Genomic DNA, 56262 nt, shown 5'->3' with positions numbered 1-56262 from the left:
GGCTGGGGCCGGACGGGTGGGCGCGGCGGGCGGTGCGGGCGGCCGAGGAATTCGGCGCGGTCGCCCTGGTGGTCGAGGTCAACCAGGGGGGCGAGATGGTGCGGGCGGTGCTGAAGACGGCGGGCTGCGCCGTGCGCATCCGCGAGGTGCGGGCGACGAAGGGCAAGCGGATCCGGGCCGAGCCGGTGGCGGCCCTGTACGAGCAGGGCCGGGTCACCCATGCGCCGGGGCTGGGGGCGCTGGAGGAGGAGCTGATGGCGATCGGGGGCGACGAGGCGGGCTGGGACCTGGACCGGGCGGATGCCCTGGTCTGGGCCCTGACGGACCTGCTGATCGACCGGTCGGGGGGCGAGGGGCCGCGGATCCGGCTGCTGGACTGGCCGGCGGGGCGGCCGGGGCTGGCGGGGGGCTGAGGCCTCACATCCCCGCGGGGTGGCCGCCCTCGCGCAGGGACCAGGTCCACACCGTCTCGTGCTGGGGGCCCCAGCCGCGCTCGACCTGGACGCGGGTGGGGCGCTCGCCGCAGGTGAAGCAGCGGAACGGGATGCGGCCCAGGTCGGTGGTCTGCCAGCGGCGGGGGATGGCCCCGACGCTGAGCGACCGCATGCGGTTGCAGCGGCCGCAGTCGATCAGGGCCCGGAGGGTGTGGTCGGCGCGGACCTGTTGCGGCGTCATGGTTCACGACCGCTCTGCGGGCGGAGGGCAGCCGAGGGCGCGCAGCTGGAGGGCGGCGGCCTGCTGCTGGACGGCGCCGGGGGACAGGCGCTCGATCTCGGCCAGCAGGCAGCGGATGCCGGCGCGGCCGTCGGCGCTGGACAGGTCCAGCCCGCGCACGGCAGCGAGCAGGGGGGCGGCGGGGTCGGGAGGGATCACGATACTGAACTCGATGCGGGCGCCGACCCGGGGGCGATCTAGGGCCCTGTGGGGGGCGGGGGCAAGGGGGTGTTCGCGGTTTGTTCCGGTTGTGCACAGGAGGCGAAAGGAGCCGGCGATGTGCTAGGAGGCCCTGCATGAAGACCGAGACGTTCGACGTGGTGGTGGTGGGGGCAGGGGCGGCCGGGATGGTCTGCGCCGCCGAGGCGGGGCAGAGGGGGCGGCGGGTGCTGGTGCTCGACCACGCCCGGGCGCCCGGCGAGAAGATCCGGATCTCGGGCGGGGGGCGCTGCAACTTCACCAATAGGGGCACGACGGTGGCCAATTTCCTGGGCGAGAACCCGCGGTTCGCGGCCTCGGCCCTGGGGCGGTTCACGGCGGCGGACTTCGTGGCGCGGGTCGATCGGGCGGGGATCGCCTGGCACGAGAAGACCCTGGGTCAGCTGTTCTGCGACGACTCGGCCAAACAGATCGTGCGGATGCTGACCGAGGCCATGCGGGCGGCGGCGGTGACCCTGCGGCTGGGGACCGGGGTGGCGGCGGTCGCGCGCGCGGGAGAGGGGTTCGCTTTGACCCTGTCGGACGGGACGGCGGTGAATTGCGCCGCGCTGGTGGTGGCGTCGGGCGGCAAGTCGATTCCCAAGATGGGGGCCACGGGCTGGGGCTATGACCTGGCGCGGTCGATGGGTCTGCGGGTCACCGAGACGCGGCCGGCCCTGGTGCCGCTGACCTTCGAGGCGGGGTTGCTGGAGCAGACCACGGCTCTGGCGGGGGTGGCGGTGGATGTGTCCGTCACAGCCAGCCCGGCCTCAAGCAGCCCGAAAGGCGGTAGGCCCACCTTCAATGAGGCCATGCTGTTCACCCATCGGGGGCTGTCGGGACCGGCGATCCTGCAGATCAGCTCCTACTGGCGCGAGGGGGAGGCGATCACGGTGGCCATGGCACCGGGGGTGCCGGTGCTGGAGCGGCTGAAGGTGGCCAAGGCCGAGAACGGCGGCAAACAGGCGGTGCACACGGCGCTGGGCCATATCGTGCCGCGCCGCCTGGCCGAGGTGCTGACCGCGCGGGAAGGCGCCAACGGCAAGCTGGCCGAGGTCGGGGACAAGGTGCTGGCGCGGCTGGAGGCGGCGGTGAACGGCTGGACCGTCAAGCCGGTGGGGTCGGAAGGCTATCGCACCGCCGAGGTCACCCTGGGCGGGGTGGCGACCGATCAGCTGGACCAGGCGACGATGGCGGTGAAATCGGTGCCGGGCCTGTATTTCATCGGCGAGGTGGTCGACATCACCGGCTGGCTGGGGGGGTACAACTTTCAGTGGGCCTGGTCGTCGGGATGGGTGGCCGGGCAGGCCTGCTAGGGCGAGGCGGCGCCCGACGCGGTGGTCTCCAGCCAGAGGACCGTCTGGCGCGCTTCGTCCCGCAGCCAGGCGCGAGAGCGCGCGAGCAGGCGGCGGCCGCCGCTGTCGGGGCGGAAGCGGGCGACGAAGCCGTGCTGGCTCCAGCGACCGCTGGCGACCGGATAGGGCAGGGCCAGCTCGCCCTGGTCCAGCCGGTCCCCGAGCAGGGCCAGACCGCACAGCCCGACGCCCGCATTGGCCAGGATGGCGTCCAGGGCCGCCGTGATGCGCCGGAACCGCATGCCGCGCTGGGGCGCGCTGCGGGTGACGCCGTGGGCGGCGACCCAGTCCGGCCATGACAGACCCGCCGGATCGTCCTTGAAGAAGTCGACATGGACGAGCGGGAAGCCTTCGAGCCGTAGTGCGGCGTCCAGGGCGGCGGTGCGGCGGACGTTGGTCGCGGAGGCGACCGGCACGACATAGTCCCGGAACAGCAGATCCTCACGGGGATCGGCAAGGACCGGCCCGTAGCGGATCTCGCAGTCGACGCGTCCCAGCCGCAGCGGCGCATCGCCCTCGCCGTTGATGCAGAACCGAACGTTGGGATGGGCGGCCCGGAAGCGATCCAGCCGGGGGGCCAGCCACAGGTCCACGAGGTCGGAAGCGGCGGCGATATGCAGTTCGTGGCCGCGCTGCAGCTCCAGGTCCTGGGCTGCGGCCTCAAGGTCGGCGAAGGCGCTGGCCAGACGCGGCAGAGCCGCCTGGAGGGCGGGCGTGGGTTCGAGACCGCCCCGCGTCCGGCTCAACAGTTCCATTCCCAGATAGTTCTCGAGCACCTTGACCCGCTGTCCGACGGCGGCGGGGGTGATGCCCAGAGGGCCGGCGGCGGCCGCGAAGGACTTCCCGGCGGTCGGAAGACGGGGACCCGTCCCGGGTCGAGGCGGCGCATTCCGGCTGGCGCGACCCGGTTTGTCACAGCGCCGCTTGAAAAGCCGGTCGTCCGTTGTCAACGTTGTCAACGGGCGAGGAAAAAGACGATGAAACATCCATGGGCCAGCCTGGCCGTGCTCCTGGCGACCGCAAGCGCCCCGGCGATGGCGCAGGACGGCCTTCGGCTGAACGAGGCCGGCTATCTGGAGGCCCGGGGGGTCAACTGGCTGGTGTTCTCGAACTGGTATGACGGCCTGTTCGCGGACTCCAAGATCAGCGGCGTCGAACTGATCCAGCAGGGCGTCCGGACGGCCACCAACGGCGATGTCCGGCTGTCGGCCACGCCGGGCCAGTGGGACCCCATCGGCGCCCTGGTCAGCCGCACGGTCGATCCCGAGACCGGGGCCATCACGGCCGTGCTTGAATATGCCGACCATGGCTTCCGGTACACGATCGTGGCCACGCCGCGCGGCGAGGTCGTCACGCTGGAGGTCGTGCTGGACCAGCCGCTTCCGGCGGCTCTGGTGGGGCAGGCCGGGCTGAACCTCGAATTCCTGCCCTCCGCCTATGTCCGGCGCAGCTTCATGGCCGACGGCGCGGCGGGCCTGTTCCCGCTGCACCCGGCCGGGGAGATGGTGGCCGGCGGGCCCCGCAACGCCGCCAGCGGCCGCGACTTTGGTCCGGGCGCCGAGCCCCTGCCCTTCGCCACCGGCGGGACCGTGGTCCTGGCCCCGGAAGATCCGGCGCGGCGGGTGACCGTCACGGCGGAGACCGGAGACCTCGCGCTGTTCGACGGCCGCAACCAGGCCCAGAACGGCTGGTTCGTGCTGCGCAGCCTGATTCCGGGCGGGCGGACCGGCTCGGTGGTGCGCTGGACCCTGGCCGCCCACAGCGTGCCGGACTGGGTGCGCCCGGCGGTGATCGGCCATTCGCAGATCGGTTATGCGCCGCAGCAGCCCAAGGTCGCGGTCATCGAGATGGACCGCAACGCCGCGCCGGCGGTCGAGGCCCGGCTGATCCGCATCGGCGCCGACGGGGCCGAGGACGCGCGCCTGGTGGCACCTGCGGAGCCCTGGGGCGCCTATCTGCGCTACGACTACCGGACCTTCGACTTCTCCACCGTTCAGGACCCAGGCCTGTATGTGATCGAGGCCGGGGGCACGCGCACCGCGCCCTTCCGCATCGCCGGGGACGCCCTGGCCGGGACCTGGCGGCCGACCAGCGACGTCTTCCTGCCGGTCCAGATGGACCATATGTTCGTCAATGAGGCCTACCGGGTCTGGCATGGCGACCCGCACCGGGACGATGCCCGGCAGGCCCCGCTGAACCACGAACACATCGACCTCTACCGGCAGGGCCCGACCACCGACACCCGCTTCGAGCCCGGCGAGCACATCCCCGGCCTGGCGGTGGGCGGCTGGCTGGACGCGGGTGATTTCGATCAGCGCACCCAGACCCAGTACGCCGCGATCCGGTCCCTGGTCTCGGTCTGGGAAGCGTACCGGCCGGCGCGCGATCAGACCCTGATCGACCAGTCGCGCCGTCGGGTCGAACTGCACGTGCCGGACGGCGAGGCCGACATCCTGCAGCAGGTCGAGCACGGGACTTTGCAGCTGGTGGCCCAGTTCGACGCGGTTGGCCACGCCATCCACGGCATCGTCGAACCGGACGTGGCCCAATACACTCACCTGGGCGACGCCGGATCGAAGACCGACGGCCTGATCTATGACCCCGCGCTGGCACCCGGCGAGCAGGCCGACGGCCGCAGCGGCGATCCCGACGACCGCTGGGTCTTCACCAGCCGGTCCAGCGCCCTGAACTACGGCTCGATCGCCGCCCTGGCCGCGGCCAGCCGCGTGTTGAAGGACTTCCGCGACCCGCTGGCCGCCAAGAGCCTGGCCATCGCCGAACGGATCTGGGCCGAGGAACAGGGGCGGGAGCCCGCCACCTTCCGGCACGGCAACACCACCGGCGGACCGCTGGAGGTGGAACGGTTCACCGCGGCGGTGGAACTGCTGCTGGCGACCGGCAAGCCGATCTACGCCGAAGGGGTCGCGGCGGGCTGGGCGGACCTTGAGGACCCGTCGGGAGGGGTCCTGCGGACCGCGCTCCAGGCCCTGCCGCTGATGCCGGCGGACTATCGCGCGCAGGTGGAGGCCACGGCCCGGCGCTGGGCCGCGCGGTCGGTCGAAATCGCCGCGGCCAACCCCTATGGCGTGCCGATCGGGACAGGGGGATGGGCCGGCAGCGGCCAGGTGATCGACTACGGCCTGACCGCCCATGCCCTGCACGCCGCCTTTCCCGAGATCGTCGACGGCCAGGCCCTGCTGCGCGCCGTTGACTTCATCCACGGCAACCACCCCGGTTCCGACGTGTCGCTGGTGTCCGGCGTGGGCACGGTGTCCAAGGAGGTGGCCTATGGGAGCAACCGGGCCGACTTTTCCTTCATCGCCGGGGGCGTCGTGCCGGGGGTGCTGATCATTAAGCCCGACTTCCCCGAGAACAAGGAAGACTGGCCCTTCCTGTGGGGCGAGAACGAATACGTCGTCAATCTGGGACCCAGCTACATCGAGCTGATGCACGCGGCCGAGGCGTTCAACGCCGCGCGCGCCGACTGACGAACGGCATCACAAGCCCGCCCCGCGCGGTACTGTCGGCGTTCTGCTCGCCAGCCGAGGCGGCGGGCCCACCCCTGGGTCCGCCGCTGGCCGCTTGTCCGTTTGTTCCCCGTGCCCTAGGCTTGGCGACACTGAGGGCCAATCCAACAGGCGTGCAACGATCAGGCACCGGTAATCCATGAGCAGATCGGACCCAGCGCGAGTGTTCGGACAGACCGCCGAAACGCCGGGCCGTGCGGCCACGCCGCCGATCGATGGCCCTGTCCCCTCCGTTCATCTGCGCCTGAAGCAGGCGACGCGGCTGGACCATGAAACCGTCGATCAGGCGATGTCGGGGTTCGATCTGACGGACCGGGACGCGTACGGCGCCTTCCTGCAGCTGAACCATACGGCCATGATCGCCCTGCGGCCGCACTGGCGCGCGGCGGACGCGGTGGATTTCGACGCCCTGGTCGAGGCCCTGGCGGCCGACCTGGCGGCGCTCGGGCTGCGGCCGTCGCCTCCCGCCGATCCGTTGGCCGGCCGCATCGACGGCCTGGGTCTTTCCTATGTCGTGCGCGGCTCGCGCCTGGGGTCGCGGATTCTGCGCCGTCGCGTCGGGCCCGGCCTGCCGACCGCCTATCTGGATCTGCGGCTGGGCGAGCCCTGGGCCCGGCTGCTGGACCAGCTGACGGCGCGCGGGACCGCCGATCCGGATGATACGACGGCGCTGATCGCCGGCGCGCGCGCGACCTTCGCCGTCTATGAGCGCCTGGCGCGACCGATGGCGGCCGCCGCATGAACGCGAGCGACCCGGCCGCGGGCCCCCTGAGCGAGCCGGTCGACCTGACCAACTGCGATCGCGAGCCGATCCACCTGATCAGCGCCATCCAGCCGAACGGTTTCCTGGTCGCGGTCTCGACCGACTGGCTGATCTCGCGGGTTTCGGCCAATGCGCCGGACTTCGTCGGGGGCACGGTCGACGCCCTGCTGGGCGCGTCCCTGAAGGACGTGTTCGGGCTGGAGGCGGTGCACACCCTGCGCAACCGGCTGGCGATCCTGCGCGGGGCGGACGCGGTCGAGCGCGCCTTCGGCGTCCCTTTGCGCGAGGACGGGGTCCGGTTCGACCTGGCCATCCATATGTCGGGCGGCGAGATCGTCATCGAGGCCGAGCCCAGCGAACCGGAGACGGAGCTGAACCCCTCGGCCATGGTCCAGTCGATGCTGGCGCGGCTGAAGCCCCTGACCGATCTGGGCGACCTGCTGAAGGAGGCGGCACGGCAGGTGCGGGCCCTGACCGGCCACCACCGGGTGATGATCTATCGCTTCCATCCGGACGGATCGGGCGAGGTCGTGGCCGAGCGGGTGCGGGCCGGGCTGGAGCCCTTCCTGGGCCTGCGCTATCCCGCGTCCGACATTCCCAAACAGGCCCGCGCCCTGATGGAGCGCAACGTCGTGCGCGTCGCCGCCGACGTGAAGGCCACCCCCACCCTGATCGTGCCGCAACTGGGTCCGGAGGGCGAGCCGCTGGACCTGTCGATGAGCACGCTGCGGGCCCATTCGCCGATCCATATCGAGTATCTGAAGAACATGGGGGTCGGGGCGACCCTGACCATCTCGCTGCTGCGCGGGGGGCGGCTGTGGGGTCTGATCGCCTGCCATCACACGACCGCCCGTCCCGTCAGCTATGAACGGCGGACGGCGGCCGAACTGTTCGCCCAGGTGCTGTCGCTGATGATCGAGACGCGGGAACGCGAGGCGGTCTCGGCCTACGAGCAGCGCACCCGCCAGGTGCACGACGGGCTGATGGCCGCGATCGTCGAAAGCGGATCCACGGCCGAAAGCCTCGCGGGCATGGCCGAAAGCCTGTCGGAGATCGTGCCCTGCGACGGCATGGTGGTGCGCATCGGCACCGACCTGGTCCTGACCGGCTTCACCCCGACGCGCGACGAGCTGGTCCCCCTGCTGCGCTTCCTGGACCAGAGCGCCGCCAGCAAGGTGCTGTCGCTGGAAGCCCTGGGGCGGGCCTTCCCGCCGGCCCGCGACTATGCCGACCGCGCGGCCGGCATGCTGGCCATCCCGGTGTCGCGGACGCCGCGCGATTACCTGATCTTTTTCCGGCGCGAGGTGACGCAGTCGATCACCTGGGCGGGCGATCCCGCCAAGCCGGCGGAGGTCGGTCCGAACGGCGTCCGGCTGACGCCGCGCAAGAGTTTCGAGGCCTGGCAGGAAATCATCCGCGGCCACGGCGCCCCCTGGACCGAGCCCGAGCTGCGCGCGGCCGACGCCCTGCGGGTGACCATCCTGGAGGTCGTGCTGCGCCTGACCGGCGTGGCCGATCAGGAACGCGAGCGCGCCGCCCAGCGCCAGGACCTGCTGATCGCCGAGCTGAACCACCGGGTCCGCAACATCCTGGGGCTGATCCGGGGTCTGATCACCCAGAGCCGGGGTGGAGCCACCGACGTCGAAAGCTTCGCCGCCACGATCGGCGGCCGGGTCCAGGCCCTGGCCCGGGCGCACGACCAGATCACCCTGAGCAACTGGGGGCCGCGCGCCCTGTCCGACCTGATCGTCACCGAGGCGGCCGCCTATCTGCAGGCGGGCGAAACGCGGGTCCAGATCGACGGACCTCCCGTAAAACTGCATCCCGAGGCCTTCGCCACCCTGGCCCTGGTGCTCCATGAAATGGTGACCAACGCGGCCAAATACGGAGCGCTGTGCGATCAGTCCGGCCTGGTGAGCATCCACTGGAGCCTGGTCGACGGCGATCTGGTTCTTCAGTGGCGCGAGACCGGCGGGCCGCCGGTCCAGGCGCCCACGCGGCGGGGCTTCGGCACGACCATCATCGAACGCTCGGTGCCCCACGACCTGGGCGGCGAGGCCCGGATCGACTACGCCCTGCACGGGCTGAAGGCGCGGTTCGTGGTGCCGGCGCGGTTCGTCGAGCTGGGCGTGGTCGTCCCGCCGGCCGCGCCAACGCCCGACGTGGCCGTTCCCGCCTTCCGCCTCAGCGGGTCCGTGCTTCTGGTCGAGGACAGTATGATCATCGCCATGGACGCCGAGGAGATGCTGGCCGCCCTGGGGGCCGAGACGGTGCGCACCGCCGGCGACGTCGCCGAGGCCCTGCGGCTGATCGAGGCCGAGATCCCGACCTTCGCCTTCCTGGATGTGAACCTGGGCCGCGAGCTCAGTTTTCCGATCGCCGACCGGCTGCGACAGGCCGGCGTGCCCTATGTCTTCGCCACCGGCTATGGCGAGGAGATCCAGCTGCCGCCCGAGCACCAGGGCCGCATCGTGATCAAGAAGCCCTATACCGCCGAGACCATCGCCGCCGGGGCGGCCCGAACGAACGGAAGCGGAGGCTAGGCGGGTACCGACGCCGGGCCAGGCGGCGGTCTCCGCAGCATGCCAGCGCTCGCTTTTTCGCGTCGCGCTCCCTATCCAGCTGAGACCGTGTCTCGCCGCCCCGCGCGGCCACGGCAACCGACCCGATCTGATCCACGCCGAGGAGGGCCGCGCCCATGGCACTGAAGCTCAACATCATCATCTGCAGCACCCGCCCCGCGCGGGCGGGAACCCCAGTGGCGGAATGGGTCGACCGGTTCGCCCGCGAGCATGGGGCGTTCGAGGTCGAGCTGGTCGATCTGGCCGCCTTCGACCTGCCGCTGTTCGACGAGGCCGCCCATCCGGCGCAGAACCGCTATGAGCACGCCCACACCAAGCGCTGGAGCGCGAGCGTGGCCCCGGCCGACGCCTTCGTGTTCGTGACGCCCGAGTACGACTATGTCGCCCCGGCGTCGGTGATCAACGCGATCCAGTGCCTGTACCACGAATGGACCTACAAGCCGGCCGCCGTGGTCAGCTATGGCGGGGTGTCGGGCGGGCTGCGGTCGTCGCAGACCTTGCGCGGCCTGCTGGGCAATCTGAACATGATGGCCATCGCCCAGGCGGTGCCGGTGCCGTTCTTCGGCACCTTCATCGGCGAGGACGGCGTCTTCAATCCGAACGAACAGACCATCGCCGGGACGACGGGTATGCTGACCGAGCTGCACAAATGGGCGGTGGCCCTGAAGCCGATGCGGGAGCCGAAGGCCCCGGCCTGACGAGAGGGGCCCGGGCCGGCCGTCAGTGCGCCTCGGGCGGGCGGGCGGCCGGGTCCAGGTAGTCGCTTTCGGAGTGGTGGTCGGCGGACAGGGCGAAGCGGCGGTCGCAGTAGCCGCACTCGACGAAATCCTCGCCGCCCATGTCCAGATAGACCAGGGGATGGCCCAGGACGCCGCCGCCGTCGCAGGCGACCCGCTTGGTCGAGACCACGATCGTTTCGGGCGGGGCGACGAAGGTTTCGGGGTGGCGCGGGGGCATGATCGGATCCGTGGTCTTGGCGCGGGGAGGCCTCGCGCCTAGTTAGACGGCCACGCCTTCCGCCGAAAGTCCCTTATGACCCAGACCGAACCCCTGCCCGTCAACGCCATCGAGGTGCACGGGCTGGAGAAGACCTATGCCGGGTCCAAGAAGGCGCCGCCCAAGACCGCCCTGCGCGGGGTCGACCTGGTCATTCCGCGCGGGTCGATGTTCGGCCTGCTGGGACCCAACGGCGCGGGCAAGTCGACCCTGATCAACATCCTGGCCGGGGTGGTCAACAAGACCGGCGGGACGGCGGCCATCTGGGGCCGCGACATCGACGAACGGCCCCGCGACGCGCGCGCGGCCCTGGGCGTCGTGCCGCAGGAGATCGTGGCGGATGTGTTCTTCACCCCGCGCGAGGCGCTGGATGTGCAGGCGGGATTCTATGGCGTGCCGAAGAACGAGCGTCGGTCGGACGAGCTGCTGGCGGCGCTGGGCCTGTCGGACAAGGCCCATGCCTATGTGCGGGCTCTGTCGGGCGGGATGAAGCGGCGGCTGATGGTGGCCAAGGCCCTGGTGCACAATCCGCCCATCCTGATCCTGGACGAGCCGACGGCGGGGGTGGACGTCGAGCTGCGTCGTCAGCTGTGGGAATACGTCCGGCGGATCAACGCCGAGGGCGTGACCATCCTGCTGACCACCCACTATCTGGAGGAGGCGCAGGAGCTCTGCGACACCATCGCCATCATGAACCGGGGTCAGGTGGTGGCCTGCGAGCCGACGCCGCAGCTGCTGCGCCGGCTGGATACGCGGAACGTCGTGGTGACGCCGGAACACCCCCTGGACGGCCTGCCGGTGGTCCAGGGCTTCGACGTCGTGGCGCGCCCGAACGGGGCCTTCGCCATCACCTACAAGAAGGGCCAGTCGTCCGTGGAACAGGTGCTGGCCGCCGTGCGGGCGGCGGGGATTACCATCTCGGACATCACGACCGAGGACCCGGACCTGGAAGACGTGTTCCTGGCGCTGACCTATGGCGATGCGGACGCGGTCAGTCCGACGAAGGACTAGGGACTAGGGACTAGGGACTAGGGACTAGGGAGTAGGGAGTAAGGCGGCTGTTCGTAGGGACGGGTTGGACCTCTTCTCGTCCCTACTCCCTACTCCCTCATCTCAAACCACCATCACCGTGCCGAGCAGCAGGGTCGCGCCGCGCTGGCGCAGGATGATGTTCATGGCCGACTGGAACTGACGCGACAGGCGGTCGACGTTGGGGGGCTGGCCGGGGAGCAGGGTGGCGGCCTCGCGCTGGGCCAGGATGGCGAAGACGGCGCGGACGCGGGGCGCGGACTGCTGGGCGCGGAGCATCAGTTCCGGGTCGGCGATGTCGACCCCGGTCTCGACCGTCATGACGCCGCGGCGGCCGTCGGCGGTGAAGGTGTTGGCCGTGACGACGGGGTAGCGGAAATAGGTCTCGCCCGAGGCGGCGGCCTTCTTGCCCGAGGCGAGGGCCGGCGTGGCCGCGAGGGCCAGGGGGGCGAGGAGGAGGGCGCGGCGATTCATGCCTCCCTGTGGCACGGCCGCGCTTAAGGGCGGGTTACGGGCGGCACCATTCTCCCTCCCGCTTGTCGGGAGGGACCGCGAGGCGGAGCCGAGCGCGGGTGGGGCCGTGTGAAGCGTGCTTACTCACGACACGTCCCCACCCGGCCTCGCCTTCGGCTCGGCGTCCCTCCCCATGAAGGGGAGGGAGAAAGCAAGTCAGGCCGCCGCTTCCACCGCCATCGAGGCCATCGGCTTGAGGTCCAGCAGGGCGAACAGTCTGGCGTCCTCGTCCTGTTCGGGATTGGGGGTGGTCAGCAGCTTGCCGCCGACGAAGATGGAGTTGGCCCCGGCGAGGAAGCACAGGGCCTGCATCTCGGGGCTCATGGTCTCGCGGCCGGCCGACAGGCGGACCATGGCGCGGGGGCAGACCAGGCGGGCGACGGCGACGGTGCGGACGAACTCGATCGGGTCGATCTCTCCGGACTGGATCACCCGCTCGCCCAGGGGCGTGCCGGTGACGGGCACCAGGGCGTTGACCGGCAGGCTGTCGGGGTGTTCGGGCAGGGTGGCCAGGGCGTGCAGCAGGCTGGCGCGATCGCGCCTCGCCTCGCCCATGCCGACGATGCCGCCGCAGCAGGTGCTCATGCCCGCGTCGCGGACATGGCTGAGGGTGTCCAGCCGGTCCTTATAGGTCCGGGTGGTGACGACCTGGGTGTAGTACTCCGGCCCGGTGTCGAGGTTGTGGTTGTAGTAGTCGAGGCCGGCGGCCTTCAGCTGGCGCGCCTGGTCGGCGGTCAGCATGCCCAGGGTGGCGCAGGTCTCCAGCCCCAGGGCCTTCACGCCCGAGATCATGGCGGCCAGTTTCGGCGTGTCGCGGTCCTTCAGCTCGCGCCAGGCGGCCCCCATGCAGAAGCGGCTGGCTCCGCCCGCCTTGGCGGCCATGGCCTCGGCCAGGACGACGGCGGTGTCCATCAGCTTCTCGGCCTTCAGCCCGGTGTCGAAGAAGGCGGATTGCGAGCAATAGCCGCAGTTCTCGGCGCAGCCCCCGGTCTTGATCGACAGCAGCTGCGACTTCTGGACCTCGGACGGGTCGAACCAGCGGCGGTGGACCGTGGCCGCGTCGAACACCAGCTCCATGAAGGGCCGGGCGAACAGGGCTTCGACCTCGGGCAGGGTCCAGTCGTGGCGGGGTTGTGCGAAGAGGTGGCTGGTGGCTGGTGGCTGGTGGCTAAGCATCAGTTGCTCCGACGTTTCAGGGCCGACACCAGGGAAAGCGAGCATACGGCTGATTTGATCTGCGGACTCCGTCAGATGCCGATAGTCCGAGGCGGGCAGATAGCCCAGTCTGTTCGCAATCAGAAGCTGGGTTTCGGCTTCGGCCAACGATCCCTGCGCCATGCCGACAAACTGGATGAACTCGCCGGTCGTGCGCCGGGCGACACCCTCGGGGATGTTGGACGCGACCGACACGGCAGCCCGACGCACCTGACTGATGAGTCCAACCGCTCGTCGCGCGGCCACTGCGCCGTAAGCCTGTAAACAAGCTCCGTCCAATCGACGGCATATTTCCAAACGTCCAGATCGCGATAGCTTCGGATTCCACCGCTCATCGCCTTGCTTCCCACCAGCCACCAGCCACCAGCCACCAGCCACCATTCTCTCGGGCCTCGCCAGCGGCAACATATAAGGACATCCTTATGCGTTTCTTGCTCTCTCGACCGGGCCGGGCTATAGGCCCGCCCAATCGCTGCACCGCCGCGCTCAAGGAGCCCGCATGACCGACTACATCGTCCGCGACATTTCGCTTGCCCCATTCGGCAACAAGGAAATCGCCATCGCCGAAACCGAGATGCCGGGGCTGATGGCCCTGCGCGAGGAGTTCGGCGAGCAGCAGATCCTGAAGGGCGCCCGCATCGCCGGTTCGCTGCACATGACGATCCAGACCGCCGTGCTGATCCAGACGCTGGAAGCCCTGGGGGCCGACGTCCGCTGGGCCTCGTGCAACATCTTCTCGACCCAGGACCACGCCGCGGCTGCCATCGCCGCCAACGGCACCCCGGTGTTCGCCACCAAGGGCGAGACGCTGGAAGAATACTGGGACTATGCCCACAAGATCTTCGAATGGTCGGACGGCGGCTATCCGAACCTGATCCTCGACGACGGCGGCGACGCCACCCTGCTGTGCGTGCTGGGGCCGAAGGCCGAGAAGGACATCACCCTGCTGGACAACCCGCAGAACGAGGAAGAGGAAGCCCTCTACAAGGTGATGAAGCGCTATATCGCCGAGAAGCCCGGCTTCTATTCGGCCATCCGCGACGCCATCGGCGGCGTGTCGGAAGAGACCACCACGGGCGTGCACCGCCTGTACGAAATGGCCAAGAAGGGCGACCTGCCGTTCCCGGCCATCAACGTCAACGACAGCGTCACCAAGTCCAAGTTCGACAACCTGTACGGCTGCCGCGAGAGCCTGGTCGACGCGATCCGTCGCGGCACCGACGTCATGCTGTCGGGCAAGGTCGCCGTGGTCTGCGGCTATGGCGACGTGGGCAAGGGCTCGGCCGCTTCGCTGCGCCAGGGCGGCGCGCGCGTGAAGGTGACGGAAGTCGACCCGATCTGCGCCCTGCAGGCCGCGATGGAAGGCTATGAGGTCGTGACCGTCGAGGACGTGGCCCACGAGGCCGACATCTTCGTCACCGCCACGGGCAACCTCGACGTCCTGACCGTCGACCACATGCGGGCGATGAAGAACAACGCCATCGTCTGCAACATCGGCCACTTCGACTCGGAGATTCAGGTCGCCGGCCTGAAGAACTTCAAGTGGGACGAGATCAAGCCGCAGGTCCACCACGTCGAGTTCCCGGACGGCAAGAAGATCATCCTGCTGTCGGAAGGCCGTCTGGTGAACCTGGGCAATGCCACGGGTCACCCCTCGTTCGTGATGTCGGCGTCCTTCACCAACCAGACCCTGGCCCAGATCGAACTGTGGACCAACATCAAGGCCTATGAGAACCAGGTCTACACCCTGCCCAAGCACCTCGACGAGAAGGTCGCCATGCTGCACCTGGCCAAGCTGGGCGCCAAGCTGACCGTGCTCAACAAGGAACAGGCCGCCTACATCGGCGTGCCGACCGAGGGCCCGTTCAAGCCGGAAGCCTACCGCTACTAGGACGTCTCAGGAGGAGAGGCCGGCCTCGGCCGGTCTCTCCGCTCAGGCCGCCAGGGCCGAGACCGCGCCATCCTCGCGGCCCATCAGGCCGGTCTCGAAATCCATGAAGATGTCGATCAGCTCCTCGGCGCCCGGGGCGGTCATGCCGGGCCCGAACCGGAAATTCCAGAAGCTGACGATGTGCTGGATGGCGCCCAGCTGATCGCCGAGCCGCGCGAACAGGGTCGGAGCCTCAAGCAGGAAGTCCCGGAAGCCCAGCGGATTGCCGTCCTGGATCAGGCCGGCATAGGCCTCGTCATAGACCTTCAAGGTCGAGCGGACCGCCATGCAGGTCTTGACGATCCGGCCCCGCAGGACCTCTCGGCCGCGCGCGATGTATTCCCGCGCCGCCTGATCCGTCGGCCCCGACGGCTTCACCACCGCGACACGGTCGGCCACCTTGCCGATATCGGCCGTCAGGCTGCGCAGGCTCCACTTGTAGTAGAGGAAGCCCTTCCAGCAGAACACGCCCTCCTCATACTGTTCGGGATTCAGGCGCAGCGTCTGGCCCAGGGCGTACATGCCGTCGCCGGCCTCGTTGGACAGGATCTTGGCGGCCATGCGGTTGATGGCGTTGGTGTTGCTGCCCAGGCTACCCAGGCTGAGCGCCACCAGGGGGGTGATCTCGGCCTTCACGAAATTGATCATCTTCTGCAGATCGGCCTCGCTGAGGGCGAAATAGCAGGGGGCCGGGTCGAAGCCGCCGCGTCGCAGCTGTTCGCGCAGCAGGAAGGGATCCAGGGAGGGCAGCTTGTCGATGAGCCGAAGCGCCTGGATGTCCGGATGGTCCGCCTTGACCCCGAAGACCTCCATCAGCAGGGCCTCGAAATTGATCTGGTCGACGAAGACGTAACGACCGCCGGACCGGAGATCGCCATTGTCGATCGGAATGATGACCTTGGTCGCGATCTGCCGGCGGCCGCGGAACACGTCGATCTCGTTGCGCCGGATGCGGTGCTTGACCAGCAGGCATTTGTTGAGGATGGGCGTCTGGAACAGCGGCCGCTCGTGCCATTCGTCGGTGCGACAATGGTCCTTCGAGATCTTCAACAGATTGAGCACCCGCGCGGTCGAAGCCGACCGTTCCAAAAACTCGAGACTGCGGACAGCACGATCCGACATACGATCATTCGCTCCAAAACGGCATTCCATCCGTAGGGGAACAACGTTACGACAAGGCTAAGCCGCCGGTGTCGTCTAGGTAGAACTGCTGCCGTCGAGGCCGCCCGGGGGAAGTTCAGGCTGCCGACGACGACCTCCGCGAAGGGGGACGGTCGGATCGCGGCGCGCTCTCGGGCGGATGCGCGCGTCAGGGGTGCGGCGCGGCTGACGCTGGCGTCAGTGCCGGGCGGGGACTAAGACGGATCCATGGGCACCGTGTTCGACATCCTGATCCTTCTGGCCATTCTCGCCGTCGCCGTGGTGCTGGGCTTCGGACTGTATTCGTTGTTCCGGGGCGGGGAGTTCGCGCGCTCCAACTCCAACCGGCTGATGCGGCTGCGCGTCATCGTCCAGGCGGTCGCCGTGGTCCTGCTGATGGCGGGGCTGTGGTGGAAGACGAGCCACGGCGGCTGACGGGAGACACGGCCGTGGTGGTGCTGAACAAGATCTACACCCGCACGGGCGACGCGGGCGATACGGGCCTGGCGTCCGGGGCCCGGGTGTCCAAGAGCGATCCGCGGGTCGAGGCCTATGGCACGGTCGACGAGCTGAACGCCGTGATCGGCATCGCCCGTCTGCATTCGGGCCAGAACGACCGGATCGACGCCATGCTGGGCCGGATCCAGAACGAGCTGTTCGACCTGGGGGCCGACCTGGCCACGCCCCTGGACCCGCCGCCGACCTGGGAGGCGCTGCGCATGGTCCAGTCGCAGGTCGAGCGGCTGGAGGCCGAGATCGACTGGATGAACGAGAGCCTGAAGGCCCTGGACAGTTTCATCCTGCCCGGCGGATCCCCTCTTTCGGCGCATCTGCACATGGCCCGCACGGTGGCCCGGCGGGCGGAGCGCGACACCATCCGCCTGGTCGAGACCGGGGCCCCGGTGACGCCCGAGGCGCTGCGCTATCTGAACCGGCTGTCGGACCACCTGTTCGTGGCGGCGCGGCGCGCCAACGCCAACGGCGCGTCGGATGTGAAATGGGTGCCGGGCGGGACCAGATAATCCCGTCTCCTCCCTGTTCGCCGCTTGGCGAATGGGGAGGTGGCAGCGAGCCCTTGCGAGCTGACGGAGGGGTTCTGCGTGCACGAAGAACCCCTCCGTCACTCCGCTTCGCTCCGTGCCACCTCCCCATCGCTTCGCGACGGGGAGGAGACAGGTCCGGCCGCCCGCGCTAAACCGCCCGCCAATCAAGAACAGTCAGTCCAGGAAACGCACCGCCATGCGCGACATTCACCATTTCATCGACGGCACCGCCTTCACCGGAACGTCCGGCCGCTTCTCCGACGTCTTCGATCCCAACACCGGCGACGTCCAGGCCCGGGTCCAGCTGGCCTCGGTGACCGAGATGGACCGCGCGGTCCAGGCGGCCCAGAACGCCTTCGAGGGCTGGTCCTCGACCAATCCCCAGCGCCGCGCGCGGGTGATGTTCGAGTTCAAGCGGCTGGTCGAGTCCAACATGACCGAGCTGGCCGAGCTGCTGTCCAGCGAGCACGGCAAGGTGGTCGCGGATTCGAAGGGCGACATCCAGCGGGGGCTGGAGGTGATCGAGTTCGCCTGCGGCATCCCCCATGCGCTGAAGGGCGAATACACCTGGGGCGCGGGTCCCGGCATCGACGTCTATTCGATGCGCCAGCCCCTGGGCGTGGTCGCGGGCATCACCCCGTTCAACTTTCCGGCCATGATCCCGATGTGGATGTTCGGCGTGGCCATCGCGGTCGGCAACACCTTCATCCTGAAGCCGTCGGAGCGCGATCCGTCGGTGCCGGTGCGTCTGGCCGAGCTGATGATGGAGGCGGGGGCGCCCTCGGGGGTGCTGAACGTGGTCCACGGCGACAAGGCGGCGGTCGACGCCATCCTGGAGCATCCGCTGGTCCATGCCGTCAGCTTCGTCGGCTCGTCCGACATCGCCCACTATGTCTATCAGACGGGCGCGGCCAACCATAAGCGGGTCCAGGCCATGGGCGGGGCCAAGAACCACGGCATCGTCCTGCCCGACGCCGACATGGACCAGGTGATCAAGGACCTGTCGGGGGCCGCCTATGGCTCGGCCGGCGAGCGCTGCATGGCCCTGCCGGTCGTGGTGCCGGTCGGAAAGAAGACCGCCGACGAACTGCGCGAGCGGATGGTGGCCGAGATCCCGACCATGCGGGTCGGGGTCTCGACCGACGCGGGGGCCCACTACGGCCCGGTCGTCACGGCCCAGCACAAGGCCCGGGTCGAGGGCTGGATCGAACAGGGCGTCAAGGACGGGGCCGAACTGGTCGTCGACGGGCGCGGCTTCAGCCTGCAGGGGCACGAGCGCGGCTATTTTGTCGGCCCGTCGCTGTTCGACCACGTCACGCCCGAGATGGAGTCCTACAAGGAGGAGATCTTCGGCCCCGTGCTGCAGATCGTGCGCGCCGCCAGCTTCGAGGAGGCGCTGAGCCTGCCGTCGAAGCACCAGTACGGCAACGGCGTCGCCATCTTCACCCAGAACGGCCGCGCGGCGCGCGACTTCGCCGCCCGGGTCAATGTCGGCATGGTGGGGATCAACGTGCCGATCCCGGTGCCGGTCGCCTACCACACCTTCGGCGGCTGGAAGCGCTCGGCCTTCGGCGACACCAACCAGCACGGCATGGAGGGCGTCCGCTTCTGGACCAAGACCAAGACCGTCACCGCCCGTTGGCCCGACAGCGATCTGGAGCACGCGGACTCCAGCTTCGTAATTCCCACCATGGGGTGAGGTCGCTCGGCGACCCGAGGTTCGTAATTCTACTTAGGCCGTTGTAAAGGCGTTGTTATTTCTCCTTTACGACACTCTCCCCCAGGCGCGACAGCTCGTGCTGGGGGAGAGTTTGCGGTGGCTGACGAACTGGGTCTGAAGGAACGGCTGGACTTCATGCAGCTGGATGGGGGTGCCCGGGCCCGCATCCAGGCGATGAAGCCGATGATCATGGAGGCCATGCCGGCGGCGCTCGACACCTTCTATGACCGGGTACGGGCCACGCCGGCGACGAAGGCCTTCTTCTCCGACGACAAACATATCGGCAAGGCCCACACCAAGCAGCTGGCGCACTGGGGGGTGATCGCCGACGGCGAGTACGACGGCACCTACGCCAAGGCCGTCAACACCATCGGCGAGGTCCACGCCCGCATCGGGCTGGAGCCCCGCTGGTACATCGGCGGCTATGCCGTGGTGCTGGAACAGATGGTCGGCAAGGTGCTGGAACAGCGCTGGCCTCGCCACGCCCTGGCCCGCAAGGGCATCAACGCCGGCTCCACGGCGGCCGAGCTCAGCGTGCTGATCAAGGCCAGCCTGCTGGACATGGATCTGGCCATCTCGGTCTATCTGGAGGCGCTGGACGCACGCCGGGTCGCGGCCGAAACCGCCCGGCAGGTGGCGGAGTCCGAACAGACCCTGGCCCGGGAAGCGGCCGAGGCCGAACGGCACCAGGCGGAAAGCGAGCAGACGGTGGTGTTCGAGGCCCTGGCCTCCGGGCTTCAGCGCGTCGCCGCCGGGGACCTGACGGTCCGGATCGACGTCGCGGTCGAGCCGCGCTTCCAGTCGATCAAGGACGATTTCAACGCCGCCATCGCCGCCCTGGGCGAGACCATGAGCTCGGTTCGCGGGTCCGCCGGCGGGGTGCTGAACGGGTCCGAGGAGATCGCCTCGGCGTCCGACGACCTGGCCCGGCGATCGGAGCAGCAAGCGGCCTCGCTGGAGCAGACCTCTGCGGCCCTGGAGGAGATCACCGAGACCGTCCGGCGCACGGCCGACGGGTCCCAGAAGGCCGCCCAGGCGGTGGCCTCGGCGCGGGACGACGCGGCGCGCTCGGGCGAGGTGGTGCAGCGGGCCATCGGGGCCATGGGGGCCATCGAGACCTCGTCCAGCGAGATCGGCCAGATCATCGGGGTGATCGAGGAGATCGCCTTCCAGACCAATCTGTTGGCCTTGAACGCCGGGGTCGAGGCGGCTCGGGCGGGCGACGCCGGACGCGGCTTCGCCGTGGTCGCCTCCGAGGTGCGGGCCCTGGCCCAGCGCTCGGCGGATGCGGCCAAACAGATCAAGGGCCTGATCACCACCTCCGGCAAACAGGTCGGACAGGGCGTCGCCCTGGTCGGGGAGACGGGGGAGAGTCTGACCCGGATCGTCGATCAGGTCGCCGTGATCAATCGTCTGGTGATGGAAATCAGCACCTCGGCCCAGGAACAGGCCAGCAGCCTGGGCGAGGTCAATACCGCCGTGGGGCAGATGGACCAGATGCTGCAGCAGAACGCCGCCATGGTCGAACAGACCACCGCCGCCTCCCACTCCCTGAAGGCGGAGGCGGGACGGATGAATGCCCTCGTGCAGCGCTTCACCCTGAGCGGGTCGCCGCGCGAGGCGGACCGGCCGGCCGCCGCCCTCCGCCCGACCCGCGCCCTGGCCGTGGTCGGCAATACAGCGCTGCAGGTCGAGGCGTGGGAATCGTTCTGATGGGTCAGACGTCGCGCAGGACGACGACGTATCCGGGATGGCCGTCGGCCTCGTCGCGGGCGTAGCGCAGGGCGGCGCGGCGGTCGGTGAAGGCCCCGGACAGCAGGCCGTCGGTCGAGGACAGCCGCCACAAGGGACCGTCGCAGCGGACCTCGATGACCGGCGGGGGCAGGTCGGGGGCCGGGATCATGTTTTCCCCCCCGGCGCCCGATGCCTCAGGCCGTCGGCCTCGGCCTGAAGCGCGCGGGCCAGGGCCTGGGCGCGGGCCTTGTCGGCCAGGGGGCGCGTGGCGCAGCCGTTCAGCACGACGGACCATCCGCCGCCGCGCCGCCGGACGGCATAGCGCAGGGGCCGGACCGCGGGCGGGCGGTCGGGCGCGGAGGCATAGCCCTGCATCATCGGACCGGCCCCCTGCGCGCCGGCGCGCCGAAGGCGGCACCGAGCAGGGCCAGACTCATCGACCAGACGCCCGGCGCCGTCGCGCCGGCGGGCTTTCTCAGACTTTCGACCACAAGGGCGTTGCGGTTCATCACGATCTCCTTCGATCCGAAGGCGACCAGACACCCGAGGCCCGTAACCGCGCCATATCGAAGGGAGGCAACGGGATAAGGCCGGCGTAAGGCGAGGGGAAAGCAACGTGTTCGAGGCGACGCAATTCAGTGTTAAGCGTTAGGGTGACCGATATGCTGAAGCTGGAGCGCCTCCCCGCATGCGTCGTTTCCTGATCTGGTCGGCCCTCGCGGTCGTCATCGGCCTCGGCCTCGCGGGCGCGGGCTATTGGGCCTACTGGAACTTCTACGCCCGGTTCCAGCCGGTGACGGTGACCCGCAACCAGGCCGAGATTCAGCGGCTGCTGGACGAGGCGTCCTGGGTGTCTGAAGGCGGCGGGGGCCAGCCGCTCTACATCGTCGGCTATCGCGACAGCGCGACCAGCCAGCGGTATGAGCGCGAGGAGACCGAGAAGCTGCGCGCCGGGGGCGTGGAAGTCCGGGTGATCGTCTTCGCCCGGGCCGACCGCGAGGGGCAGACCCTGTCCAGCGCCGCCGAGCGCGCCACGGTGGCCGAGCTGTGGCTGAACCGGGACTGGGTCCTGTATCAGCGCTGGACCGCGACCCCGGCGGCCAGCTGGACGGCGGCGGGCATTCCCCCCTCCGACGGCAATCTGGCCCGCTCCGCCGTGGTCGAGGCCAGCCGGACCTTCGTGACCAAGATCAACGACCTGCTGCGCGATGCCGGCGTGCCGACCGGTTATCCGCTGGTGATCTGGCGCGACCGCGACGGGTTCATGAAGGCCTGCGCCTGCACCGATGCCCGGTCCTGGCCCTTCATCCGCGACGATTTCGATGCGCCGGATCGGGTCGCGCCGGGCGAACCGAGCGATCCGGGCATGGCGGTGCCGTCGGACGCGCCGCCGCAGGCGCCCGGCGCGCCGGACAGTCTGCCGTATCCGACCCTGCCGGGCATTCCGCCGGCGAACGGTCAGCCGGGGCAGCCCGGCGCGGCGCCTCAGACGCCCACGCCCACGCCGCGAACGACGTCCACCCCGCCCGGCCAGACCGCCACGCCCCAGCCGACCCAGCAGGACGAAAGCACCTTCTACTGAGGCCAGCCTAGAAGCGGCGTCCGCAGGTCTCGACCAGGCGCTCGACGTCGGCGTCGTCCTGATACAGGCCGAAGCCGAAGCGGATCACGTCATCGCGGACGTCCGTGACGACGTTGGCCTCCAGCAACCGCGCGCGCCAGGCCTGGGCGTCCTTGTGCTTCAGGGCCAGGAAGCGGGCGCGGGGACGGCCGTCGCCGGCGTCGGCGTTCAGCACCGTCGCCTCGCCCAGCCGGCCGCAGTCGCCCGCCGCCAGCGCCTCGGCGAAGCGGGCCGACAGGGCGTCCGCATGGGCCGAGATGTCGGCGGTGGACAGGCCCTGCTCGTCCAGCATCCGCCGCACCGCGTTAAACCGGTACAGGGGCGTGGAATCGAAGGTGGCCCCCCAGAACCGGCCGGCGTCGGCGCGGTACTGGACCCCCTCGGGCGGACCCATCAGATTGCCGAATTCGGCGAACCAGCCGGTCACGACGGGCCGCTCGCAGAAGCCGTCGGGCGCATGCAGGAAGCCCGCGCCCTCGCCGGTCATGGCGTATTTGTATCCCCCGGAGACGTAGAAGACCCGGTCCGCCACGGCCGACAGGTCGGTCGGGGTGGCCATGAAGCCGTGATAGCCGTCGACGATCACCCAGGGGCCCTCCGGCTTCGCCAGCGCCGCCAGGGCGTCCAGGCAGCCGATGGCCTGGCCGGTCTTGAAGAAGACCTGGCTGACGACGATCACATCGTGACCCCCGGCCTCGGCGGCGGCGGTGAAGCGAGCATCGAACGTGTCGAACGGCTCCAGCGGCACGCGGCTGACCACTGCCTCGCCGCTCTCCTCCCAGCGCTCGGCCTGGCGGCGGAAGGCGTGGAACTCGCCGTCAGTGGTCAGGATGCGGACGGGCCGGGTCTCCCAGCCCGAGAAGACGCGGATCAGGAAGTCGTGGGTGTTGGGGGCGAAGACGACGGTCTCCGGATCCGGCAGGTTCAGCTCGCGCGCGACATGCTTCTGGGCCTCGGGGACGACGTCGCCGAAGACCAGGTCCCATTTGCGATCGGCGAAATGGTTGGCCTCGACCCAGGCCCGCACCTGACCGTCGAAGGAGGCGTCGGGCCACAGGTGATGGCTGTGCGCCGCGAAATGCAGCCGCTCGGGGTCGAGGGCGAGGGCGCGGGAGAAGAGGGGTTTGTAAGACATCAGGACTCGTCGGCTACGGGATGACCGCTCATGGCGGCGTGCATGATCCGCTCGATCCGGACCTCGTCATCACGAACCGAATAGTAGATGCAATAGTTGCCGTGGACGATGCGACGAACCGGAACCGTCAGCTCCCCTCGCACGGCATAGAGCCGGGGGTCGGTCGCGGCCTTTGCCGCTCTTGTCCTCAGTTCCCGTACGAAGCTGAGCGCCTTCCTCGGATTGTCACCGGCGATAAACTCACCGATGGCAGCGAGATCGATCTCGCTCCTCCGTGAAAAGCGAGCCTTCATTCGTCGCGGATCATAGAGGCGTAACGCGCCTCGAGCTCATCGAAGACGTCATCCGCCGGACGGCCTGGGCCGCTGTCGATGCCTTCCTGCAGCATTTCGCGCAGATGGGCCTCGTCACGGGCGCGGGGCAGCCGGCTGAACGACCATGCGTCCAAAGCAGCGCGTACCACCTCGTCGGATGAAGCGTAGTCACCCTTCGCAACGGCTCGGTCGATGATCCGAGCCATGGGCTCGGACAGCTCGACCTGCAGCGTCTCGTGCTTACCCATCATGGCCTCCTGCCTCAGGATCGACGATCAGCCGGTCCCGTGCAAGAGCTTCGCCCTAGACCAGCGCCCCGTGGCAGTGTTTGAACTTGCGGCCCGAGCCGCAGGGGCAGTCGGCGTTGCGAGGCGTGCGCTCCCAGCCGGTGGACAGCAGCTCGACCGGCAGGCGGGATCGGTCGTCGCCGGTGACCTGACCCTCGGGGTTCTGGGACCGGGGATCGGCCATCTCGTTGACGCCGGTGCCGGGGTTCAGGTGGATCTCCTGGAACTCGGGCATCTCCATCGCCGGGGGCTGTTCGAAGCGGAATTCCACCGTCATCAGCCAGCGGGTCACATTATGCCGCAGCTCATGCAGCAGGGTCTCGAACAGGCTGAAGGCCTCGGTCTTGTACTCGTTCAGCGGATCGCGCTGGCCGTAGCCTCTCAGGCCGATGACGCCGCGCAGGTGGTCCAGATGCACCAGGTGCTCGCGCCACTGCATGTCGATCATCTGCATCAGGAACTGTTTTTCGAGACCGCGGGTCTGGTCGGCCCCCAGCTGTTCCAAGCGTTCGGCGGCGCGGGCGTCGGCGGCGTCCTGCAGGCGCTGCTCGACCTCTTCGTTCGAGACGCCCTCCTCGGCGGCCCATTCGCGCAGCGGCAGGTCGAGGCCGAGCGTCGACTTCACCTTCTCGTCCAGCCCCTCGATGTCCCACTGCTCGGCATAGGCCTTGGGCGGCATGAAGCGGTCGACCAGGTCCGTGACCACGTCGCGGCGGAACTCGCCGACCAGCTCGGACAGGTCGTCGGAGTCCATGAACTCCTGGCGCTGCTCGAACACGGCCTTGCGCTGGTCGTTCACGACGTCGTCGTACTTCAGCAGGTTCTTGCGGATATCGTAGTTGCGCGTCTCGACCCGTTTCTGGGCGGTCTCGACGGCGCGGTTCAGCCAGGGGTGGGAGATGGCCTCGCCTTCGGCCACGCCGAAGTTGCGCATGATCGCGTCCAGCCGGTCGCCGGCGAAGATGCGCAGCAGGTCGTCCTCGCAGCACAGGAAGAATTTCGACGTGCCGGGGTCGCCCTGGCGGCCGGTCCGGCCGCGCAGCTGGTTGTCGATGCGCCGGCTTTCGTGGCGCTCGGTGCCGAGGACGAACAGGCCGCCGGCGTCCAGGGCGATCTTCTTCTGGACCGCGATGTCGGCCTTCAGCCGGGCCTCTTCGGCGGCCAGCATCTCGGGCGTGACCTCGACGGCCAGGTTGCGCTGGTCGAGCCTGTATTTCTCGAGACGCATCTCGAGGTTGCCGCCCAGCTGGATGTCGGTGCCGCGGCCGGCCATGTTGGTGGCGATGGTGACCGCGCCGGGCAGGCCGGCGTCGGCGACGATGAAGGCCTCCTGCTCGTGCTGGCGCGCGTTCAGGACGGCGTGGGGAATGCCCTTGAACTTGGTTTCCCAGACGATGTCGTAGGCGGCGTCGCCGACCTTGGCGGCTTCCTTGTCCTTGCCGACGAACTCCGGCTTCAGCGTGCGCGAGACCTCGACCTTGTGCTCATAGGTGCGCAGGACCTCGGACAGGGTTTCGGACTTCTCGATCGAGACGGTCCCGACCAGGATCGGCTGGCCGCGCTCGCGGCATTCGGCGATCTGGCGGGCGATGGCCTGAACCTTCTCGCCGTAGGTCCGATAGACCTCGTCGTCGTGGTCGATGCGCTGGACCGGGCGGTTGGTCGGCACCTCCAGCACTTCCATCTGGTAGATGTCGCCGAACTCCTGGGCCTCGGTCGCGGCCGTGCCGGTCATGCCCGACAGCTTCTCGTAGAGGCGGAAATAGTTCTGGATGGTGACCGAGGCCAGGGTCTGGTTCTCGGGCTGGATCTTGACGTCTTCCTTGGCCTCGATGGCCTGGTGCAGGCCCTCGGACAGACGACGACCGGTCATCATCCGACCCGTGAACTCGTCGATCAGGACGACCTCTCCGGCCTTGATGATATAGTCCTTGTCCTTCTGATACAGGGTGTTTGCGCGCAGGGCCTGATTGACGTGGTGCACCAGGCTGATGTTGGCGGCGTCGTACAGGCCGGTGGTGTCCTCGGCGAAATGACCGCCCTCTTCCAGCAGCCGCTCGATGGCCTCGGATCCCTCTTCGGTCAGCAGGGACTGGCGCTGCTTTTCGTCGAGGTCGAAGGTGGTGGTGTCCTTGATCAGCTCCTTCACCAGGCCGTCGCAGATCTTGTACAGGTCCGAGCGGTCCTCGGTCGGACCCGAGATGATCAGGGGCGTGCGCGCCTCGTCGATCAGGATGGAGTCGACCTCGTCGACGATGGCGTAGTGGTGCGGGCGCTGCACCATCTCGCGCCGGTCATAGACCAGGTTGTCGCGCAGATAGTCGAAGCCGAACTCGTTGTTGGTGCCGTAGGTGATGTCGGCGGCGTAGGAGGCCTGGCGCTGGCCCGAGGACAGGCCGTTGACGATGACGCCCACTTCCAGACCCAGGAAGCGATAGACCCGGCCCATCCATTCGGCGTCACGGCGGGCCAGGTAGTCGTTGACGGTGATGACGTGGACGCCCTTGCCCGACAGGGCGTTCAGATAGACGGGGGCCACGGCGACCAGGGTCTTGCCCTCGCCGGTGCGCATCTCGGCAATGCCGCCGTCGTGCAGGATCATGCCGCCCGCCAGCTGGACGTCATACTGGCGCTGGCCCAGCACGCGCTTGGAGGCCTCGCGCGACACGGCGAAGGCCTCGTCCATCAGCTTGTCCAGGGTCTCGCCCGCGGCCACCCGGTCCTTGAAGGTCTGGGTCATCATGCGCAGCTCGTCGTCCGACAGGGCGGCGTATTTCGGCTCCAGCGCGTTGATCTTCTGGACCCGGCCCATGAAGTCCTTGACCTTGCGGTCGTTGGAAGAGCCGAAGAATTTCTTGGCAAAGCCGAGCATGGGCGGTCCGGTAACGTCGAGCGATCAATAGCTCTGGAAATGCCCCAGGGATCAAACCCTGCGGGCGTCGACGAACGCCGCGAGAGAGGCTGCCGGGCGAGGCGGCTCAAGCGGCCGCGCATACGATCGAAAACCCCTCGACTTGGGCGCAGGCGGGACTTAAGCACCGGCCATACCCCTGTCAACGCGAGGGGCTTTTCAGCCCGGCGTTTGGACCCCTTCAGTCTGGACGGAGCGTCCGATGCGACATTCACGCAACCCCTATGTCCTGCTGGCCTTCATGGCCGTGCTGGGGCTGGCCGCCTGCGGGCGCGGCGGGGGCAGCGACCAGCCGCCGGAACCGGGCGACCGGGCCGTGGCCAAGGTCCAGGACCAGACCATCTGGGCTTCCGACGTCAAGCGCGAAGCCGTGGCCCAAGGCCTGGTGGGCGAGGGCGAACCCCTGGACATCACCTCCAACCTGTTCCGCCGCGTGCTGGACGAGGTGGTCGACCAGAAACTGCTGGCGCGCGAGGCCGAGCGGCGCGGGCTCGACAACTCCGCCCTGGCCCAGCGGCGGCTGGAGGCGACCCGCGAGCGGATCCTGGGCGACATGCTGGTCGAGAACGTCGTCAACGGCGCGATCTCGGACCAGGCGGTGCAGACCCTGTATCAGGAGCAGCTGCGCCTGGCCCGGACGTCGGAGGAGATCCGCGTCCGCCTGATCCTGTCGCGCACCAAGCCCGAGGCCGACGCCGTGCTGGGCATCCTGGGCCAGGGCGCCAGTTTCGAGGCGGTGGCGCAGGAGCGGTCGATCGACGAGGCGACGCGGTTCTCGGGCGGCGATCTCGGCTATTCGACCGCCGACGTCATGCCCCAGGCCTATGCCAGCGCCCTGCGCGAGGCCCCGGCCGGCTCGACCGTCGGCCCGTTCCAGACCGAGGGCGGCTGGGCCGTGCTGAGGGTCGAGGACCGGCGACGCGAAAGCCCGCCGACGCTTGACCAGGCGCGGCCGCAGATCGTCCGCTATCTGACCTATGAGGGGGTACGACAGCTGCTGGAGGAGTTGCGCGGCAAGGCCAAGGTCGATGTGCTGCTGGCCGCCGAGGGCAATACGCCCCAGGAGCCCGCCTCGGCCCCTCGTGCCGCCGCGCCGGCCCCGGCGCCCGCCCCGGTGCCCGCCGCTTCCACCCCCGCGCCCAAGACGGTGGCCCCGTGAGCGGCGAACCGAAGAAACCCGTCTCGACCGGCAAGGCGTTCGAACAGGCGTTCGAAAAGGCGCTGGATCCCTTCGCCTCGGCGATCCGCAAGGCGACCCAGCCCCAGCCGGCGGCGACGCCCGCCCCGACGCCCGCCGCGCCCGGCAAGCCCGGTCTGAAGGTCTCGCCCCTGGCCGTGCCCTTCCCGACCATTCCGCCCGTCGGCGGGGTCGAGATCACCACGGCCCGCGCGGGCTTCTACAAGCACGAGCGCGACGACCTGGTGGTGTTCCGCTTCGCCCGGGGCACGACCTGCGCGGGGGTCTTCACCCGCCACAAGATCGGCTCGGCCCCTGTCGACTGGTGCAAGCGCCATCTGGACGGGACCAGCGGCGGCGAGGACGTCCGGGCCCTGGTCGTCAACGCCGGCTGCGCCAATGCCTTCACCGGAAAGGCCGGGGCCGACGCGGCGCGCCGCACGGCGTCCGAGGTGGCCAAGCGGTTCGGCTGTCGCCAGCGCGACGTCATGCTGGCCTCCACCGGGGTGATCGGCGTCCTGCTGGACGACCGCAAGATCGCGGCCAAGCTGGGCGAGGTCGAGACGAAGCTGGACGGAGACACCCCGCCGACCGAGCAATGGGCCGCCGCCGGTCGGGGCATCATGACCACCGACACCTTCCCCAAGGGGGCGTATGCTGAGTGCCGCATCGACGGGGTCAAGGTGCGGATCGCCGGGATCGCCAAGGGCTCGGGCATGATCGCGCCGGACATGGCGACCATGCTGGCCTTCATCGTCACCGACGCCAGTATCCACCCTAACGTGTTGCGGGCCATGCTGGGCCTGCATGTGCGGACGACGTTCAACTCGGTGACCGTCGACGGCGACACCTCGACCAACGACACCTGCCTGTTGTTCGCCACCGGGGCTTCCGGCGCGCCGCGTATCGGCCGTCTGGGCGACCGGCGGCTGAAGGAGTTCTCGGCCGCTCTGGAAAGGGTCATGCTGGACCTGGCGCACCAGCTGGTCCGTGACGGAGAGGGGGCGACCAAGTTCGTGCGCGTGACCGTGGACGGCGCCGCCAGCCCCGCCTCGGCCCGGAAATTGGCCAAGTCGATCGCCGACAGTCCCCTGGTCAAGACCGCCATCGCCGGCGAGGACGCCAACTGGGGCCGGGTCGTCATGGCCGTCGGCAAGACCGAGGAACCCGTCGACCGCGACCACCTGGCCATCCGGTTCGGGCCGAACGTGGCGGCTGTCGAGGGGGCGGTGTCGCCGACCTACGACGAGGCCAAGATGAGCGCCTATATGAAGAACGCCGAGATCGACATCAGCGTGGATGTGGGGTCCGGGCGAGCGTCGGCGACGGTTTGGACGTGCGATCTGACCAAGGGCTACATCGAGATCAACGGGGACTATCGGAGCTAGCCCACCCACACCGTCATCCTCGGGCTTGACCCGAGGATCAGATGTTCAGCCGCGCATGAGATGAAGTCCGGCAACCTTTTTCGGTGCGCCTCTTCATCATCTTGGATGCGGACAATCCGATCCTCGGGTCAAGCCCGAGGATGACGGATTGGGGTATGTGGGTCATACTTCGGCAGAGGAGACGTGATCCATGTCGGCGGCGACGGCTTCATCTACTGAGCTCGCGACCGTTTTCGTCCGCCTTCTGGACGAAGGCACGGACGTCTGGCGGCCGGTGCAGGCCCGTCGGCTGGGCGAGACCACCTACCAGATCGCTGACGCGCCGGTGCCCGAGGACGAGGCGTGGAGCTTCCAGCCCGGCGACATCGTGGTGGTGGAGCAGCGTCCGGATGGGCAGTCGGTGGTTGCAGTCGCTCGCGCGATGGATTTCGACGAGCGATCGTGGGCGTCGTGACGGACGGCGAGCTGAAGGTGTTGCTCTATCCGCGTCCGGCCACGAAACTGCGGCAATGGCCGTTCTGGCTCCTGGCGATTGCCGCTGCGAGTGTTCTTGCCGGTCTTCTGATCGCGCTTGAGTTCGCCGCCTTGGTGCTCGTCGCTAACGTTGTGGAGCGAGCCCCCCTAAGGGGACTCGTGGCGATCTCGATCTATGCAGGCAGCGTTGGTGCTGCGGGGTTCGGCGCAGGCATTATCCTGCTTGGATCACCCCTGTGGCTCTGGCTTCATGGGATCGGCAAGCGCAGTTATTTGACGGCGGCGGTTGCCGGCAGTGCGCTGGCATCTCTTGGCACCGCTGGCTGGACCGTCGTCTTCGGCGGCATGTCGGCCCCGGCTTTGGCCATGATCGGCTGGGTCGTTCTGCCGGGTGCGCTGGCCGGCTTGCTCATCCGATGGATCGCCTACGAACCTGCCATCAAGCTGCCGCCTGCTCGGCCTTCCTGAGCGCGCTGGCCCGGACCTTTTCGCTCTCGGACTTCAGCTGTCCGCAGGCCGCCAGGATGTCCCGCCCCCGCGGCGTCCGGATCGGCGAGGCGTAGCCGGCCTTGTTCAGGATTGCGGCGAACCGCTCGATCGTCTTCCAGTCCGAGCACTCGTAGTCCGTGCCCGGCCAGGGGTTGAAGGGGATCAGGTTGACCTTGGCGGGGATGCCCTCGATCAGCCTGACCAGGGCGCGGGCCTCGTCGGGGCTGTCGTTGATGCCCTTCAGCATCACGTATTCGAAGGTGACGCGCCGCGCGTTGGAGATGCCCGGATAGGCGCGGATGCCGTCCATCAGTTGCTGCAGCGGGTATTTCTTGTTCAGCGGCACCAGGACGTCGCGGAGCGCATCATTGGTGGCGTGCAGGCTGATGGCCAGCATGGCCTGGGTGCGGGTGCCCAGCGGCTCCAGTTGAGGCACCACGCCGCTGGTCGAGACCGTAATACGGCGGCGCGACAGGGCGATGCCCTCGTTGTCCGAGATGATGTCGATGGCGTCCGAGACGTGGTCCAGATTGTAGAGCGGCTCGCCCATGCCCATGAAGACGATGTTGGACAGGCGGCGGTCCTCTTTCGGGGACGGCCATTCGTTCAGATCGTCGCGGGCCACCTGGACCTGGGCCACGATCTCGGCGGCGGTCAGGTTGCGGACCAGGGCCTGGGTGCCGGTGTGGCAGAAGGTGCAGTTCAGGGTGCAGCCGACCTGGCTGGACACGCACAGGGCCCCCGCACGGCCGACGTCGGGGATGTAGACGGTCTCGATCTCGATGCCCGGGGCGGTGCGGATCAGCCATTTGCGCGTGCCGTCGGCCGAGACCTGGCGCTCGACGATCTCGGGCCGGGCCAGGGTGAAGGCGGCGGCCATCCGGGCCTTGGCGTCCTTGGCCATATTGGTCATGGCGTCGAAGTCGGTGACGCCGAAATGGTGGATCCAGCCCCAGACCTGGCTGGCGCGCATCTTCGCCTTCTCGGGCGGGCAGATGTCGGCGTCGATCAGGGCCTGGCGCAGGCCCGCGCGCGTCAGACCGGAGAGGTTGACGGGGGGCTTGATGGGCGACGCGGAGACGCGGGACAGGTCGAGCGTGACGCTCACGGGCGAGGATCCTGAGTGGAGGGTAGGGGGCTCTATAGCACGGATCGGCATCAATTTAAGGCGTCGCAGGCACTGCGCTCTCCCTCCCCCTCGGGGGAGGGAGGTCGGAGCGAAGCGGAGACCGGGTGGGGGCGGCGAGGCGAGGCAACGACAGCCTGTGTCCGGATCGCCTTGCCGCCCCCACCCCGTGGCTGCGCGACGTCGCAGGCCGATCGTATACGATCGGCCAAGCACCCCCGAGGGGGAGGGAGAACGCTCGCCTTATAGAATAAACCGGCTCAGGTCCGCGTTCTTCGCCAGCTCGGCCACCTTGTCGCGCACGGCGTCGCCGTCGAAGGCCACGGTCTGGCCACCCAGGTCGGACGCTCGGAACGAGGTCTCCTCCAGCACCCGCTCGATCACGGTGACCAGACGACGGGCCCCGATGTTCTCGACCGCGCCGTTGGCCGCCACGGCGGCGTCGGCCAGGGCCTCGACCGCGTCGGGGGTGAAGGTCAGGGTCACGTCCTCGGTCGCCAGCAGGGCCTGGTTCTGGCGGATCAGATTGGCCTCGGGCTCGGTCAGGATGCGCACGAAGTCGTCCCGGGTCAGGGCCTTCAGCTCGACCCGGATCGGCAGTCGCCCCTGCAGCTCGGGCAGCAGGTCCGACGGCTTGGCCACGTGGAAGGCCCCGGAGGCGATGAACAGCACGTGGTCGGACTTCACTGGCCCGTATTTGGTCGAGACCGTGGTGCCCTCGATCAGGGGCAGCAGGTCGCGCTGCACACCCTCGCGCGACACGTCCGCGCCGCCCCGATCCTGGCGGCCGGCGACCTTGTCGATCTCGTCGATGAAGACGATGCCCTCGTTCTCGGCCAGCAGCACGGCCTCGCGGGTCAGGCTGTCCTGGTCCAGCAGCCTGTCGCTCTCCTCGGCCAGCAGGGGCTGGAGCGCGTCGCGGACGGTGGTCTTGACCGCCTTGGTCCGCCCACCACCCAGCTTGCCCAGCATGTCCGACAGGTTCAGCAGACCGACGTTGCCGCCGCCCCCGATATCGAGGCCCTGAATGGGGGAGGCCGTATCGGCCAGCTGCAGCTCGATCTCCTTGTCGTCCATCTCGCCGGCGCGCAGCTTCTTGCGGAAGCTGTCGCGGGTGGCGGGCTGGGATCCCGGGCCGACCAGGGCGTCGAGGATCCGCTCCTCGGCCGCGGCCTCGGCCTTGGCGCGCACGCCCGAGCGACGGCTGTCGCGCACCATCACCAGGGCGGCCTCGACCAGGTCGCGCATGATCTGGTCGACGTCGCGGCCGACGTAGCCGACCTCGGTGAATTTGGTCGCCTCGACCTTCAGGAAGGGCGAGCCGGCCAGCCGGGCAAGGCGCCGGGCGATCTCGGTCTTGCCGACGCCGGTGGGCCCGATCATCAGGATGTTCTTGGGCGTCACCTCGTCGCGCAGGTCGTCCGGCACGCGCTTGCGCCGCCAGCGGTTGCGCAGGGCCACGGCGACGGCGCGCTTGGCGTCATCCTGGCCGACGATGAAACGGTCGAGTTCGGAGACGATCTCGCGGGGGGATAGGTCGGTCATGAGGAGGAGATAGGGGGACGGGGGTGGCTTTGGGAGGGGCGAGCGAGGTGGCTGGTGGTTGGTGGCTGGTGACTGGTTGTTGAACGGGGAGGCCGGCGCGGCTCATCTCCACCAGCCACCAGCCACCCCTTCACCCTACCCCAGCCGCTCCACCGTCAGATTGCCGTTCGTGTAGACGCAGATGTCCGCCGCGATCGCCATGGCGCGCCGCGCCACGGCCTCGGCGTCCATGTCGGTGTTGTCGATCAGGGCGCGGGCGGCGGCCAGGGCGTAGTTGCCGCCGGAGCCGACGGCCGCGACGCCGTATTCCGGCTCCAGCACGTCGCCGACGCCGGTGACCGTGAAGATGGCGTCCTTGTCGGCCACCAGCAGCATGGCCTCCAGTCGCCGCAGGTAGCGGTCGGTGCGCCAGTCCTTGGCCAGGTCGACGCAGGCCCGGGCCAGCTGGTCCGGATACTGTTCCAGCTTCGCCTCGAGCCGTTCGATCAGGGTGAAGGCGTCGGCCGTGGCCCCGGCGAAGCCCGCCAGGACCTTGCCGCCGGCCAGGGTGCGAACCTTGCGCGCCGCCCCCTTGACGATGGTGGCCCCCATCGAGACCTGGCCGTCGCCCGCGATGACGGTCCGGCCGTCCTTGCGCACCGCGAGGATCGTCGTGCCGTGCCAATCGGGAAAGTTCGAAGAATTCTGGGTCATGGCTGGCAGATGGCGACGCAAATGCGGCGCGGCAAGCCGGAACTTCGTCAGGCCAAGATGGGCCAGGCCATATTTCAACCCGTATCCTTGGTTATCGGGAACGATTACTGCCGTACAAACGACAACTCTGAGTTACATTTTGCTTTATCGTCTCATCTACAGCAGTGAGTCGGCCGGTCCCGCCAAGACCTCGCTGCTGACCATCGCGCAGATTTTGGGCTCGTCCGAGCGCAACAACCGGCGTGACCGGATCACGGGCAGCATCATGTTTTACGAGGGTGGCTATCTGCAGGTTCTGGAGGGCGCGCGGGTGGACATCGATCGGTTGATGGGCCGGTTGCGACAGGATGCGCGTCACACCCGCATCCGCGTGCTCAGCGACTCACCGGTCGCGAAGCGGCTGTACGATGCGCCGATGGCCGTCTGCGACAATCCGACCCGGGCGATGGAAGTGATCGGCGCGCCGGATCTGGCCTCGGTGACGGCCTATGACGCCGAGCGCCTGATGACGCTGCAACTGGCGGCGTGACGCGGCGTCGTCCAGCTCCTAACGGGGACGGATGGCATTCACTCCCGAGCAAGTCGAGCGGTACGCCCGCCACCTGGTCCTGGCCGAGATCGGCGGACCGGGACAGCAAGCCCTGGCGCGCGCCACCGTCCTGATCGTGGGGGCCGGCGGGGTCGGCGGTCCGGCCGCCCTGTATCTGGCGGCGGCCGGGGTGGGCACCCTGAGGATCATCGACGGCGACACGGTCGCCCTGTCCAACCTGCAGCGCCAGATCCTGTTCGATACCGCCGATGTGGGTCGGCCCAAGGTCGAGGCGGCGGCGGGACGGCTGGCGGCGATCAACCCGCACGTTCGGGTGGAGGCGATCGACGAGCCGCTGACGGCCGCCAATGCCGCCTCGGTCATCGCCGGGGCCGATGTCGTGCTGGACGGGACGGACGACTTCACCGTCCGCCATGCCGTCAACGCCGCCTGCGTCGCGGCAGGCATGCCACTGGTGTCGGGCGCGCTGGGCCGCTGGAGCGGGCAGGTGGGGGTGTTCGAGGGGCGGCCCTGCTACCGCTGCCTGGTGCCGGACATTCCGCCGGACGCCGAGACCTGCGCGCGGGTCGGGGTCGTGGGCGCCCTGGCCGGCGTGGTCGGGGCCATGGCGGCGCTGGAGGCGATCAAGATCATCACCGGGGCCGGCGAGGCCCTGATCGGGCGGCTGCTGCTCTATGACGGCTTGTCCGCCACCAGCCGGACGGTGACGGTGACCGCGGATCCGGAGTGTTCGGTGTGCGCAGAGAGGTGAATGGTGGCTGGTGGCTGGCGGCTCACGCGAGCCGACACCCGTCACCAACCACCAGCCACATGGTGCCTATTCGGGACGCTGGCGCTTCTTGCGGAACGAGGGGTTCAGCGTCTGTTTGCGCAGGCGGATCGACTTGGGCGTGACCTCGACCAGCTCGTCGTCGGAGATGTAGGCGATGGCCTGCTCCAGCGACATCTGGCGCGGCGGGGTCAGGCGCACGGCCTCGTCCTTGCCGGAGGCGCGGACGTTGGTCAGCTGCTTGCCCTTGATCGGGTTGACGTCGAGATCGTCCCAGCGGGCGTTCTCGCCGATGATCATGCCTTCGTAGGTCTTCTCGCCGGCGCCGACGAACATGACGCCGCGATCCTCGAGGTTCCACAGGGCGAAGGCGGCGGTCTCGCCGTCGGAGTTGGAGATCAGCACGCCCTTCAGACGGCCGGCGATCTCGCCCTTGAACGGCTCGTAGTGGCTGAACACGCGGTTCAGCACGCCCGAACCGCGCGTGTCGGTCAGGAACTCGCCCTGATAGCCGATCAGCGAACGCGACGGGCATTTCAGCTGGATGCGGGTCTTGCCGGCGCCCGACGGGCCCATGTCGGTCATCTCGGCCTTACGCGCCGACAGTTTCTCGATGACGATGCCGCTGAACTCGTCGTCGACGTCGATCATGACGTCCTCGATGGGCTCCAGCTTCTCGCCGTTCGGGCCTTCCTGGAACACCACGCGGGGACGCGAGATCGAGACCTCGAAGCCTTCGCGGCGCATGTTCTCGATCAGCACGCCCAGCTGCAGTTCGCCCCGGCCGGCCACTTCGTAGGCGTCGCCGCCTTCGGTGGTGGTCACGCGGATGGCGACGTTGGCCTCGGCCTCCTTCAGCAGGCGGTCACGGATGACGCGCGACTGAACCTTGTCGCCTTCGCGGCCGGCCAGGGGGCTGTCGTTGACCGAGACGGTCATGGAGATGGTCGGCGGATCGATCGGCTGGGCGGGCAGGGCGTCGGTGACTTCCATGGCGCACAGGGTGTCGGCCACGGTGGCCTTGGACATGCCGGCGATGGCGACGATGTCGCCCGCTTCCGAACCCTCGTCCAGGGCGGTGCGCTTCAGGCCGCGGAAGGCCAGGACCTTGGTGATGCGGCCGCGCTCGATCTCCTTGCCGTCGCGGTCCAGGGCGTGGATCGCCATGCCCGGGATGGCCTTGCCGCTCTCGATCCGGCCGGTCAGCAGACGGCCCAGGAAGGGGTCGGACTCGATCAGAACGTTCAGGATCTGGAACGGCTTGTCCTTGTTGTCCTGCACCTTGGGCGGCGGGACGTGGTCGACGATCAGGTCGAACAGGGGGGCCAGGTTGTCGTTGGGCTGGTTCAGATCCATCGTCGCCCAGCCGTTGCGGCCCGAGGCGTAGATGTGGGGGAAGTCCAGCTGCTCGTCGGTCGCGCCGATCGCGGCGAACAGGTCGAAGGCCTCGTTGTGGACCCGGTCCGGGTCGGCGTGGGCGCGGTCGACCTTGTTGATGCAGAGGATGGGCTTCAGCCCCATCTTCAACGCCTTGGTCAGCACGAACTTGGTCTGGGGCATGACGCCCTCTTCGGCGTCGACCAGGATGACGCAGCCGTCCACCATGCCCAGGATGCGCTCGACCTCGCCGCCGAAGTCGGCGTGACCCGGGGTGTCGATGATGTTGATGCGCGTCTCGCCCGCCTTGCCGTTCCAGAGCACCGAGGTGCATTTGGCCAGGATGGTGATGCCGCGCTCTTTTTCCTGGTCGTTGGAGTCCATCGCCCGTTCGGTCTGGGCCTCGTTGGCTCGGAAGACGCCGGACTGGGCCAGCAGCTGGTCCACCAGGGTGGTCTTGCCGTGGTCGACGTGGGCGATGATGGCGACGTTGCGTAGGTTCATGGGTCGTTCAATGCGAAAAGGCGGCCGACAGGATGCGGGGGCCGCTCGTTAGGGGCGTCATGCGGGGAGCGCGCGCCTCTTACAGCGTGGCAGCGCGAAAGGCCATAGCTGGGGAGGAGGGGGTAGGTCTTAGGTCTTAGGTCTTAGGGATTGAGCAGGGGTCGCGGTATCTGACCATTCGATCCTAAGCCCTAAGCCCTAAGCCCTAAGCCCTAAGCCCTAAGCCCTCAGCCCTTTCCTCAAACCTTCTCCGCCCGCCCGCGCACCCAGCGGTACAGGGCGAAGGTCAGGACCGCGAACACCGCGATCCCCGACAGCATGGCCGGCCAGGCCGAGCCCTCGGGCAGCATGGCGAAGGGAGCGTCGTCGCCGGTGGAGACGATGACCCCGGCGGTCATGACCAGGAACAGGCTCTCGCCGACGATCAGGCCCGAGGCCAGCAGCACGCCCATCCGACGGCCGACGTCGGCGAAGCGGGTGGTCTTGATCGCCTTGTCGTAGAGCCAGCCGCACACCGCGCCGATGACCAGCATCGTCGTGACGGCGGCCGGCAGGTAGAAGCCGATGCCCACCGCCAGCGGCGGCAGCTTGACCTTGCCCTTCGTGGAGGCGTTCAGCACGGCGTCGGCGATGATGATGACCACGCCGATACAGGCCCCCAGGCCGATCAGGTCCCAGCGCAGGTCGCCGCCGATGACGCCGCGCGCCAGGGCCGAGATCAGCGTCGCCTGGGGCGCGGCCAGGGGTTCGTCGGCGATCCCGGGGGGGCCTCCGGCGAAGCCGAAGGCCTGGTTCAGCAGGTTGAGGATCAGGGGGATGACCAGGGCCCCGGCGGCGACGCCCACGATCAGGGCGGTCTGCTGACGCCAGGGCGTGGCCTCGACCAGCTGGCCGGTCTTCAGGTCCTGCAGGTTGTCGTTGGCGATCACGGCCACGGCGAAGACGATGGCGGTGACGATCAGGGCGAAGGCCACGACCGAGGGATCGGCGGGCACGCCGGCCAGGGCCAGGACGCCCAGCATGAGCACCGAGGCGATGACCACGGCCAGGATGCCGACGCCCGACACCGGGCTGTTGGACGATCCGATCAGCCCGGCCATGTAGCCGCAGATGGCGGCCACGGCGAAGCCGACCACCACCACATAGATCAGGCCGCCCGCGACCAGCAGTCCGGTCGATCCGGCCAGGGTCGGATTACCCTGGGCGAACCAGGCCAGGATGCCGGCGATGCCGACCAGGCAGGCCAGCGACAGGCCGGCCACGATGGTCATGGGGATGTCCTGCTCGGTCCGGGCCAGGACCTCGCCCGCGCTGCGCCTGCGGTTGGCGGCCAGGGCGGAGGTGAGCCCGCCGATCAGGGGGCCGGCCAGTTTGATCAGGGTCCAGAGGGCGGCGACGCCGATCACGCCGGCCCCCATAAACCGGACCTCGCGGGCCCAGACCGTGGTGGCCAGTTCCTCGGCCCCGACGCCGACCGGCAGGGTGGTGGCGATCGAGGGAATGCCGTTGGCGGTCAGCCAGGCGATGGTGTCGGGGCTGGTCAGGATCGGCACGGCGATGCCCCAGGCCAGCAGCAGACCGAAGGCCTGGGCCAGGCCGACGCTGAGGCCGATCAGATGGCCGGCGCCCAGCAGGGCGAACTGCATGCCGAAGCCGAGGCCCGTCGCCCCGCCGCCCAGGGAGGCGGGCAGGCGGATGAACCGCGCCGCCTCGCCCGCGAAGACCCGGCCCGCGACCAGCAGGGCATAGCCGGCCGAGACCAGGGCCCCGGTGACGACGACCCACAGGCCCGAGGCGTTCTCGCGCACGGCGCTCTCGGTCTGTTCGGCCCCACGCGAGCCGACGGTCAGGACCTCGGCGGCGGCGACGCCCTCGGGGTAGGGCAGGCCCGCCTCGACCACCAGGGCGCGGCGCAGGGGGATCGAGAAGGTCACGCCCAGGATCCCGCCGAACACGCAGATCAGCACCGATTCCCAGAACGGAAAGTCCAGCCACCAGCCGACCATGACCAGGCCCGGCAGGACGAAGATGATCGAGCTCATAGCCCCGCCGACCGAGGCGACAGTCTGGACCGTCATGTTTTCCCAGATCGTCGAGGTCTTGAACAGCCGCAGGATGGCCATGGAGATGACCGCCGCCGGGATGGCCGAGGCGAAGGTCAGCCCGACCTTGAGGCCTAGATAGGTGTTGGCGGCGGTGAAGATCACCGCCAGCAGACAGCCCAGGACCAGGGCGCGCAGGGTCAGTTCGATACGCCCAGCGGGCTTGGCGGGGGCGGGCGTGTCGGTCATTCGGCGGTCCTCGCGGTCGATCCGCGCGACCTAATCGACAAAACCCCGCTTCGGCAACGCCCCTGTGCCGAGAGGCGACCGGATCAGGCGGCCTGGGGCCGGCCCCGCTGGGCCCGGCGCGCGCGGCGCGCCTCGACCGGACATTTCAGCATCAGCCGGTGCAGCACGGCGAGCACCAGGCCGACGATGGCCCAGGACAGCAGCGTGTCCGACAGGAAATGCCCCCCGAACGCCATCCGGTTCAGCGACAGGGCCGCGCCATAGATGACCACGGCCGGCACGGTCCAGCGCCGCCATTCCGGGGGTGTCATCAGGAAGACGGCCGCCACCATCCAGGCGGCGGACGAGGCCTCGCCCGAGACGAAGGAACAGTTGCTGGCGCAGCCGTCGCTGATCGTCCAGGCGGGGGTGAAGGTCGTCTCGCCGCCGAACTGGTCGACCTGAATCGGACGGGGGCGGCCCCACATCGACTTCAGCAGGCCGTTAACGATCAGGCCCGGCCCGATCGCCAGACCGGCCAGCAGGACCAGCGCCCGGCGGCTGTAGCGCGGAACTCGACCCGCCCGTGCGCGCAGCCCGAGAACCACCGCGCCGAGCAGACCCAGGACGATCGTCAGCAGCACATAGGTCGAGGATTTGCGCAGGGCCTTCAGAACCGGGTCGCCGGCCAGGGCGAAGCCGCCGTCAACGTCATAGAACAGCCGGGTGACCGCCAGATCCACGCCGGGCAGGACGATGAAATAGACGGACAGGGCCAGCACGACGAGGGCGGCCACGGCGACGGGCTCGTCCAGGCGCAGGCCGGCGGCCAGGGACAGCCGCACCCGCGTGGCCTCGCGCCGCAGCCCGTGCCACGAGACCCGTGGCCGCGCGCGACCGCGTGGGGTGTCTGTCGTGATATGCGCCATCGAACCCCCCGATACGAAGCTTTGCGATCGCAATGCCCGGCCTTTGCGGCGACCATGGCACAGGGGTGTAGGGGTTCGATGTAGGTAAGATTGCGGTTCCGTGCAGATCGATCCGTGTTCGGTGATAACGGCCAAGCTCGAGGTCCCGCCGGCGGGTCTTCACCCGGCCGGCCGGGTCCGCTAGACCGCGCCATGCCTGAACTTCCCGAGGTCGAGACGGTCCGCCGGGGCCTGGAGCCGGTGCTGTTCGGGGCGCGTCTGACCCATGTGCGACAGAACCGCCCGGACCTGCGGTTTCCCTTTCCCGAGCGGTTCGTGGAGCGGCTTCAGGGGGCGCGCGTCGAAGGCATCGCGCGGCGGGCCAAATATCTGCTGACGGCCCTGTCCACCGGCGAGACCTGGGTCACCCACCTGGGCATGACGGGACGGTTCACCGTCGACGGCGAGCAGCTGGGCGAGTTCGAGGAACCGGCCCCCATCAGCGGCAAGCACGAGCATATGAGCCTGTGCGCGCTGCGGGACGGGGCGGCGACCCGGATCGGCTTCGCCGACGCGCGCCGGTTCGGCTTCATGGGGCTGATCGCCACCGACGCGGTCCAAGCGCACCCCTGGTTCGCCGGCCTGGGGCCCGAGCCGCTCGGGAACGGCTTCTCCGGCGCTCACCTGGCCGAGGCCTTCGACGGCAAGACACAGACCATCAAGGTGTCGCTGCTGGACCAGCGGATCGTGGCCGGGCTGGGCAATATCTATGTCTGCGAGGCTTTGTACCGGGCGCGGATCTCGCCCAGGATCGCGGCGGGCAAGGTCTCGCGGCCGCGGCTGGAGCGGCTGGCGGTCGTGGTCCGCGACGTGCTGAACGACGCCATCGCGGCGGGCGGCTCGACGCTGCGCGACTTCGCCAACGCCGACGGCGGCCAGGGCTATTTCCAGCACCGGTTCGACGTCTATGGCCGCGAAGGCGAACCCTGCAACGGCGACGACTGCACGGGGGTGGTCAAGCGCATCGTCCAGGGCGGCCGCTCGACCTTCTACTGCCCCAGCTGTCAGAGGCGCTGACATGGATCACCGCATCATCCTGTTCCGCGCCATGAACACGGGCGGCGTCCGCGCGGCGGTCGGCGAGCAGCGCGCGATGGCCGAGGCCATGGGGCTTGACAACCCGCGCACCCTGCTGGCCAGCGGCAATCTGGTGGTCGAGAGCGACCGGGACCCGGCCGAACTGGAGGCGGCGATCGAGGCGGAGACCGAGGTCCGGTTCGGCCGGCGGATCGAGACCCTGGTCCGCACCCCCGCCCAATGGGCGTCGATGATGGCCGCCAATCCCTTTCCGGACGCGGCGCTGACCGATCCGGCGAAGCTGCTGGTCATGGTGATGAAGGGCGAGATCGAACCCGGGGCGGTCGCCGCCCTGCGCGCCTTCGCGACCGGAGACGAGGCGGTCGAGGCGGTGGGCGGCGATCTGTTCCTGTGGCACCCGCACGGAATCGGATCGTCGAAGATGGCGGAAAAGGCTCAGCCGCGTCTGATCGGCATCGGCACGGGCCGCAACTGGAACACGGTGGCGAAGCTGGCGGCCATGGTCGGACTCTGAGCCTGCGGGCTTGAACCCGCCCCCCTTGCCGGGCGATGCTGGGCGGACACGGCCCGTTGGCCCAGGGAGCGACCGACATGATCGAGATGGTGATCGACGCGCGCAGGAAGGACCTGGGCGGGTTCGAGGTCGGGCGGATCCTGCCGTTCCATTCGCGCCGGATGGTCGGGCCCTTCATCTTCCTGGATCACATGGGCCCGGCCGAGTTCGCGCCGGGGGCCGAGGCGATCAACGTCCGCCCCCACCCGCACATCGGCCTGTCGACCCTGACCTATCTGTTCGAGGGCGAGATCATGCACCGCGACAGCACGGGGGCCACCCAGGCGATCCGGCCGGGCGAGGTCAACTGGATGACGGCCGGCAAGGGCATCGTCCATTCCGAGCGCACCGATCCCCTGAAGAAGGCGCAAGGGGGCCCGATGAACGGCATGCAGGCCTGGATCGCCCTGCCGGACGAGGCCGAGGAGATGGATCCCGGCTTCCAGCACTATGGCGAGGATTCCCTGCCCGCCTATGAGAATGGGGGCCTGTTTGCGCGGCTGGTGGCGGGCGAGGCCTATGGGGCCAAGGCCAACGTCGTGACCTCCTCGCCGCTGTTCTACGTCCATTGGGAGATGCAGGCGGGGGTGCGGACCACGCCGCCGCCCGGCAAGGGCACCGGCGGCATGTCCGAGCGGGCGCTGTATGTGGCCAAGGGCTCGATCGAGGTCGGCGACCGCACCTTCCACGAAGGCCAGATGATCGTGCTGGAGCCCAATGCCGAGCCGACGGTCAAGTCCCTGACCCAGGCGACGGTCATGGCGCTTGGCGGCGAACCGGTCGGCCAGCGGCTGATCTGGTGGAATTTCGTCTCCTCCTCCCAGGCCCGGCTGGACCAGGCCAAGGCCGACTGGCAGGCCGGCCGGATGAAGCTGCCCGACGAGGACGATCTGGAGTTCATCCCCCTGCCGGAGGATTCGGCGGTGACCACCCGGTCCGAGCCGATCCAGCCCCCGCCGACGCATCCCGTCTAGGGCTCAGGGCGCGGTCACCTTGACCACCCAGTCCGTCACGGTGGCCAGGGCGACGGGGGCGAGGGTTTCCTCGATCATTCCGTATTCGCCGGGCAAGCCGGTGGTGGCCGTCTGCATCAGGTGATTGAGGCCCGGCAGGACGACGATGTCCGCGTCCGGCTTCAGCCGGGCCAGGACCTCGCGGCTCTGGTCGGCCGGAACGGTCAGATCCCTGGTTCCGTAGACCGCCAGAAGCGGCACCCGCAGGCCCGTCAGCGCCGGACCGGGATCGTAGGCGACGACAGCGCGGTACCAGCCCGAGCTGAGCACGGGGAGGGCGCTCCGGATCTGGTCCGGGCTCTGACCGGCCGCGCTCAGAACGGCCTCGGCGGCGCGCGCGGCCGCCTCCCCGTCGTCCCGGTTGGTGACCACGGCCGCCATCAGAGCGCCCTGCATCCGGCGGGCGTCCTCGACCTGCTCGGGCGAGCCACCGCCGGCGGCCGTCAGTCCGGCCGCCTGTTCCGTGACGATCTCGGCCCCGCTCACCGCCGGTCCGGCGATCAGCACCACGAAGGCGACCGGCACGCCAGCCGAGGTGGCGATCAAGGCCGCCGTGCCGCCCTCGCTGTGGCCGATCAGGCCGATGCGGGCCGGGTCGATCTCCGGCCGAGCGCGCAGAAGGTCGACGGCCGCCGCCGCGTCGCCGGCGAAGTCCGCCGTGGTCTCGTCCAGCGACCCGCCGCCCGACCCGCCGACCCCCCGGTCGTCATAGCGCAGCACGGCGATGCCCCGCCGCGTCAGGGTATCCGCCCAGACGGCGAAGGGCCTGTGGTCGAGGATCGTCTCGTCCCGGTCCTGGGCCCCCGACCCGGTCAGCAGCACGACCGCCGGAAACGGCCCGGGTCCCTGCGGCAGGGTCAGGGTGCCGGCCAGGGTGATGCCGTCCCCATTGTTCCGGAAGGTGACGTCCTGGGCGGCATAGGGGAAGGGCGGTTGCGGCGTCTGGGGGCGGTTCGGACCCGCCGGCGCGGCGACGGCCGGGTCTGCCCGCGTCAGGATCAGCGGAAGGGAGCCTCCGCCCTGCGACCAGGCCCCGGTCCAGGTGCCGCCGTCGGCCGAGACCGCCCCCTCGAACCCGCCGCGCACCAAGGGCACGCGGAAGCGGACCACGCCGCCGGTCACGGTCAGGTCGGTCACCGGCATGCCGCGAGCGTTCTGGGCCGGGCTGTCGAGGACGGTCACCGGACCGTCCGGCCCCCGTTCGACCCGCAGGACCAGGGGCAGGGCCGTCCCACCCACGTTCAGGGCCCCTTCCCAGCGACCGATTGGATCGGCCTGGACGGCCGGGGCCGTCACAGCCTGGGTCATGTCCATCGCCATCATCAAACGCGCTCCGGCTGGGGTTCTGCGTGGCGCAGCTTGCCTCCGCCGTGGACGGCTCGCCAGCCCGAAACGGCCCGGTCGGAGCGGATTGCGACGGGTGTGTCGCCGGGGCAGACTATCGCTTCAACGAGAGCCGATCGCCGATGCAGACCCGCACCCTCCGCACCGACGGGCTGAGCCAGCAGGTGCTGGAGAGCGGGCCGGAGGACGGGCCTCTGGTCCTGCTGATCCACGGATTTCCGGAGCTGGGGATCAGCTGGCGGGCGCAGGTGGCGGCCCTGGGCGAGGTGGGATACCGGGCGGTCGCTCCCGACATGCGTGGCTATGGCGGGACGGACAAACCGGAGCGGACCGAGGATCACACGATCCTTCATCTGGTCGGGGACATGGTCGATCTGGTGCGGGCCCTGGGGCGCAGCGACGCCGTCGTCGTCGGTCACGACTGGGGCGCGCCGGTGGCCTGGCACTGCGCCCTGACGCGGCCCGATCTGTTCAGGGCGGTCGCCGGCCTGTCGGTGCCGTTCCAGCCGAGGCGGGCGGGCGGGCCGCCCACCCCGGCCCTGGCGGCGATCGCAAAACGGGCGGGACGGGGCGAATTCTACATGAGCCAGTTCCAGGCCCCGGATGCGCACCGGATCTTCGAGACCGATGGGGCGACGGCGCTGAGGAAGGGCTTCTACAGCTACGACGGGGCGACCCCGCCGGCGCGGCAGTCGACCGGTTTCATCGCGCCCGGCCACGACTTCGTCTCGGAGGTGCCGGACGACGCCACCCTGCCGCCGTGGATGGGCGAGGCCCATTTCGCAGAATATGTCTCGGCCTTCCGCGCCGGGGGATTCAAGGGGCCGTTCGACTGGTACCGGTGCCTGGACCTGAACTGGTCCCTGACCGCCTTTCTGCAGGGGCAGAGAATCCATCAGCCGTCGATGTTCATGGTCGGAGAACGCGATCCGGTCCGCCACTACGCCGGGGCGCATGAGGCGAAGCAGGCGGACTGGCTGACGGACCTGCGCGGCCAGACGGTGCTGCCGGGGGCCGGTCACTGGCTGCAGCAGGAACGGCCGGACGCGGTCAACGCCGCCCTGATCGAGTTTCTCGCCACGCTTTCGTCGGTGTGAAAAACACCGTCCGACCCGTCCGACCCGTCCGCCTCGTGCGTACCGCTGATGTCCGACGTCGCCCGGCATGGCTCCCCCTGCGTCCGGTGCCATCATAGGCCATGCCGGGACCGTGCTGGGTTCACACCCTCATCTTTCGGGATGGGCGCTGATCGGATTGAGGAAATTCCGGTCAGTGCGGATGATCCGCGCTGGCTTGGCACCGAAGCGGGTCATCGTGCATTGTCGTTCGCATGACGCGCATGACCAGCTTCTCCGACGGCACCTCCGTTCCCATCCTCGGCCAGGGGACATGGATGATCGGCGACGATCCGGCCAAACGCGACGCCGAGCAGGCGGCGCTGTCGCGCGGCATCGACCTGGGCCTGACCCTGATCGACACGGCGGAGCTGTACGGCGACGGCCGGTCCGAGCGGCTGGTGGGCGAGGTCATCGCCGGGCGGCGCGAGGAGGTTTTCCTGGTCTCCAAGATCAAGCCCGAGAACGCGGGCGAGATGACCATGATGCTCCACTGCGAGAAGTCGCTGGAGCGGCTCGGGGTCGAGCGGCTGGACCTGTATCTGCTGCACTGGTCGAGCCGCCATCCGCTGGAGGAGATCGTCGCCGGGTTCGAGGAGCTGATCGACGAGGGGCTGATCGCGCGCTGGGGCGTGTCCAACCTCGACACCCGGGCCATGACCAAGCTGGAGGCGATCGAGGGCGGCGACCTCTGCTCGACCAACCAGGTCCTGTACAATCTCGGCTCGCGCGGGGTGGAGTTCGACCTGATGCCCTGGTCGCAGGAGCGGATCATGCCGCTGATGGCCTATTCGCCGCTGGGCCGGGGCGATCTGCTGAACCATCCGGCGCTGCAGACCGTGGCCGACCGCCACGACGCCACGCCGGCCCAGATCGCCCTGGCGGCCGTGATGCGCCAGGAGGGGGTGATCGCCATCCCCAAGGCCTCGAGCGTCGACCACGTCGAGGCCAACGCCGCCGCGCTCGAGATCGAACTGGACGCCGAGGACCTGGCGGTGCTGGACCGGGCGTTTCCGCCGCCGACGACGAGTCAGCCGCTGGATATCATCTGAGTTGAGAAGCCCTTCCCCCGCCCTTCGCGGGGGAATGCGGCCCGTCGATCGCGCAGCGATCCAGGGCCGATGGGGGAAGTCTTGCTTGCTTTGGCAGGAGAACAGGTTCCCCCATCCGTCCTGTTCTCGCTTCGCTCGAAGACGGACGGCCTTCCCCCGCGAAGGGCGGGGGAAGGGCTTGGCTGTCTAGACGTCCACCGCCGCGTCCAGGGCGTTGTCCTGGATGAACTCGCGGCGCGGTTCGACGACGTCGCCCATCAGCTTGGCGAACAGGTCGTCGGCGTCGTCGGCGTGGTCGACCTGGACGCGCAGAAGGGTGCGGGCGTTGACGTCCAGCGTGGTCTCCCACAGCTGCTCGGGGTTCATCTCGCCCAGACCCTTGTAGCGCTGGATCTTCAGCCCCTTCTTGCCGGCGTCGAGCACGGCGTTCAGCAGGTCGATCGGGCCGCGGATGGTCGTGGTGGTCTCGCGGCGGCGATAGACGGCGGGGGCGTCGAACAGGCCCTCGAAGGCCGCGGCGCGTTCGGCCAGGCGGCGGCCGTCCAGCGAGCGGAGCAGGGCCTCCTCCAGAACGACGGTTTCCTGCACCGCGCGACGGCTGCGGCCGAAGACGACGGCCCCCTGTTCGCCGGGCGCGCCCGACCAGGACCCGTCGCCCTCTTCCGCATAGAGGTTCAGGCGGTCGGCGGCGGCGGATGACGCCCCCACCATGTCCGCGTCCTCGGCGAACAGACCGGCCAGGGCCGACTGTTCGATGGCGAAGGCCGGGGCGCGCTGGCTCAGGCGATCGACCTGGGCCTTGAAGGCCTTGGCGTCGCGGACCAGGGCCTGCAGGTCGTGGCCGGTGCGGCGCTCGCCCGTGGCCAGATCCAGCTCGGCGTCCGACGATCCCTCCTCGATCAGATAGGAGTCCATCTCTGCCTGATCCTTCAGGTAGCGGCTGCGCTTGCCCTTCTCGACCTTGTACAACGGCGGCTGGGCGATGAAGACGTGGCCGCGCTCGATCAGCTCGGGCATCTGGCGATAGAAGAAGGTCAGCAGCAGGGTCCGGATGTGGGCGCCGTCGACGTCGGCGTCGGCCATCAGAATGATCTTGTGATAGCGCAGCTTGTCGGCGTTGAAGTCGTCGCGGCCGATGCCGGTGCCGAGCGCCAGGATCAGGGTCCCGATCAGCTCGGACGACAGCATCCGGTCGAACCGGGCGCGCTCGACGTTCAGGATCTTGCCCCGCAGCGGCAGGACGGCCTGGTTCTCGCGGTTGCGGGCCTGTTTGGCCGAGCCGCCGGCGGAATCGCCCTCGACGATGAACAGTTCGGACTTGGCCGGATCGCGTTCCTGACAGTCGGCCAGCTTGCCGGGCAGGGAGCTGATATCGAGCGCCGACTTGCGCCGGGTCAGGTCGCGGGCCTTGCGCGCCGCCTCACGGGCGGAGGCCGCCTCGATGATCTTGGCGACGATGGCCTTGGCCTCGACCGGGTGTTCCTCGAACCACTGGTTCAGGCCGTCGGTGCACAGCCCCTCGACCGCCGGGCGGACCTCCGAGGAGACCAGCTTGTCCTTGGTCTGGGAGCTGAATTTGGGATCCGGCACCTTGACCGACAGGACGCAGGTCAGGCCCTCGCGGGCGTCCTCGCCGGTCGGGGCGACCTTCTCCTTCTTCAGGGCGCCCGAGCTTTCCATATAGGCCCCCATGACCTTGGTCAGGCTGGTGCGGAAGGCCGACAGGTGGGTGCCGCCGTCGCGCTGGGGGATGTTGTTGGTGAAGCACAGCATGGTCTCGTGGTAGGAATCGTTCCACCAAAGGGCCAGGTCGATCTCGATGTTGTCGCGCTTGCCGCGAATGACGATGACGTCCTTCAGGATCGGCGTCTTGGACTTGTCGAGATGGCGCACGAAGGCCTCGACGCCCCCTTCATAGTGCAGGATCTCCTCGAACGGCTCGACGCCGCGATGGTCCTGCAGCTTGATGACCACGCCCGAGTTCAGGAAGGCCAGCTCGCGCAGCCGGTGCTCCAGCGTCTTCAGGTCGAAGTCGATGTGGGCGAAGGTCGTGACCGACGGATAGAAGGTGACCTGGGTGCCGGACAGCACCTTGCCGTTGTCGCGCATCGGGGCCTCGCCCGTGACCCGCAGGCTCTCGACCGTGTCGCCGCGCTCGAACTTCATCTCGTGGCGCTGGCCGTTGCGGAAGATCACCAGTTTCAGCCAGTCGGACAGGGCGTTGACGACAGACACACCGACGCCGTGCAGGCCGCCGGAGACCTTGTAGGAGTTCTGGTCGAACTTCCCGCCCGCGTGCAGCTGGGTCATGATGACCTCGGCCGCCGAGACGCCCTCCTCGGCGTGGATGTCGACCGGGATGCCGCGCCCGTTGTCGGTCACGGTGACCGAGCCGTCGGCGTTCAGGATCACCTCGACCAGGTCGGCGTGGCCGGCCAGGGCCTCGTCGATGGCGTTGTCGACCACCTCATAGACCATGTGGTGCAGGCCCGAGCCGTCGTCGGTGTCGCCGATATACATGCCCGGGCGTTTGCGCACCGCGTCCAGGCCTTTGAGAACCTTGATGGATTCGGCGCCATAGGCGGCCTCTTCGGCATTGTCGGCGGTACGTTCGTGCAGGGGTTCGTCGGTCATTCGGTCGTCCGGAGACGCGGGTGCTTCGGGCCGCGCCGTGCGCCGCCCCACCCGCTGAAAAGGGTCGCGTCCCGACGTGGCGATTCACCGCGTCGGGATATGAAGTTTATATAGGAATTTCCGCGCCAAAAGCGAGCGAACAAGCGCAGCCGCACGGGTTGCGAATGGGCCGACCCGCCCCATATTTTGGGCTCACCCATCGAAAGACCCACCACCGACGCCCGGAGCGCCGATGCCGCATGCCGACAGCCTGATCTCCACCCTCGTCGCCGGCTTCGTGCTGGCCTTCGTGTTCGGGATGATCGCCAACCGGCTGAAGCTGTCGCCCCTGGTCGGATACCTCGTCGCGGGCGTCGTGGTCGGGCCCTACACCATCGGGTTTGTCGCCGACACCACCCTGGCCCCGCAGCTGGCCGAGATCGGGGTGATCCTGCTGATGTTCGGCGTCGGTCTGCATTTCTCGCCCGCCGATCTCATGAAGGTGCGCAAGGTCGCCATCCCCGGGGCCCTCGTGCAGATCGTCTCGGCCACGGCCCTGGGCTGGGCTCTGGGGCGGTTCCTGCTGGGGCTGGGCGACGTCGAGGCCCTGCTGATGGGGTTCGCCCTGTCGGTGGCCTCGACCGTGGTGCTGATCCGCGCGCTGGAGGAGCGCAACCAGGGCCGGGGCGAGGTGGGTCGCATCGCCGTGGGCTGGCTGATCGTCGAGGACCTGGTCATCGTCCTGGCCCTGGTCCTTCTGCCCATGATCGTGCTGCCGGCGGGCGCGGTGATCGATCCGCAGGCCCTGGGGCTGAACATCGGCTGGACCCTGCTGAAGGTGCTGGGCTTCGTCCTGGCCATGCTGTTCGTCGGCGGGCGGGTGTTGCCCTGGCTGCTGGTGCGGATCGCCCATACCCGGTCGAGGGAACTGTTCACCCTGGGCGTCCTGGCCATCGCGCTCGGCATCGCCTGGATCGCCTATCAGCTGTTCCACTCCTTCGCCCTGGGGGCCTTCCTGGCTGGGCTGGTGCTGAACGGTACGCCGCTGGGGCACAATGCGGCCGAGCGCTCCCTGCCGCTGCGCGACGCCTTCGCCGTGCTGTTCTTCGTCTCGGTGGGCATGCTGTTCGACCCGACCATCCTGTGGCGCGAGCCCCTGTCGGTTCTGGGCGTGCTGGGCATCGTCATCGTCGGCAAGACGATCGCCGCCCTGGCCATCACCACGATCTTCAAGCTGGACCGCGCCACCGGGCTGACGGTGGGGGCCAGCCTGGCCCAGGTGGGGGAGTTCTCCTTCATCCTGGCGGCGCTGGGCATGTCGCTGGGCGGGCTGAGCCAGCAGACCTATGACCTGATCCTGGCGGCGGCCCTGCTGTCGATCTCCCTGAACCCGTTCGTGTTCCGCTTCATGGACAGGATCGGCGGCCAGAGGCCGGGCGCGCGCCCGGCGAACGAGGCCAATCCGGCGACGGCCTGAGCGCCGCAGGCCATAAAAGGTTCATCACAAAGGGCACGAAGAAGAGAAGCCACAAAGTCACGGCGAGATCCTGCTCACGGTCGCATCGACGCTTCCTTCGTGCCCTCTGTGATTCCTTGGTGCTCTTAGTGATGAACCCTTCGGGTTCGGCAGGATCTGAACTAATCCGCAGTTAAGGTCCCGCCCTCCACCCGCACGAAGGCCGCCCGGCCGCGCAGGGGGGCGAACAGATCGGCTTCCGTCCCGGTCATGAAGGCCTGCAGGTCCAGGGCCACGATCTCGTCGAACAGGGCCGCGCGGCGACCGGCGTCCAGATGGGCCGGGGCCTCGTCCAGCAGCAGGACGGGCGGGGCCGGCGTCGGGCCGCCCGTGGCCTTCAGCCGCCCGATCTGGGCCAGGATCAGGTTCAGGACCAGGGCCTTCTGTTCACCCGACGAGCCCTCGGCGGCCGGGCGGTTCTTCTCGCGGTGCAGGGCGGTCAGGTCGGTGCGGTGGGGGCCGAACAGCGAGCGGCCGGCGGCGGCGTCGCGCGGCCGGGCCCGGGCCAGACCCTCGCGGATCTCGGCCGCGATCGTCTCGTCGGAGGCCCCCTCAGCCGCCGCCGTCTCCGCCGCCCCGCTCAGGCCGAGATCGGCCTGGGGGAAGGGGCGGTCGGCGCGCGCGTCGATGGCGGCCTGAAGCACGTCCAGGGCCCGCGCCCGCGCCCCGGCGACCCGCGCCCCGGTCTCGCCCAGCCGGACCTCCAGGGCGTCCAGCCAAAGGGGATCGGCCTCGCGGCCTTCCGCCCCGTCGACCAGCAGCCGCAACCGCTCGCGCAGGGCCTTCTCATAGCCCGCCACCGCCGCCGCATGGCCGGGGTCGGCGGCGAAGACCAGGCGGTCGAAGAATTTCAGCCGTTCGGCCCGGGCGTCGGAGAACAGCCGGTCCTGCTCGGGCGTGGCCCAGACCGGCCGCAGCCAGTCCAGCAACCGCCCCGGCGGCGCGCTCTCGCCCTCGATCCGTACCATCCGCCGCCCGGCCCCGGCGATTTGCACCCCGGTGCCGAGCCGCACGGGATCGCCGTCAGCCCCGTCCAGCGTCAGGGCCACGGCCCAGGCTCGGCCGGTGGCCTCACCCGGCTCCCGGCGGCCCATCTCCTGCGCGGTCGCGGCCCGCAGCCCCTTGCCGGGGGTGAACAGGCTGAGGGCTTCGAGCAGGTTCGTCTTCCCGGCTCCGTTGGGGCCGTGCAGGACGACGGGCCCGGGTCCGACGGACAGGGTGGCGGCGGCATAGGACCGGAAATCGGTGAGGGTGAGGGCGGTGATCAAGGCAGGCTGTCTACACCGGATTGCGAGAGCGGAGGCCAGGGCTGAGGAGAAAGACTCGACGCCTGACGGTGTGTTTGGCACATATCCCGTGTCCTTGGGGGGGGATGGAAATGTTCACACGGCTTTTCGTTGCGCTGACCTGCGCCTGCCTGGCGGCGTGCGTCGCCACGGTCGATCCGATCACGCGGAATGCGCCGTTGAAGATGGCTCTGACCGAGCCGACCGAGGCGTTGGAAGCGCGAGCCGCAGCGGGCGATCGTCAGGCCCAGTATGCGGTATCCTTTCTGGCCCGGATGGGGCTTCGGGGCGTGGCGCGCGACCCGATCCGAGCGGAGGGGCTGAGAGCCCAGGCGGGCGAAAACCTGTCGCGCAGCCAGCCTCTCTACATGCCGGGTGTCAACGGGGCCCCGGGGACTCTGATCTATGCGCAGATCAACGATCCGGGGGTCAGCGATGCGGAGGCCGGACGGCTCGACGTCTGCGGCCTCGCCGTTCTGATGGGGCACCCTGCAACAGGAGGCATGCTGTGCGGCTCGCCGGAGGCCTATATCGACCTGCTGCCGGCGGCGAGCGCCGTGCGACTGGAGATGGCGGCGTCGCAGACGCCGTTGATCGAGCCGGAGCACGTCATCGATTGCGCCGGGACGGACCCACTGTGGAGCGACGCTTCCCGCCGATTGAACGCCTCCGACACAGGGGGGGCAACGGCCGCCACGGATCGCATCATCACGCTTTGCGGCACGGGATCTCGGTCCTGGCACGCGCGGGTCATGCGCTCGGTTCTGGCGCTACAAGCGGGCGAGGCCTCGATGGCCCTAACCCTTCTGGAGCCAGTCCCCAGCCCCGCGCCGGCTCCCATCGGGGCCTTCGGCGACCACGTCCGCATCGCCGCCCTGGACTCCCTCGGCCGGCCCGCCGATGCCGCAGAGGCCCGCACCGCCTTGGCCGCCGCCTCGCTCGCGGCCCTGCGGACTGAGGCAAGCGAGACAGGTCGGAGCGTCGAAACGCGGCCGCTCGGCACGGCCAGCGCTGTGATTTTCGATCGCCCGGTGGGGTATTTTCCCGGCATCCGGAGCCTGAAGACGATTGTGGTGACCGGCGAACCGGCGCGGCTGACGGCGTACCAGCTAACCCGGCACGGCGAGGCCGGGAAGGAGGAAGGGCCGTGGTTCCTCGATGCGTTCGCGTGCGATCGTCGTGCCACGGTCCAGGTGTTCGAAACCGAGCCGGCGCTGGACCAGATCGTCGCTCGGATCGACGCCTATCGCCGGGATGCGGGCCTGATCGTTTCGAGCATGATCAGGAGCGGGGACATGACGTCCGGGGTCTGCCAGTGGCCGGTACAGACGGCCCCCGCGCTCGGTGACGATCCGACCCGGCGCGAGGCCAGCGAGGCCACAGACGCGCCTTAGGCGCCGGTCGTCACACCCGAAGCGGCATCAGCACATACTGGACGCCCGGGTCGCCCGGATCGAGCACAAGGGTCGGGCTGGCCGGGTCGGCGAACAGGAAGGTGGCGTTCTCGCCGGTGATCTGGCCGGCCACGTCCAGCAGGTAGCGGGCATTGAAGCCGATCTCGAACGGGGCTTCGGAATAGCCGATCTCGACCTCCTCCACGCCCTGACCGGCCTCCATGTTGCGCACCGTCAGGGTCACGCGGTCCAGCTCGAAGGCCAGTTTCACCGAGCGGCTCTTCTCGGCCGAGATGGTGGCGACGCGGTCGACGGCGGAGGCGAAGACGGCGTTGTCGATGTCGGCCTGTTTGTCGTTCCCCTTGGGGATCACGCGCATGTAGTCCGGGAAGGCCCCGTCGATGACCTTGGAGGTCAGGGAGGCCTGGCCGAACTCGAAGCGAATCTTCTGCGGGCTGACCGAGATCTCGACCGGGCCGTTGCTGTCGTCCAACAGGCGACGGACCTGATCGATGGTCTTCCGGGGCACGATCACGCCTGGGCCGCCGGCGGCGCCCTCGGGTGCCGGCGTCTCGGCCAGGGCCAGGCGGTGACCGTCGGTGGCCACGGCGCGCAGCAGGGGGATGCCGCCCTCAGCCACCGTGTGCAGGTACAGGCCGTTCAGATAGTAGCGGGTCTCTTCCGTCGAGACCGCGAACCGGGTCTTGTCGATCAGCCGGGCCAGGTCGTCCTTCATCAGGGTGAAACGGGTGCCCGACTGGTCGGTCGACATGACCGGGAAGTCGCCCGCCGGCAGGACCGGCAGGTTGAATTTGGAGCGTCCGGCCTGGACCGTGAGCCGGGGGTCGTCGCCGTTGTAGGTCAGGGCGACCTCGGCCCCGTCCGGCAGTTTGCGCACGATCTCGTACAGGGTGTGGGCGGGGGCGGTGATCTGGCCCTCGACCTGGACCGTCGCGTCCGCCTCGTCGACGATCTCCATGTCCAGATCGGTGGCGGCGAAGCTCAGCCGATCGCGACCGGCCGACAGCAGCACATTGGACAGGATCGGAATGGTGTTCCGGCGTTCGACCACGCTCTGCACATGCCCGAGGGCCTTCAGGAGCGCGGATCGTTCGATGGTCAGTTGCATGTCGTCTCAGGCGTCCGGGGCGAAGGCGGAATCGGGCTTCGCGTCAACAATGGTTCTGGACACTAGAGGATTGCCGGCGCGGGGCAACGGGGGGGTGTGGTGTCCACAGACTTCTCCCTCCCCCTCGGGGGAGGGTGGTCGAGCGAAGCGGAGACCGGGTGGGGGCGGCGAGGCAGGCCACGCAGGTCGGAGTCCGGGTCGCCGGCCGTTCCCACCCCGTCGATGCAAGGGCATCGACGACCCTCCCCCGAGGGGGAGGGAGAAGCAGGAACCCCAGACCCTCAGCCCCGCAGCTTGCGCGTCAGGGCCTCGACGTCCTTGGCGATCTGGTCGTCCAGCGGCATCAGCTCCTCGATCTTGCGCACGCCGTGCAGGACCGTGGTGTGGTCGCGCCCGCCGAAGCGGCGGCCGATGTCTGGATAGGACCGGGTGGTGTGCTGCTTGCACAGCCACATGGCGATCTGGCGCGGCCGGGCGACGGCGCGGGTGCGGCGCTCGCTCAGCAGGTCGGCCTGTTTCATGTTGAAATGCTCGGCCACCGTCTTCTGGATCTCGTCCACGGTGATGCGGCGCTCGGGCCCACCGCGCAGGGCCGACCCCAGCAGGGTGACGGCCTCGTCGACGCCCAGGCTCGACAGCCGCGGACCGGCGGCGGCGGCCAGGGTGTTCACAGCGCCTTCCAGCTCGCGCACCGATCCCGGGGTGCGGTCGACCAGTTGCTCCAGCACGTCGCGCTGGGCCGCGCCGTTGACGACGCCCAGACGGGCGAAGGCGGCGATGCGGTTCTGGGCCACGGCGATCTTCAGCGCCCGGTCGGCGGGTTCGACCGGGCAGGTCAGGCCGGCGGCCAGATGGCTGCGCAGCCGCGGCTCGACCTCGGTCAGGGCCATGGGCGGGCGGTCGGCCGACAGGACGATGCGCTTGCCGTCCTCGATCAGGGCCGTCAGCGTCGACAGCAGCTCCTCCTGGGTCGAGGCCTTGCCGCCGACGAACTGGACGTCGTCCAGCAGCAGCATGTCGGCCGAGCGCAGGCTCTCCTTGAAGGCCGCGGTCGAGCGGTCCTGCATCGCCTTGACGAAGGTCGACAGGAAGCGCTCGGCGGTCAGATAGACGACCTTGGCGTCGGGGCGCAGGCGCTGCGCCTCCCAGGCGATGGCGTTCAGCAGGTGGGTCTTGCCGTAGCCATAGGGGCCGCAGAAGAAGATCGGATTGAAATGGCCGTCGGCCCAGGAGGCCGTCTGGCGGGCGATGGCCAGGGCGAAGGCGTTGCCCTGTCCTTCCACGAAACTGTCGAAGGTCAGGCGCTCCTGCAGGCCGGCGGCGCGGACCGCGCGGGCCCCGTCGGTGACCGGAGCCACGGTCGGGGACACCGGTGTCTCCATCCCCGTCGCCGACAGCGCCTGGGGCCCGACGGCCGACGACGGCGCGGCCGACAAGACCTCGGCGCGGCAGCGCACGTCCAGCCGTCGCGACAGACCGTCCAGCCCCAGCCACAGCTCGTTCAGGCGGCGCAGGGCGTTCTTGCGCACCCAGTCGCGGGCATAGCCGGTCGGGGTGACGAGGATCAGATTGCCGGCCGCGTCGATCCGCACCGCCGAGGGGGCGATATAGGAGCTGAAGGGACCTTCACCGATCTCCGCTCGAAGACGCACCGACGCCTCGTTCCAGATTCGGTCCGGGTCCGTCATGCTCGTTATCGCCACCGCAGCTCCCCCCATCACGCTAGTCACCCCATACTGTCGTTCTCCAAAACCGACGGGTTCCGGACTACGCCGGGAGGGCCTGGACCGGGGACGCATTCTCCCGTCCCGAAAAGCCTGCGCTTTTCGAGTGGGGGCGACCTCGCGGACAGACTTCTCCCGCCGGCGCAGGGCGTGGCCCCGCTCCGTCTTCATCCGTGTGGGGATGGAAGTGCGTTAGAGGCCAAAACTTACGCTCGGGGCGGCGGGGGTCAACGCTGATTCGCGGCCCCCCAATCAACTAAATTGTTTGACTCCGCTAAAGCCAAATCCTGGTTGGAAAAATCCCGATTACAAGGGTTCACCGAGCGCCAGTTTTCCAATGACGACTTATCCGCACACGGCGAAACGGCGAGTAAGCTTAAGCTTACTCGCCGTTGTAATCGTTTGATATTTCGATGACGAGGTCGTGA

Annotated in this window: 49 protein-coding genes and 2 pseudogenes (1 of these 51 only partly in view); 25 read left to right on the top strand and 26 right to left on the bottom strand. The window is 69.1% G+C overall.

Going from position 1 to position 56262, the window contains the following annotated elements:
* Positions 1–413, top strand: the final stretch of a protein-coding gene (locus tag BZG35_RS18165) for a DNA-packaging protein (protein ID WP_253189223.1). 1384 nt of this gene lie to the left of the window's left edge; only the last 413 of its 1797 coding nucleotides appear in the window; its start codon lies off the left edge, out of view; the stop codon is at positions 411–413.
* Positions 414–417: 4 nt separating this feature from the next.
* On the opposite strand, the gene BZG35_RS00245 is transcribed toward BZG35_RS18165, so the two are convergent.
* Positions 418–675 carry a hypothetical protein gene (locus BZG35_RS00245; protein ID WP_077353763.1) on the bottom strand — a complete coding sequence of 86 codons (258 nt, stop codon included), beginning with the start codon at positions 673–675 and terminating at the stop codon, positions 418–420.
* A 3-nt stretch (positions 676–678) separates the two neighbouring features.
* Complete coding sequence (locus BZG35_RS00240) at positions 679–873, bottom strand: hypothetical protein (protein WP_077353762.1); 195 nt, start codon at positions 871–873, stop codon at positions 679–681.
* Between the two features lie 137 nt (positions 874–1010).
* Between BZG35_RS00240 and BZG35_RS00235 the strand changes: the two genes are divergently transcribed.
* Positions 1011–2228, top strand: a complete 1218-nt coding sequence (locus BZG35_RS00235) for an NAD(P)/FAD-dependent oxidoreductase (protein WP_077353761.1) — start codon at positions 1011–1013, stop codon at positions 2226–2228.
* Here the strand turns inward: BZG35_RS00235 and BZG35_RS00230 are convergent.
* Positions 2225–3253 carry a LysR substrate-binding domain-containing protein gene (locus BZG35_RS00230; RefSeq protein WP_077357677.1) on the bottom strand — a complete coding sequence of 343 codons (1029 nt, stop codon included), beginning with the start codon at positions 3251–3253 and terminating at the stop codon, positions 2225–2227. The genes BZG35_RS00235 and BZG35_RS00230 overlap by 4 nt on opposite strands.
* Between BZG35_RS00230 and BZG35_RS00225 the strand changes: the two genes are divergently transcribed.
* The 4 genes from BZG35_RS00225 (at position 3245) to BZG35_RS00210 (ending at position 9837) form a co-directional block, all read left to right on the top strand.
* Positions 3245–5755 carry a glycoside hydrolase family 9 protein gene (locus BZG35_RS00225; RefSeq protein ID WP_077353760.1) on the top strand — a complete coding sequence of 837 codons (2511 nt, stop codon included), beginning with the start codon at positions 3245–3247 and terminating at the stop codon, positions 5753–5755. The genes BZG35_RS00230 and BZG35_RS00225 overlap by 9 nt on opposite strands.
* A 178-nt stretch (positions 5756–5933) precedes the next feature.
* Positions 5934–6536 (top strand): biliverdin-producing heme oxygenase, encoded by a 603-nt coding sequence (locus tag BZG35_RS00220; protein WP_150125873.1) that lies wholly within the window; start codon positions 5934–5936, stop codon positions 6534–6536.
* Positions 6533–9100 carry an HWE histidine kinase domain-containing protein gene (locus tag BZG35_RS00215; protein WP_077353758.1) on the top strand — a complete coding sequence of 856 codons (2568 nt, stop codon included), beginning with the start codon at positions 6533–6535 and terminating at the stop codon, positions 9098–9100. The genes BZG35_RS00220 and BZG35_RS00215 overlap by 4 nt, the downstream gene beginning before the upstream one ends.
* A gap of 155 nt (positions 9101–9255) precedes the next feature.
* Complete coding sequence (locus BZG35_RS00210; RefSeq protein ID WP_077353757.1) at positions 9256–9837, top strand: NADPH-dependent FMN reductase; 582 nt, start codon at positions 9256–9258, stop codon at positions 9835–9837.
* Positions 9838–9859: 22 nt separating this feature from the next.
* Here BZG35_RS00210 and BZG35_RS00205 read toward each other — a convergent pair whose 3' ends face one another.
* Positions 9860–10096 carry a zinc-finger domain-containing protein gene (locus tag BZG35_RS00205; protein WP_077353756.1) on the bottom strand — a complete coding sequence of 79 codons (237 nt, stop codon included), beginning with the start codon at positions 10094–10096 and terminating at the stop codon, positions 9860–9862.
* Positions 10097–10171: 75 nt separating this feature from the next.
* Between BZG35_RS00205 and BZG35_RS00200 the strand changes: the two genes are divergently transcribed.
* Positions 10172–11146, top strand: coding sequence for an ABC transporter ATP-binding protein (locus tag BZG35_RS00200; protein WP_077353755.1), 975 nt, complete (start codon positions 10172–10174; stop codon positions 11144–11146).
* A gap of 102 nt (positions 11147–11248) precedes the next feature.
* Here BZG35_RS00200 and BZG35_RS00195 read toward each other — a convergent pair whose 3' ends face one another.
* The 3 genes and pseudogenes from BZG35_RS00195 to BZG35_RS18400 all read right to left on the bottom strand — a co-directional run.
* Positions 11249–11638: a hypothetical protein gene (locus tag BZG35_RS00195; protein WP_077353754.1), complete on the bottom strand. Its 390-nt coding sequence runs from the start codon at positions 11636–11638 to the stop codon at positions 11249–11251.
* 195 nt (positions 11639–11833) lie between these two features.
* Positions 11834–12853 (bottom strand): biotin synthase BioB, encoded by a 1020-nt coding sequence (gene bioB, locus BZG35_RS00190; protein WP_171982013.1) that lies wholly within the window; start codon positions 12851–12853, stop codon positions 11834–11836.
* A gap of 99 nt (positions 12854–12952) precedes the next feature.
* Positions 12953–13273: pseudogene (locus BZG35_RS18400) on the bottom strand (four helix bundle protein); the annotation flags it as partial.
* Positions 13274–13391: 118 nt separating this feature from the next.
* On the opposite strand from BZG35_RS18400, the gene ahcY reads away from it, so the two are divergent.
* Positions 13392–14783, top strand: coding sequence for an adenosylhomocysteinase (ahcY, locus tag BZG35_RS00185; protein WP_077353752.1), 1392 nt, complete (start codon positions 13392–13394; stop codon positions 14781–14783).
* 42 nt (positions 14784–14825) lie between these two features.
* On the opposite strand, the gene BZG35_RS00180 is transcribed toward ahcY, so the two are convergent.
* On the bottom strand, positions 14826–15944 hold the full coding sequence (locus BZG35_RS00180) for a hypothetical protein (RefSeq protein ID WP_077353751.1): 1119 nt from the start codon (positions 15942–15944) through the stop codon (positions 14826–14828).
* Positions 15945–16190: 246 nt separating this feature from the next.
* Between BZG35_RS00180 and BZG35_RS00175 the strand changes: the two genes are divergently transcribed.
* The 4 genes from BZG35_RS00175 (at position 16191) to BZG35_RS00160 (ending at position 20438) form a co-directional block, all read left to right on the top strand.
* Complete coding sequence (locus tag BZG35_RS00175; protein ID WP_077353750.1) at positions 16191–16397, top strand: twin transmembrane helix small protein; 207 nt, start codon at positions 16191–16193, stop codon at positions 16395–16397.
* Positions 16398–16411: 14 nt separating this feature from the next.
* Positions 16412–16984, top strand: coding sequence for a cob(I)yrinic acid a,c-diamide adenosyltransferase (locus BZG35_RS00170; protein WP_077357675.1), 573 nt, complete (start codon positions 16412–16414; stop codon positions 16982–16984).
* Between the two features lie 217 nt (positions 16985–17201).
* A complete protein-coding gene (locus tag BZG35_RS00165; RefSeq protein ID WP_077353749.1) occupies positions 17202–18704 on the top strand; it encodes a CoA-acylating methylmalonate-semialdehyde dehydrogenase in 1503 nt (500 codons plus the stop codon).
* 117 nt (positions 18705–18821) lie between these two features.
* Positions 18822–20438 (top strand): methyl-accepting chemotaxis protein, encoded by a 1617-nt coding sequence (locus tag BZG35_RS00160; RefSeq protein WP_256364125.1) that lies wholly within the window; start codon positions 18822–18824, stop codon positions 20436–20438.
* A 4-nt stretch (positions 20439–20442) separates the two neighbouring features.
* Here BZG35_RS00160 and BZG35_RS00155 read toward each other — a convergent pair whose 3' ends face one another.
* The 3 genes from BZG35_RS00155 to BZG35_RS18290 are packed head-to-tail and all read right to left on the bottom strand — an operon-like array spanning position 20443 to position 20968.
* Positions 20443–20628 carry a hypothetical protein gene (locus BZG35_RS00155; RefSeq protein ID WP_077353748.1) on the bottom strand — a complete coding sequence of 62 codons (186 nt, stop codon included), beginning with the start codon at positions 20626–20628 and terminating at the stop codon, positions 20443–20445.
* On the bottom strand, positions 20625–20837 hold the full coding sequence (locus BZG35_RS00150) for a hypothetical protein (protein ID WP_077353747.1): 213 nt from the start codon (positions 20835–20837) through the stop codon (positions 20625–20627). Before BZG35_RS00150 ends, BZG35_RS00155 begins: the two co-directional genes overlap by 4 nt.
* Positions 20834–20968, bottom strand: a complete 135-nt coding sequence (locus BZG35_RS18290) for a hypothetical protein (RefSeq protein ID WP_256364124.1) — start codon at positions 20966–20968, stop codon at positions 20834–20836. Before BZG35_RS18290 ends, BZG35_RS00150 begins: the two co-directional genes overlap by 4 nt.
* Before the next feature lie 179 nt (positions 20969–21147).
* Here BZG35_RS18290 and BZG35_RS00145 point away from each other — a divergent pair, with 179 nt between their 5' ends.
* Complete coding sequence (locus BZG35_RS00145; protein ID WP_077353746.1) at positions 21148–22041, top strand: hypothetical protein; 894 nt, start codon at positions 21148–21150, stop codon at positions 22039–22041.
* Between the two features lie 7 nt (positions 22042–22048).
* On the opposite strand, the gene BZG35_RS00140 is transcribed toward BZG35_RS00145, so the two are convergent.
* The 4 genes from BZG35_RS00140 to secA are packed head-to-tail and all read right to left on the bottom strand — an operon-like array spanning position 22049 to position 26688.
* Positions 22049–23215 (bottom strand): aminotransferase class V-fold PLP-dependent enzyme, encoded by a 1167-nt coding sequence (locus BZG35_RS00140; RefSeq protein ID WP_077353745.1) that lies wholly within the window; start codon positions 23213–23215, stop codon positions 22049–22051.
* Positions 23215–23508: a type II toxin-antitoxin system RelE/ParE family toxin gene (locus BZG35_RS00135; protein ID WP_077353744.1), complete on the bottom strand. Its 294-nt coding sequence runs from the start codon at positions 23506–23508 to the stop codon at positions 23215–23217. Before BZG35_RS00135 ends, BZG35_RS00140 begins: the two co-directional genes overlap by 1 nt.
* Positions 23505–23777, bottom strand: coding sequence for a type II toxin-antitoxin system ParD family antitoxin (locus BZG35_RS00130; RefSeq protein WP_077357670.1), 273 nt, complete (start codon positions 23775–23777; stop codon positions 23505–23507). The genes BZG35_RS00135 and BZG35_RS00130 overlap by 4 nt, the downstream gene beginning before the upstream one ends.
* 55 nt (positions 23778–23832) lie before the next feature.
* Positions 23833–26688, bottom strand: a complete 2856-nt coding sequence (gene secA, locus BZG35_RS00125) for a preprotein translocase subunit SecA (protein ID WP_077353743.1) — start codon at positions 26686–26688, stop codon at positions 23833–23835.
* 241 nt (positions 26689–26929) lie between these two features.
* Between secA and BZG35_RS00120 the strand changes: the two genes are divergently transcribed.
* The 3 genes from BZG35_RS00120 to BZG35_RS00110 all read left to right on the top strand — a co-directional run bounded on the left by BZG35_RS00120 (position 26930) and on the right by BZG35_RS00110 (position 29746).
* Entirely contained in the window at positions 26930–27886 is a 957-nt protein-coding gene (locus BZG35_RS00120) for a peptidylprolyl isomerase (protein WP_077353742.1), read from the top strand.
* The gene (gene argJ, locus BZG35_RS00115) at positions 27883–29292 is read left to right on the top strand and encodes a bifunctional glutamate N-acetyltransferase/amino-acid acetyltransferase ArgJ (RefSeq protein WP_077353741.1); all 1410 of its coding nucleotides are present in this window, start codon (positions 27883–27885) and stop codon (positions 29290–29292) included. Before BZG35_RS00120 ends, argJ begins: the two co-directional genes overlap by 4 nt.
* 190 nt (positions 29293–29482) lie before the next feature.
* Positions 29483–29746, top strand: coding sequence for a hypothetical protein (locus BZG35_RS00110; protein WP_077353740.1), 264 nt, complete (start codon positions 29483–29485; stop codon positions 29744–29746).
* 422 nt (positions 29747–30168) lie between these two features.
* Here the strand turns inward: BZG35_RS00110 and rlmN are convergent.
* From rlmN to hslV, 3 genes and pseudogenes are all read right to left on the bottom strand, one after another.
* A pseudogene (rlmN, locus tag BZG35_RS00100) lies at positions 30169–31363 on the bottom strand (23S rRNA (adenine(2503)-C(2))-methyltransferase RlmN); the annotation flags it as partial.
* Positions 31364–31624: 261 nt separating this feature from the next.
* A complete protein-coding gene (gene hslU / locus BZG35_RS00095; protein ID WP_077353737.1) occupies positions 31625–32926 on the bottom strand; it encodes an ATP-dependent protease ATPase subunit HslU in 1302 nt (433 codons plus the stop codon).
* A 135-nt stretch (positions 32927–33061) separates the two neighbouring features.
* Positions 33062–33619, bottom strand: a complete 558-nt coding sequence (hslV, locus tag BZG35_RS00090) for an ATP-dependent protease subunit HslV (RefSeq protein WP_077357668.1) — start codon at positions 33617–33619, stop codon at positions 33062–33064.
* On the opposite strand from hslV, the gene BZG35_RS00085 reads away from it, so the two are divergent.
* Both BZG35_RS00085 and BZG35_RS00080 read left to right on the top strand, forming a co-directional pair.
* Positions 33618–34148 (top strand): BLUF domain-containing protein, encoded by a 531-nt coding sequence (locus BZG35_RS00085; RefSeq protein WP_171981841.1) that lies wholly within the window; start codon positions 33618–33620, stop codon positions 34146–34148. The genes hslV and BZG35_RS00085 overlap by 2 nt on opposite strands.
* Before the next feature lie 31 nt (positions 34149–34179).
* A complete protein-coding gene (locus tag BZG35_RS00080; protein WP_077353736.1) occupies positions 34180–34920 on the top strand; it encodes a HesA/MoeB/ThiF family protein in 741 nt (246 codons plus the stop codon).
* Positions 34921–34986: 66 nt separating this feature from the next.
* Here the strand turns inward: BZG35_RS00080 and typA are convergent, their stop codons facing one another.
* The 3 genes from typA to BZG35_RS00065 form a co-directional block, all read right to left on the bottom strand.
* A complete protein-coding gene (gene typA, locus BZG35_RS00075) occupies positions 34987–36819 on the bottom strand; it encodes a translational GTPase TypA (protein WP_077353735.1) in 1833 nt (610 codons plus the stop codon).
* Between the two features lie 239 nt (positions 36820–37058).
* The gene (locus BZG35_RS00070; RefSeq protein ID WP_077353734.1) at positions 37059–39110 is read right to left on the bottom strand and encodes an OPT family oligopeptide transporter; all 2052 of its coding nucleotides are present in this window, start codon (positions 39108–39110) and stop codon (positions 37059–37061) included.
* 83 nt (positions 39111–39193) lie between these two features.
* Complete coding sequence (locus BZG35_RS00065; RefSeq protein WP_077353733.1) at positions 39194–40018, bottom strand: phosphatase PAP2 family protein; 825 nt, start codon at positions 40016–40018, stop codon at positions 39194–39196.
* Positions 40019–40210: 192 nt separating this feature from the next.
* On the opposite strand from BZG35_RS00065, the gene mutM reads away from it, so the two are divergent.
* The 3 genes from mutM (at position 40211) to BZG35_RS00050 (ending at position 42622) form a co-directional block, all read left to right on the top strand.
* Positions 40211–41074 (top strand): bifunctional DNA-formamidopyrimidine glycosylase/DNA-(apurinic or apyrimidinic site) lyase, encoded by an 864-nt coding sequence (gene mutM, locus BZG35_RS00060; RefSeq protein ID WP_077353732.1) that lies wholly within the window; start codon positions 40211–40213, stop codon positions 41072–41074.
* Between the two features lies 1 nt (position 41075).
* The gene (locus BZG35_RS00055) at positions 41076–41609 is read left to right on the top strand and encodes a DUF1697 domain-containing protein (protein ID WP_171981840.1); all 534 of its coding nucleotides are present in this window, start codon (positions 41076–41078) and stop codon (positions 41607–41609) included.
* A 77-nt stretch (positions 41610–41686) separates the two neighbouring features.
* The gene (locus BZG35_RS00050; protein ID WP_077357664.1) at positions 41687–42622 is read left to right on the top strand and encodes a pirin family protein; all 936 of its coding nucleotides are present in this window, start codon (positions 41687–41689) and stop codon (positions 42620–42622) included.
* 3 nt (positions 42623–42625) lie between these two features.
* Here the strand turns inward: BZG35_RS00050 and BZG35_RS00045 are convergent, their stop codons facing one another.
* On the bottom strand, positions 42626–43969 hold the full coding sequence (locus BZG35_RS00045; protein ID WP_150125870.1) for a S9 family peptidase: 1344 nt from the start codon (positions 43967–43969) through the stop codon (positions 42626–42628).
* 41 nt (positions 43970–44010) lie between these two features.
* Between BZG35_RS00045 and BZG35_RS00040 the strand changes: the two genes are divergently transcribed.
* Complete coding sequence (locus tag BZG35_RS00040) at positions 44011–45102, top strand: alpha/beta fold hydrolase (protein ID WP_253189222.1); 1092 nt, start codon at positions 44011–44013, stop codon at positions 45100–45102.
* A 242-nt stretch (positions 45103–45344) separates the two neighbouring features.
* Positions 45345–46172 carry an aldo/keto reductase gene (locus tag BZG35_RS00035; protein WP_253189221.1) on the top strand — a complete coding sequence of 276 codons (828 nt, stop codon included), beginning with the start codon at positions 45345–45347 and terminating at the stop codon, positions 46170–46172.
* Between the two features lie 186 nt (positions 46173–46358).
* Here the strand turns inward: BZG35_RS00035 and gyrB are convergent, their stop codons facing one another.
* Positions 46359–48806 carry a DNA topoisomerase (ATP-hydrolyzing) subunit B gene (gyrB, locus tag BZG35_RS00030; protein ID WP_077353727.1) on the bottom strand — a complete coding sequence of 816 codons (2448 nt, stop codon included), beginning with the start codon at positions 48804–48806 and terminating at the stop codon, positions 46359–46361.
* Positions 48807–49038: 232 nt separating this feature from the next.
* Between gyrB and BZG35_RS00025 the strand changes: the two genes are divergently transcribed.
* On the top strand, positions 49039–50262 hold the full coding sequence (locus BZG35_RS00025; protein ID WP_077353726.1) for a cation:proton antiporter: 1224 nt from the start codon (positions 49039–49041) through the stop codon (positions 50260–50262).
* Between the two features lie 161 nt (positions 50263–50423).
* Here the strand turns inward: BZG35_RS00025 and recF are convergent, their stop codons facing one another.
* Positions 50424–51569 carry a DNA replication/repair protein RecF gene (recF, locus tag BZG35_RS00020; RefSeq protein WP_077353725.1) on the bottom strand — a complete coding sequence of 382 codons (1146 nt, stop codon included), beginning with the start codon at positions 51567–51569 and terminating at the stop codon, positions 50424–50426.
* Positions 51570–51679: 110 nt separating this feature from the next.
* On the opposite strand from recF, the gene BZG35_RS00015 reads away from it, so the two are divergent.
* A complete protein-coding gene (locus tag BZG35_RS00015; protein ID WP_077353724.1) occupies positions 51680–52981 on the top strand; it encodes a hypothetical protein in 1302 nt (433 codons plus the stop codon).
* Between the two features lie 10 nt (positions 52982–52991).
* On the opposite strand, the gene dnaN is transcribed toward BZG35_RS00015, so the two are convergent.
* Positions 52992–54110: a DNA polymerase III subunit beta gene (gene dnaN / locus BZG35_RS00010; protein WP_077353723.1), complete on the bottom strand. Its 1119-nt coding sequence runs from the start codon at positions 54108–54110 to the stop codon at positions 52992–52994.
* A 281-nt stretch (positions 54111–54391) separates the two neighbouring features.
* Positions 54392–55828: a chromosomal replication initiator protein DnaA gene (gene dnaA / locus BZG35_RS00005; RefSeq protein WP_077353722.1), complete on the bottom strand. Its 1437-nt coding sequence runs from the start codon at positions 55826–55828 to the stop codon at positions 54392–54394.
* Positions 55829–56262 lie beyond the last annotated feature (434 nt).

This window comes from Brevundimonas sp. LM2, assembly GCF_002002865.1.
Classification (GTDB): Bacteria; Pseudomonadota; Alphaproteobacteria; order Caulobacterales; family Caulobacteraceae; genus Brevundimonas.
This window is presented reverse-complemented; position numbering and strand designations above follow the sequence as displayed.

What these genes read in the sequence shown, in the direction of transcription:
- BZG35_RS00245 (WP_077353763.1), bottom strand. Translation starts at nt 675, where the DNA reads ATGACGCCGCAACAGGTCCGCGCCGACCACACCCTCCGGGCCCTGATC.
- BZG35_RS00235 (WP_077353761.1), top strand. Translation starts at nt 1,011, where the DNA reads ATGAAGACCGAGACGTTCGACGTGGTGGTGGTGGGGGCAGGGGCGGCC.
- BZG35_RS00225 (WP_077353760.1), top strand. Translation starts at nt 3,245, where the DNA reads ATGAAACATCCATGGGCCAGCCTGGCCGTGCTCCTGGCGACCGCAAGC.
- BZG35_RS00230 (WP_077357677.1), bottom strand. Translation starts at nt 3,253, where the DNA reads ATGTTTCATCGTCTTTTTCCTCGCCCGTTGACAACGTTGACAACGGAC.
- BZG35_RS00220 (WP_150125873.1), top strand. Translation starts at nt 5,934, where the DNA reads ATGAGCAGATCGGACCCAGCGCGAGTGTTCGGACAGACCGCCGAAACG.
- BZG35_RS00215 (WP_077353758.1), top strand. Translation starts at nt 6,533, where the DNA reads ATGAACGCGAGCGACCCGGCCGCGGGCCCCCTGAGCGAGCCGGTCGAC.
- BZG35_RS00210 (WP_077353757.1), top strand. Translation starts at nt 9,256, where the DNA reads ATGGCACTGAAGCTCAACATCATCATCTGCAGCACCCGCCCCGCGCGG.
- BZG35_RS00205 (WP_077353756.1), bottom strand. Translation starts at nt 10,096, where the DNA reads ATGCCCCCGCGCCACCCCGAAACCTTCGTCGCCCCGCCCGAAACGATC.
- BZG35_RS00200 (WP_077353755.1), top strand. Translation starts at nt 10,172, where the DNA reads ATGACCCAGACCGAACCCCTGCCCGTCAACGCCATCGAGGTGCACGGG.
- BZG35_RS00195 (WP_077353754.1), bottom strand. Translation starts at nt 11,638, where the DNA reads ATGAATCGCCGCGCCCTCCTCCTCGCCCCCCTGGCCCTCGCGGCCACG.
- bioB (WP_171982013.1), bottom strand. Translation starts at nt 12,853, where the DNA reads ATGCTTAGCCACCAGCCACCAGCCACCAGCCACCTCTTCGCACAACCC.
- ahcY (WP_077353752.1), top strand. Translation starts at nt 13,392, where the DNA reads ATGACCGACTACATCGTCCGCGACATTTCGCTTGCCCCATTCGGCAAC.
- BZG35_RS00180 (WP_077353751.1), bottom strand. Translation starts at nt 15,944, where the DNA reads ATGTCGGATCGTGCTGTCCGCAGTCTCGAGTTTTTGGAACGGTCGGCT.
- BZG35_RS00175 (WP_077353750.1), top strand. Translation starts at nt 16,191, where the DNA reads ATGGGCACCGTGTTCGACATCCTGATCCTTCTGGCCATTCTCGCCGTC.
- BZG35_RS00165 (WP_077353749.1), top strand. Translation starts at nt 17,202, where the DNA reads ATGCGCGACATTCACCATTTCATCGACGGCACCGCCTTCACCGGAACG.
- BZG35_RS00155 (WP_077353748.1), bottom strand. Translation starts at nt 20,628, where the DNA reads ATGATCCCGGCCCCCGACCTGCCCCCGCCGGTCATCGAGGTCCGCTGC.
- BZG35_RS00150 (WP_077353747.1), bottom strand. Translation starts at nt 20,837, where the DNA reads ATGATGCAGGGCTATGCCTCCGCGCCCGACCGCCCGCCCGCGGTCCGG.
- BZG35_RS18290 (WP_256364124.1), bottom strand. Translation starts at nt 20,968, where the DNA reads ATGAACCGCAACGCCCTTGTGGTCGAAAGTCTGAGAAAGCCCGCCGGC.
- BZG35_RS00145 (WP_077353746.1), top strand. Translation starts at nt 21,148, where the DNA reads ATGCGTCGTTTCCTGATCTGGTCGGCCCTCGCGGTCGTCATCGGCCTC.
- BZG35_RS00140 (WP_077353745.1), bottom strand. Translation starts at nt 23,215, where the DNA reads ATGTCTTACAAACCCCTCTTCTCCCGCGCCCTCGCCCTCGACCCCGAG.
- BZG35_RS00135 (WP_077353744.1), bottom strand. Translation starts at nt 23,508, where the DNA reads ATGAAGGCTCGCTTTTCACGGAGGAGCGAGATCGATCTCGCTGCCATC.
- BZG35_RS00130 (WP_077357670.1), bottom strand. Translation starts at nt 23,777, where the DNA reads ATGGGTAAGCACGAGACGCTGCAGGTCGAGCTGTCCGAGCCCATGGCT.
- secA (WP_077353743.1), bottom strand. Translation starts at nt 26,688, where the DNA reads ATGCTCGGCTTTGCCAAGAAATTCTTCGGCTCTTCCAACGACCGCAAG.
- BZG35_RS00120 (WP_077353742.1), top strand. Translation starts at nt 26,930, where the DNA reads ATGCGACATTCACGCAACCCCTATGTCCTGCTGGCCTTCATGGCCGTG.
- BZG35_RS00110 (WP_077353740.1), top strand. Translation starts at nt 29,483, where the DNA reads ATGTCGGCGGCGACGGCTTCATCTACTGAGCTCGCGACCGTTTTCGTC.
- hslU (WP_077353737.1), bottom strand. Translation starts at nt 32,926, where the DNA reads ATGACCGACCTATCCCCCCGCGAGATCGTCTCCGAACTCGACCGTTTC.
- BZG35_RS00085 (WP_171981841.1), top strand. Translation starts at nt 33,618, where the DNA reads ATGGCTGGCAGATGGCGACGCAAATGCGGCGCGGCAAGCCGGAACTTC.
- hslV (WP_077357668.1), bottom strand. Translation starts at nt 33,619, where the DNA reads ATGACCCAGAATTCTTCGAACTTTCCCGATTGGCACGGCACGACGATC.
- BZG35_RS00080 (WP_077353736.1), top strand. Translation starts at nt 34,180, where the DNA reads ATGGCATTCACTCCCGAGCAAGTCGAGCGGTACGCCCGCCACCTGGTC.
- typA (WP_077353735.1), bottom strand. Translation starts at nt 36,819, where the DNA reads ATGAACCTACGCAACGTCGCCATCATCGCCCACGTCGACCACGGCAAG.
- BZG35_RS00070 (WP_077353734.1), bottom strand. Translation starts at nt 39,110, where the DNA reads ATGACCGACACGCCCGCCCCCGCCAAGCCCGCTGGGCGTATCGAACTG.
- BZG35_RS00065 (WP_077353733.1), bottom strand. Translation starts at nt 40,018, where the DNA reads ATGGCGCATATCACGACAGACACCCCACGCGGTCGCGCGCGGCCACGG.
- mutM (WP_077353732.1), top strand. Translation starts at nt 40,211, where the DNA reads ATGCCTGAACTTCCCGAGGTCGAGACGGTCCGCCGGGGCCTGGAGCCG.
- BZG35_RS00055 (WP_171981840.1), top strand. Translation starts at nt 41,076, where the DNA reads ATGGATCACCGCATCATCCTGTTCCGCGCCATGAACACGGGCGGCGTC.
- BZG35_RS00050 (WP_077357664.1), top strand. Translation starts at nt 41,687, where the DNA reads ATGATCGAGATGGTGATCGACGCGCGCAGGAAGGACCTGGGCGGGTTC.
- BZG35_RS00045 (WP_150125870.1), bottom strand. Translation starts at nt 43,969, where the DNA reads ATGACCCAGGCTGTGACGGCCCCGGCCGTCCAGGCCGATCCAATCGGT.
- BZG35_RS00035 (WP_253189221.1), top strand. Translation starts at nt 45,345, where the DNA reads ATGACCAGCTTCTCCGACGGCACCTCCGTTCCCATCCTCGGCCAGGGG.
- gyrB (WP_077353727.1), bottom strand. Translation starts at nt 48,806, where the DNA reads ATGACCGACGAACCCCTGCACGAACGTACCGCCGACAATGCCGAAGAG.
- BZG35_RS00025 (WP_077353726.1), top strand. Translation starts at nt 49,039, where the DNA reads ATGCCGCATGCCGACAGCCTGATCTCCACCCTCGTCGCCGGCTTCGTG.
- BZG35_RS00015 (WP_077353724.1), top strand. Translation starts at nt 51,680, where the DNA reads ATGTTCACACGGCTTTTCGTTGCGCTGACCTGCGCCTGCCTGGCGGCG.
- dnaN (WP_077353723.1), bottom strand. Translation starts at nt 54,110, where the DNA reads ATGCAACTGACCATCGAACGATCCGCGCTCCTGAAGGCCCTCGGGCAT.
- dnaA (WP_077353722.1), bottom strand. Translation starts at nt 55,828, where the DNA reads ATGGGGGGAGCTGCGGTGGCGATAACGAGCATGACGGACCCGGACCGA.